The sequence below is a fragment of the uncultured Psychrobacillus sp. genome, assembly GCF_938022135.1.
In the GTDB taxonomy this organism is placed as follows: Bacteria; Bacillota; Bacilli; order Bacillales_A; family Planococcaceae; genus Psychrobacillus.
In genome coordinates this window covers 1-57671 of record NZ_CALIED010000035.1, presented here as the reverse complement: position 1 = coordinate 57671, position 57671 = coordinate 1, and the positions used below count along the sequence as shown (strand labels likewise).

Genomic DNA, 57671 nt, shown 5'->3' with positions numbered 1-57671 from the left:
CTTGGACGATACCTTATTCGATTTTGGAATGACCGAAAGAAATGCATTCCATCAGTTATTTTTAGAATATGGACTGCCAAACGGTTTGCAAGATTACTTAGGCAGCTACAAGACAATTAGTAAGGTTTTATGGGAAGAATTAGAACAGGGCGTTACAACGCTAGAGCTACTTAAAATAGAGAGATTCAAACGTTTATTTTTAGAACATAATCTAAAGTTAGATCTGGAAGCAGTAAGTCATAAGTACATAGAAAATCTAGGTAGGGAAATCCACTTAATATCTGGGGTTGAGGAAATGCTGGCTAGTCTGGCTGGCTGTCGTTTAGCTATATTAACAAATGGATTTCAAATTGCTCAGCATGCTAGGATCAAGGGTTCACCATTGAAGGATGTGTTTGAAGCTATCATCACCTCAGAAGAAGCTGGTTATCAAAAGCCACAGCCTGCTATATTTGAATATACATTTAAGAAATTAGGAATAACAGAAAAGTCTAAAGTATTGATGGTTGGTGATTCTCTTACTTCTGATATACAAGGCGGAAACCAATTTGGAATAGATACATGCTGGTTTAATCCAAACCAAAAGGAAAACACAACAACTATAATACCAACATATGAAATAGAGAATTGGAGTCAGCTCAATGGAATTGTGAATGGTCAATTAATAGAGAAATAAATTAGAAAAACTCCCATTTAGTTAAAATAATTTTTTAAAATCTTCCAAATAATGTATACAATATTTCCAGTATATGCGATAATAATCTTATAACAATATTATTGTTAAAGACATAACCTGGAGTTGACCATGTTTGTGATAGCACGTAACACAAATGGTGTTACAGAAGTGTTGAAAAACTCAAATAGCCAAATGGTAAAAGTATTTTATGATTATGAAGAGGCAGAACGGTTTGTAACTCGATTAAACAAAAGTGTATTACCTAATAAACACTGGTCTGTTATAGAGGATTCGTCTATATTAAAGTTAAATGAGTAAGGAATGATTCCTTACTTTTTTTGTGTCTAAAATTAGTTGGAAATTTTTATACATAAGCTACCTAATACTATTGGACGCCGTTATTTGATATAATAATATCCATTACACAAGAACGGAGATTTAACGTGAACACACCAGTAAATAAGAATGATCAGTTAACAGTTTATATAGAGGATTTGACACATGATGGGTCAGGAGTGGCAAAAGTCGATGGCTACCCGCTGTTTATCCACGGGGGTCTTCCTGATGAAAAAGCAGAGGTACGTGTTGTAAAAACATTAAAAAACTATGGCTTTGCTAAATTACTTCATATTGTAGAGCCTTCTCCTTTCCGTGTAGAAGCACCATGTCCAGTATTTTATGAGTGTGGTGGCTGTCAGCTTCAGCACATTAATTATGAGGGTCAGTTGAAATGGAAAGAAAATATGGTTCGAAATGTCATGCAAAGACTAGGTAAGATTGATGCACCGGTACTACCGGTAAAAGGAATGAAAAATCCTTGGGAATACCGCAACAAATCTCAAATTCCCTTTGGCTTAGTCGATGGAAAGGTGATTGCAGGGTTCTATCAGGCAAAATCTCACCGGATTGCTGACACTCCTACATGTCTTATTCAATCGGATGAAGCAGACCGATTGATGAGAGCATTTAAGGAAAATGCCTTAAAACTAGATTTAGTCCCTTACAATGAAGATACAAAAAAAGGTCAGTTACGCCACTTAGTAGTACGAAAAGGCCGAGCTACTGGTGAGGTAATGGTCGTCCTAGTGACGAGACATCCTAAGCTTTCCAAAATGGAAGCTATTATTGAGCTTATTAGAGAGGTAGAGCCAAAAGTGACCTCCATTATGCAAAACATAAACTCCAAAAATACAAATGTGATCTTTGGTGATCAAACTAACCTATTATGGGGGAAACCAACGATTGAGGATTTAATCGGAGATGTACGCTTCGAAATTTCCGCTAGGTCCTTCTATCAGGTGAATCCAGAGCAGACAGAAGTGTTATACCAACAGGCACTTGACTATGCCCAGCTTGAAGGTGACGAGACAGTTATCGATGCCTATTGTGGAATCGGTACGATTTCTTTATTCCTTGCTCAAAAAGCGAAGCAAGTACTTGGTGTTGAGATTGTTCCCCAAGCAATTGAGGATGCAAAAAGAAACGCGGAGTTGAACGGTTTTACGAACACGTTCTTTGAAGCAGGCCCAGCAGAGGAAGTCATTCCGCGATGGTACAAGGAAGGAAAAACAGCAGATGTATTAGTTGTTGACCCTCCAAGAAAAGGCTGCGACGAAGCATTGTTAACCACAATCATCGAGCAACGCCCGAAACGTGTTGTTTACGTTTCCTGTAACCCAGCAACTCTAGCGCGCGATCTTCGCATCTTAGAAGACGGTGGATATAAGACGCAGGAAATTCAGCCAGTTGATATGTTCCCGCAGACGACGCACTGTGAAGTTGTTACTTGGTTGGAGTTAGTGTAATAGTGAATTAAATAGCAGACGGGTTAGAGGTGTTGGTATCGCACCTTTAAACCGTCTGCTTTTACCATTATTTTATGAAAGAATTAGAAGTGCATATCGTTAGATACTAATACTTTTATTCATAGCCTTAAAAGTCAAATAAACTCTGTCATATTAAGGTTTTGAAGTAGTTACTAATAATAGTCACTATTTAGTAATGGTTATTTTAATTTCAGTAATTAAAAAATCCTACTGCTCTAAAAATATTAATATAGTATGTATTAATATTTATAAAAAATAGCAATAGAGCTAATCATTCTTTTGGATTAAAGGAAATATTTAGTCAGATGAAACTAGCCCTCTATTACGATCTACTAAAATCGAATGAAGTTAAACTTGAACCTATATCAGAATAATATTTTAGTGTTTATATTAAAAAAAGTTTTTAGTTACGCTACATATATAGAAAAGTGTTTAGTAATATTTTCGGAAATAGAAAATGTCTTAAACTAATTTGATTCTTATGTTGAAATATAAGTACATTCATCAAGAACTAATAGAGCTAAATTCACAGAGCGTACTTTTTTGCCAATATCCGAGTATACAACACGATAAATATATTTATGCAAACGTTTTAAACTGGAAGTCGCGAGTTTGATTAAATAGGGTCTTATTCGAACAGAATCGACGCTATTTTCATAGCTTGCGAAAGATTACTTCTTTGATTTTTATTTAACAATCATAAATTTTAAAATGGTTTACAGCTATGAAATAAATACAGCACGGTAAACGTGTGATGTTAAAAGATAAAGACATAAGCAAAATTATTTGATAGGTTTAAAATTATTAATTTGTATAGTGTTAAAGGTTAATGAAGAATTTTGCAAAACTATAGATAAAAATATTGTAAAAAAAATAGTTCCTGCAAATCTTATCTGGGAAAGATAGTTACAGTGACAATTTTACAAAATTATTATAATTAAGTATCAATATATTTCAACTGATGGTAATATTTGTTTATAAGGCAAGGAGTTGATTTATATGAATTTTAATTTTAATGAGAAATTATTAGCTTATGGATATTTTTTTAAAGAGATTCCACCCGAATTTCATAGTGAAAGTTTGGCAAAGGCTGTAACTAAAATTAATTTTGATAGTTTTACTAAATCGGAAAAGAATATTTGGACAAAACCTGTACACTACTCGGTCCCTAAAAAAGATAATTTCAGAAGAATAAAAACTATACCTGCACCAATTCATCAAATACAATTATGTAAGTTATTAAGTGATAATTGGATACATTTAGAAAACCATTTTAATGATTCAAAAATATCAATGAGTATACCAAAAATAAGTAGTAATAATAATAAAGCGACTGAACATAAAATTGCAATTTCAGAAAAAATGCATATTAGAATGAACCATCTGCATAACAAAAATTATATTTTACAAACAGACATTTCAAGATACTTTAATACAATTTATACACATGTTATTCCTTGGGCTTTACATACTAAAGAGTTTGCTAAAGCAAAGATTGGAAAACCCATTTTAGGAAATAGAATTGATAAAATAATTCAAAATATGCAGGATGGACAAACATTTGGGATTCCCATGGGACCCGAAACATCACAAATAGTATCTGAAATTATAGGTGTAGCAATTGATAGAGATTTTAGGAATCAAATAGGTCTAGATGTTCCAGGTTTTAGGTTTACTGATGACATTGAGTATTATTTCGATAATGAGGATACAGCGAAGAAGGCTCTAGTTAAATTACATAAAATAGTTAATGATTATCAGTTAGATTTAAATCCATCAAAAACTAGGATATTAAAGGCGCCAATAGACTTTGAAAGTGAGTGGCATCAATACTTCACTAGATTCAAGTTTAGAAATACTATTCTAGGACAAAGAAGTGATATTAATACCTTTTTTAGCAAAGCTTTTAAATATAAATCTATAACTGACGATAAGGGAATCTTATCCTATGCTTTAAAAGTAATTAGAACAGAAGTCATACATAAAGAGAACTGGAGCATATTCGAATCTCTATTACTTCATTCGGGCTTCTCAGACGCTAATTGTTTACCTTTAGTACTAGAAATTATAGAAGGTTATTATATCAAAGGATATGAATTAAACCTTGGTAAGCTAAAAGAATTTATTGAAGAATTAATTGAAAATAACATAGTACACAATAATCATTATGAAGTAGTATGGGCTTTAGTTTTTTCTAAAAGACTAAATATCAAATTAAGTCAGAGTTTAAATTTTCAGTTGTCAGAATCCGACAATTCTATAATTTGCATCTTAACAATGATTTTGAAAACTAAAGGCCTATTAGAAGGCTTTTTCGATACTCAGAAATATAAGGGTTATTTAAATTCAGAGGGTTTATACGGCCCTCAATGGCTTTTTGCATATGAATCTTATAAGCAAGGGTGGTTAAAACCTTATACCGATCCTGAATATGTAACTAATGACAAGTTTTTTAAAATCTTATACGATAACGATGTCTCTTTTTTAAGAACAGAATTAGATTTATTAAAATTAAAAGAGGAAATAATGGATAGAAATGTAATTTTAGTAAACTCTGGAACAACAGAGGGACAAAATGAAACAACTGTTGAGGAAACTGAAGATGAATCAATAAGGGAAGAAGGAGAGACTGAATCACCAGAAAGTGAATCAGGAGTAGAAGAAGGAGAGACTGAATCACCAGGAAGTGAATCAGGAGTAGAAGAGGGAGAGACTGAACCACCAGAAAGTGAATCAGGAGTGGAAGAAGGAGAGACTGAACCACCAGAAAGTGAATCAGGAGTGGAAGAAGAGACTGAACCACCAGAAAGTGAATCAGGAGTGGAAGAAGGAGAGCCTGTACCACCAGAAAGTGAATCAGAAGTAGAAGAAGTAGAGCCTGAACCACCAGGAAGTGAATCAGGGGTGGAAGAAGGAGAGCCTGATTCTATAAATAAAATTCTGGAAGATTCAATATATCGAAATAACGAATGGTTAATTACTTTATTAAATACAGATTTAGAAAACAGCGATAAAATAAAATATAATAAAATTGAGAGAGAATATTAATAAAGGTTATTATATACAATAGTTCAAACCTATAGAGTTAGTAAGGTAATTCTACTACATCTACTCTATCTTATATTATTCTTCATTTTATTATAAAAACTAGTACAAACACCGCACATAAAGAAGCTGTTGCGTGGTTAAAATTGGTTTAATAGAGAAATAAAAAGCAGACGGGTTAGAGGTGTTGGTATCGCACTTCTAAGTTCCGTCTGCTTTTTATTTATGAATGAAGCAAGGCACTTATTATAAAGTGATCACCACTTTACCTTGAGCGTGACCTTCCTGGAAATATTTGAATGCCTCCGTTATTTCACTTAACTTAAACCGTTTATCAATTATAGGTTTTACTTTTCCACTTTGAAGTAACTCTTTTACATCATTTAAGTCATTTTGATTTGCTCTCTGTAATAGGCTACTCATTTTCCTGCTTCCAGTCATTGAAATAAAATTCCCAAGAATTAACGTTTGATAAAGCTGAGACTCAGAACCTCCTACGTGAACAAATTTCCCATTTGGTTTTAGAACCTTTTTATAAGCTGAAAGGGAATTAGACCCATTGACGCCGAGAACTAAATCATAGGATTCCTTATGTTGTGAGAAATCCTCTTTTGTATAATCGATGATATGATCTGCTCCTATAGAACGCAATATTTCAACGTTTCGTGAACTGCATACGCCAGTTACTTCAGCACCGAATGATTTAGCGATTTGTACCGCAAAAGTACCAACGCCTCCAGATGCGCCATAGATTAATACTTTATGCCCCGATTGAATCCCACCTTTATCTCGTAGGCCTTGTAAGGCAGTCACTCCTGCCATAGGACTCGCAGCAGCTTCCTCAAAGGAGATATTGGTTGGCTTTAAGGCTAAAGCATACTCGGGGGCCGTTACATATTCAGCAAAACCACCCCAGCCACAACCAGAGAGGTCACCAAATACTTCATCACCTACTTTAAATAACGAAACGTTTTCTCCAACCGCTTCAACTGTACCAGCTACGTCACCTCCTGGAATGGAGTATTTTGGTTTCGTTAGTCCGAACGCAAATCGGGCTAAGAAGGGTTTGCCCTTCAAAAGAACTAAGTTGCCAAAATTTAAAGATGCTGAATGAACCTTTACCAATACTTGGTTCTCAGTAGGGAAAGGTTTTTTAATCTCTTTTAATACAAGCACATCGGGCGAACCATATTGATCACAAACTATCGCCTTCATAAAAATCTCCTCCAAATGTTAATATCTTTGATTAATTTTAATAATAACAAGAGGATAAAAACCGTTCATTGACTTAAGTTAATTTCTAGATACTTTATAAATTTTTTATTTGTAAACACAAAAGGTAAGGGTGATATATAGTTCAATGATATTTGGTAAGTCAGTCTTCGGTGCTTAGTTGCTACTTTGAAGGAGGATAATTGGTGGGATGGAATTTTTTTTATAATGTATTTTTTTTAATACGTTTTTTTATTCTACTTAACGATTCAGGAGTAATTCCAAGATAACTAGCTAATTGATGTTGTGGTACACGTTCAATTAACTCGGGGCGTTTCCTTAAAATGGATTCGTATCGTTCCTCTGGAGAAGAACCAATAAATTCACCGAATTGATCTTGTATTTCACCAACGTTTATTTCCATCATTTTACGGATCATTATTTCAAGTTGTGGGTATTTGTTTAACATCGTATTTTCAGAATCAATATCACCAACAACTAATCTGCAATCTTCAACACAGACTAATGAATACTTTGATAAGTCACCTTGAGTCTTTTCGTTGATAATTGGAATAGCTTGTTCTTCAGTAAAAAAATTTGATGTTACTTCTTTACCTGATTCATCTATAAAAAACTGCCTAACACACCCTATTAATACGAAATAACATTTAATAGCAGAAAGTTCTCCTTGTCTAAGAAGATATTGTCCTTTTTTATATTCATCAATTCGTAAACTTTCTGAGATTGCCCGCTGTTCATCTTCGCTGATTAAAGTAAAGTCAGACATATATTTTAATAGTATATCCATCATGTATTCTCTCCTTTCTAATTAAGGCAATTTAAATGTATCTTATCATTTCAATACCTTTAACCGTTTTACCTTTTTAGATAGAAACACAATCGAAATAGTATCTCTTTTACTATTCAATTAACGGATGCTTTAGTAAAGAAAGGATTTATAATAAAGCATATAAAAATTAGTCTTATAACATTCCAAAATAAAAATTTAGGCATATTAAAAGGGCTAGGTTCTATGATTGTAGGACCTAGCCAATTACTTAAACCTACCAGCATCAATGTGTTGCCACATACATTCCACACATTATGAAGCGGTTGCTTGGTTGGAGTTAGTTTAATAGTAAATAAAGCCAAAAAGCAGACTGTTTAGAAGGGTATTGTCCGTGTGCTTGTCATCTCCGGGGATGGGGTATTCTGGTTTCGTTAGTCCGAACGCAAATCGGGCTAAGAAGGGTTTGCCTTCAAAAGAACTAAGTTGCCATAGTTTAAAGAAGCTGAATGAACCTTTACTAACACCAATTCCCTTAACTAGTTAGGAGGTTATTAGAATAAAGTAATCAACTTTTGAATATTAAATAGGAAGATATTCCATTCGAACGGGAGTGTTGTACTTGAGAATCCTTGTAACTGGTTCAACCGGAAAATTAGGGTCGGCTTTGTTAAAGCAGTTAAAAGATTTAGATTATCAGGTAAAAATAACTTCGAGAAGAAAACCAGAAGGAGAAGACTTCACATGGGTTTACAGTGATTTATTATCAGGTAAAGGTTTAGAAGAAGCAGTAAAAGATGTTGATGTCATTATTCACGCAGCAACTAGTCCGATAAAAAATTCTAAAAGCATTGAGGTTGCTGGGCTAGAAAAATTATTAAGCAAGCTGAATCATATACAACTTTTTATTTATCCATCCATTGTAGGAATTGAGGAAATCCTCTTCCAATATTATAGACTTAAATACAAAGCAGAAGAATTATTAAAAAATAGTTCTGTACCCTATACAATTGCTCGTGCAACTCAGTTTCATAGCTTTGTTGAGGATTTACTCTTATCAAAACCTTTCTTTAAAAGATATATAATCCCTGGAAGGGTGAAATTTCAAAGTGTCGATGTTAATGAATTCGCTAGATATTTAATCGATTTAGTTAATGAAGGTCCACAAGGTAAATTAGATGATTTTTGTGGACCAGAGATAATGACATTAAGAGAAATGGCGGAGTTAAAAATTAAGGTGAACAATGTAACCAATGATGTTTTAAGAATTCCTTTCTCAGGAAAACTATATAATTCTTTAATTGAAGGGAAAAATACAAATCCTCTGCAGAGAAAAGGAATAATTACTTTTGAGGAATATCTAAGGAATAAACTGAATTAAATTACTGAGTGGATTTATCAAGAAGGTGTCAAGTAAACAGTATATAATGTGGTTTCAATTTTTTTGAAAGGAATGGAATTGAAAATTGTAAATTTTTTCTCTTGTGCATTACTCAGCATAGCTCTTGCTTCCTCTTAATATCTCTAATTTCTTTGTATTAAAGCCTTTTATGATTAACCATGTTGCCAAACTTAACTCATAGATAGCGATTGGCAAGGCGATAATTCCCTTTATAGTAGAGAATGAGCCAATGATACCAAACATATCGAGTAATCCGGCAAGGAATACCATAACAGCCGTCAACATTCCGAATATCGCTAGTCGTTTTGGTATGATTTCCGTTTTATTTAATAAATAACTGTACAAGAGTGTATTCAAGCCGAGCATCAAGTTTGGTCCCAATATAGCAGTCCAAGCATGAAATGATTGAAGAACGCTTCCTATTTGATGATATGCTCCTTCATTAACAAATTGTCCAACTCCGTAATCAGAACTAAGACCTAGCAAACCTAATATACTCACTACGCCCATCGCTATAAATACAGCCTCCATAAATCGAAAACAAAGATAAGCCAATGCGGAATGTTCATTCCATAATCGTACATACGGAAATAACATAACAGCGGTTCCAACTGCCGTCACAATGAGCAAGATGTCATTCATTACACCAACCAAAATGGCTGTTTTCGAACCATTCACCACAGCCATATACCAATCTCCTGATAGTAACGGCTGATACAATAGTACAGCAATAACAGCACTGGCTGCAGCCACGATATAAAATATACCGATTAATATTCCATTCACTCTATCCTTTTTCATTACGTTTACCTCCTTGAAATGATTTCTCCTTATTTGCAACGTTATATTCTGAATAACCTAGGAAGGGAAGGAACCCTTATGGATCATTATAAAATTATTGAAAACTCGTTAACTTTTATTGAAGATCATATGGAGGAACCTTTGTCAGTGGAGTCTGTATCTAAAAATTTCAACATGTCGAAATTTTATTTTCATAGACTTTTTTCCGCAATTATGGGTTGTTCCTTGAACCAATACATATTGTCGAGACGGTTAAATAGCGCGGTTAAATTAATACAAGAAGATCGATTATCATTGACGGAGATTGCCTATCAGTTAAACTTTGGATCACAATCCTCATTCACTCGTGCTTTTAAACGCCAATTTAAACTACCTCCTAGCTCACTGAAAGAAGAAGATACCGACATATCTCCAGAACCTATACCTTCAGTCGTTAAACGCCCTTTAAAAAACATTAATGGTGATGTAGTAACAGAATTTACCTTAACGGAATTCGACGCTATCAGATTGACGGGCATCGCATTTGAAGTTGATTTGGCATGTGAAGATTACAAAGCACAGATTCACGCTCATTCGAAAATGCTATTAGATACAATAGATGAGACCATATCTGGACCTTGTTTTATGGTCTATTCCAATTGCCATCCAAATTCAACTCGTTTCAATGCTTTGTTTGGCATTCCATGTGACGTACAAATAGATAAACCGTTCTACTTCAACGTAGATGTGCCCCCAATATTTTGTGCTAAGTTCCAATACTCTGGTGACCTTCTTGATGTAGGGGATGTGTTTAAAACCGACTTCGCAAGATTTTTAAAAATTGCAAAGCAAGAAAGAGAACAATCAGATATTGAACTAATTCAAGTTTTTAGAGGCGTTCATCATCCTGATTCGGACTATCATATATTTACTCCTATTAAAAAGCTGCCGATTGATTCAAATTATTAATTTGGATTGATGATAATCACAATTTATATGATTCTGTTTGAATTGGCCAAATCCATTGATCTAAATTTATCACTGCAGTACTTTTTCCACTATCCATATCTTGCTGTAAAAACAATTATTTTACTTCATGAACGACTCCAGATATTGTGAAGAAACGATTAGATAGCTATTGTTAGGGGATAATGTTAGCATCCTTTGTTGAACTTTTCTGAGTAAAAAAACATAGAACTACTCCACACATGTGAGAAATTATATTGATATACTATACTAGCTAGGTAGTTAATAAAATCGTCTTTGACCATCCGATATGGCATTGCTTATGAGTGGCCCAAACCAATAAGAAAACAGACAATGTAAAGTTTGTTCTAGATAAAATATAGAGAAAAATTCAAGCCTGTTAAAATTATCTTTAAACAAGGTTTATTAAAAGGAGAAAACATGCAAACGATTAAAAAATACTTTGGCGAATTTAATATGACATGGCCAAAAGTTATCATTTTAGCTGTTATTACAGCATTATATACTGCATTGATCAATCAGGTTTCATTTTTACAAGACACCTCCTTTCAGGACATAGCCGTTTATCCTGACTGGTGGTTTCTATTTGCTATATTTATCATTGTTAACTGCAAAAAGTGGTGGGAAGCCTCGCTTAAATGTTTCGTGTTCTTCCTTGTCAGCCAGCCCCTCATTTATTTGATTGAGGTTCCGTTTTATGCATACGGTTGGGACATATTCCGTTATTATGATTATTGGTTTAAAATTACCGTCCTGACCTTACCTGGTGCTGCAATAGCATTCCAACTTAAAAAGAAGAACTGGATCAGCGTTTTAGTTTTGTCTGTGGCTACTGGGTATCTTTCTTGGGCAAGCGTGCACTATTTCAGAGCTGCACAGGCCAATTTCCCGAATCATCTGTTAAGCGCCGTATTCTGCCTTGCTCTGGCAGTTTTTTTTGTTTTTATTTTGCTGGATAAGAAGAAGCATCGCATCACTGCCCTTGCTATTATAGCTGCCGTTTTTATTGCAGTTTTTGCCTTCACCAAAATAGATGACACTATGGAAATGTACCTTGACGAGGGAAAATGGACCTTCTCGGCTGAGGATAAATCAGTTGTAACTGTGGAGATTGTAGAAGGGAACCATGTGACGATGTCAGCAATACACGATGGCACTACTTTTATCCGCTTTGAAAACACTGCCGGTGTCGAAAGAAACTATCTTGTTACTGTAAGCGGTGGCAGCATATGGATTGATGCGATTGACGAAGATTGAGCTTTTACTTCATTGAATGGGGAAACTAATCCTAAAATTAGCCTTCGAAGTACTTGGTTTAGAGCGAGTGTATGTTGGATACGAGGTTAAGAATAGTGCTTCTGGAAAAGTATTTAGTCGTTTAGGCATGACATGTGAAGGAATCCTTCGTAAAAGGGAAATGATAAAAGGAGAACTAGTAGATAGTATATATCATTAGATAATATTAAAAGACGAGTATTTAAACATCGAAAAATGAGAATAGGACAGGTAGTACATGGTAAAGAATAATTTTAGTATTACTATTTGTTAATACGAAAAGAACATCCAAAAGATGACCCCGACAGTTGAAGGGTCGTCTTTTTGGTTTAGAGAAAAGGTTGGGCGGAGAATGTAAAATTGACATTTCTTATTAATTACCATATAATGTCAAAAAAAGTTGCTAAAATGGCAGTTTACAGAAAGTTTGTTTATTGTGTAAAGTTACATTATTTTAATGAGACTTTTGTAGATAGTGAATGGTTGTTGCATAGGATAATAGTTAAGGAGATGATTCAAATGAAAAAATTAATACTTTGCACTATCACGCTCTTACTAGTCTTATTAACTCTTTATGCTTGCAGTGACGAACAGGAGGAAAACAAAACAGACATAGAAGAGCCAGGGGAAGGTATTATCGATAGTGAAAACGAAAGCAACGAAAACGAAGTAGATCCAATTTCCATTGGAAAAATTGAAAATTATGAGGGAATGGAAATTACCGACTGGATCGATGAGCATACTGTTGTTCTTGCAAAAGAAAACCAGGAATTTGAAAAAATGAGTTTGTTAGAAAATGCAGAGTTCTATCCTAGAAGTATATATACGTACAATTTGGACACAAAGGAATTTAAAACGATTAAAGCTCAAAAAGATATGTTTCTCGGTGGGGCAACTTTGTCTCCGGATAAAAAACACCTCTTATATTATGAAAACTCTATTGGAGATATCGCCTATTATATGATGAGTTTAGGGGAAGGGGAGAAAACGCTTGTTACCGAGGATATTATTGGTAGTGTCTATACCGCTGAGTGGACTGACGAGAACCAGGTAATCGGTGCTTCCTATGCGGGTGGTGCAGTTATGGCTGATACGGAGGGGAATGTAACTCCGATTGCCGAGCTTCAGGAGGAGCAGTTGTTTAATGTTCATAAAATGCAAGAAAAAATCTACTATATAACAACAGAAAACCCTTCCTTTCAAGTATATAAGATGGATTTGAAGACCAAAGAAGAAAAGAAGCTTCCATTGGAAAATGCAGAAAGAATCACACTTTCTCCGGATGGAAATCAATTACTTGTTACGCAGATAACAGGGAATACGAAAAAGCTAATAATTGCGGATACTGATGGAAATATACAAAGTACAATTGCGGAAGGCTCTGATGTGACAGGTGCGTCCTGGTCTCCGAATCAGCAAATGATTGTATATCAGTCAAACTCTGTCATAAACGGTGAAGAAGTTAGTGGACTATACCTATATGAGGTATCAACGGATGCATCCATACAAATTGTTCAAGACATTGGAAATGTGAAAACCAAATGGAGTCCTTCAGGCAAAAAGATTTCCGTTGTTGAATTGGACGAAAGAATTTATAACAGCAGTATTATAACTATTAAATAGTGAAGGTTACAGGTTTTGCTGGTGGTAAAGGAGCATTTCAGAAGTTACGTATACTTTAAAAGATATAGAAAAAGCAGATCGTCTAGAAGTGCTAAAATGCATATCTAGACGATCTGCTTTTATCTTTATGGTCAAATGGGTACAAGATAGTATCATAGATGAATTTTAGACAAAATAGATCGAAATATCGTCTAAAATTTTCTGATTATTTAACTGTATAATTTACCCTTTTAGTGTATATTTAGGTTAAGTGAAAAATAATAAGTACGCTGTAAGGACTACTTTAGTTGAAAGGAATGTATTATGAGAAAAATTATCTTATCGACAGAGAGTGGAGCGGATCTACCGGAGGACCTGGTAGAAAAATATCAAATTCAAGTGGTACCAATGCATGTCGTCATGGATGGGAAAGATTATTTGGATGGGGAGCTGCCTGTAGAGGATGTCTTCGATTATCATAGTCGCACAAAAAAAATTCCATCTACAACAGCAACGAATGTACATGAGTATCAAGAGTTGTTTACAAAAATTAGAACAAACTTTCCTGAGAGTATCATTATTCATATTGGATATACGTCAAAAGCATCTGCGTCCTTTCAAAGTGCACTAATTGCAGCAGAGGATTTTGAAAACCTTTACCTGGTCGATACGCTAAATGTCACAGGAGGTCTAGGCGCAGTGGTGTTGTATGCGGCCGCCTTACTAGAGGAGGAGCCTAACATAGATCATGTTAGCCTCATAGAAAAAATAGAAACTGTGGTTCCAAAAACAAAGCTGGCTTTTATCCCTGGTAGCTTAGACTTTCTAAGATCAGGTGGACGGGTAAGTAACATGGCTTACATTGGAGGGTCTTTGCTAAAAATAAAGCCATGCATTGAATTAAAAGAAGGAAAGCTTGTTTCAACTAGAAAATACCGTGGGAATATGAGCAAAGTGGCGGAAAAGCTCATAGAAGATTATTTGAACCAATATGATATTGATCGAAAGCAGCTATACCTGATTTACTCTATCGGACTCGATGAAAGTATTAAGAGTCGAATAGATGAAATGGCCAAGGAAGCAGGCTTTAGAAATATAACATGGATGCAGGCCGGCGCCATGATTTCTACCCATGCTGGACCTGGAGGATTTGGAATTGCAGGGATAGAAAAGTAGAAAGTATAAAAACATGCAGCCTCATTAGGCATGATTATTCCAGAGACATATTCAACGGTAATTGGGATAATTATTGTAGCGGCGATTTTTATTATTAATCATCTTAGAAGCAAGAAAGCTCCTAACGTAATTACAGTAGGATAAGCGAATAAAAGGATGCTCTCAAGGTCACTATGACTGATGAGAGCATCCTTTTTAGTCATAATAAATATATTCCACAAGAGCATCTAATCTATCCTAAGTGACGTAACCTGTATCGAGTGTTATTTACGAATTAAGATAATCAATCATTATTAGAGCAAGAAAGGCTGTTTAATGGTATCCTTAATAAGTAAATTTTAACGTGAATAGGAGAACTACATGATTGAAGTAAAAAAGTCTGAAGTAAGTGATGGCGAATTTAACAGAGGATTATTTGCAACTAGAGATATTAAAAAAGGTGAGCTTTTACATGAAGCCCCGGTCATTTCTTATCCTAACGAGCAACATAAGTATATAGAAAAAACTACACTAGGTGATTATGCCTTTGAATACGGTATCGGAAGATCAGCTATCCTTCTCGGTTATGGGATGCTGTTTAATCATTCGTACGAGCCAAATGCTACCTACGAGATTAATTTTAAAAACGAGACATTCGACTTTTATGCGTATACCGACATAAAAGCTGGAGAAGAGATTTTCATTAATTATAATGGTGACGAGGATGACCAAGAAGAGCTTTGGTTTAATAAAGAATAATTACAAGAATATTTTATTTAAACGGCTCACTTAGCTTTTGCTAGGTGGGTTTTTTCATTTTTAGGATAAATGCAGTTTAATGGTAAAATAAGGATTAATAGGATAATAGGAGGGATAGGCAGTGGGAGAACAATTTTTTTCAAGAGTAGAAAGCTATATACCGAATTTGGAGAAATACTTAAACAAAGGGGCAACCGAAGAAGAGATTCATCGGTTGGAGCTAGAAACAGGTTACATATTTCCAGAAGCTTTTAAGTCGATCTATTCCGTTCATAACGGAGAAAAAAAGCTTGGATTCATGTTTGGCTTAACCTGGCATTCCATCGGAGAGATGTTATCGGAATGGAAAGGGTACAAAACCTATTACGAGGAGTCCGTTATAGATGTCATTTCCTTTGAAAAAGGTGCAATCCAAGAAGCAGCCTTTCATCCTGGATGGATACCTATTGCCTACGATTACGGGGGAAATTATCTGGCTATGGACTTTGCACCAGGGGTGAATGGAACAGTCGGGCAGATTATCAATTTTGGTCGAGATGAGAGGAAAATGTATGTGATTAGTGACAGCTTTGAGGAATTACTAGAGCTCCTCATTCAACAATTTGAGGTTGGGAACTGTTCTTTAATAGAGGAAGAAGACGGTCCCTATGTCATATGGGGAGATTATGGTCACTTTTTTGATGATTTAAAGAAGCGGCCATATAAAGGATCTATGGAAGGGAAAGCGGATACTCTTGTACTAGACGAAAGCTGGACAACTTTTCTTACCGCGGAGCTTGGCCATCTACCTATGAAAGAGAAGGATTTATTTAATATCACTACACTAAGGTTATTTCCTTCGAATATCACTGATCTCAGACCGCTTGCATATTTTCCAAACGTTAGAGAGTTGATTGCCAGTACTCTAGAGATTATAGACTTTACACCGATTGCTCAATTACAAAATTTAAAAAGTCTCTATCTAGCGAAAACTCCTCTAAGTGATTTAGGGTTCCTGAGAAAGTTTCAGGAGCTAAAGCAACTATCTATTGGTAATACAAAGGTTACGGATATTTCTGTTTTAGCAGAGTTACCTTTACTACAAGAGCTTTCTTTAGAAAATTTGACGATAGACGATTTGTCTCCATTGACCTTTTGTAAAAAGCTAAGTCACCTCAATCTGTCTGGGATAAAAACGAAAAGCATAGAGGAGATAAATGGGGTTAGGAATTTACGCTCTCTTGATATAACTAAAGTAGAATTGAACAATTTAGACTTTCTTAAGGGGATGACAAAGATTGAGGATTTAAGGATTGAAGTAATGGACGGTTACTCTGCCTTAAAGGGACTTCCGAATCTGCAATCCCTAACCTGTTCGTATGATGCTTTCCTAGCAACAAAGGATTTATTCGAGAAAAGAATTAATTATACAATCATGGGAGAGATGAACGAGGAACAAGAGGATATTTACTCTCATTATGCTCTTGGAAGGTAAGCTTATGATTAGTCAGAAGGTCGCTACTCTAGGAGGTAGCTGCCTTCTTATTTTTATCCATTTAAAATTAGGCATTTGGGGTTAACCTTAAGAATAAATTGTAAGTAACTAGATGAAAACTGAGAATGAAATATAGGTTATAATTACTAGGAAATCATAAAAAAAGTAAATGAAGGTGACAGATGAATATTCAATTAAACTCAATAATAAATGCCGATGAATGCTATAGGCAAGCCAATCAGAAAGCCGCCCAATATTTTGATGAGCTTCATATACAGGTTAAGGAAAAAAACTATATCCCCCTTTTAACGGAAGATATAAGGATTTGGAAATCTAATCATGTTAATAATCCCATCCTATCCCTTTTTACAAAAACAAAAGGAAACGCTGATACGAAGGATTTTAACCATTACATACAGTATTTAAATTACAGAGGTAAGCTAGACAGTTACTTAAATCGAAGCATTTCATACATTTTTCTCCGTGATTTAGGAAAATCCCTTGATTCTCATGAAACTCAAGACAGGATTTCGGATGTAGTAAGTAGCTTAAAGGATAAGCTGACGAATTCAAGCGGGGAAGACAAGGAAGCACAAGCGTTTAATGTCGTCGAATTATACCGTATGGCTAAAAAGGAAAATGTAGAGTTAACGTATATTTGGTTATTAAACAAGCTAAAGCAAGTATCCAAACATATCCCAAAAGGAATGGATGCAGCACACGCACAGCGAAAACTTGTTAAAATTATAGCAGGGGTTATCATGCAAGAGATTGAAGAGATGGACAGCGATGTATCTCCTGAAGAGCGTTCTAAGAGGCTCGATAAGGCAATCAGACTGGGTTATTCCTATGGATTGACCTATCCATTTATTGATGATTTGCTAGATGCCAAAATACTTTCGAACGAAGAGGAAAAACAATATGCCAATTTAATAAGAACAACACTCACTACGGGTATTGTGCCTGTACTTGGAGAATGGCTTGGCGAAAATGCAGAGTTGATAACTTATATACACCAAGAGCTTGGAGAGGCTTTTCAGTATATTGAGCAAAATCAGCGACCTGAGACAAGGAAAAAATTCTTTGAGCAAGCGTATGTGTTTTTTCATTCACAGGAAGTGGATCGTGATAAGAGTTTAATGGATTCGAGCTATACTAATCAGGAGCTTTATATACCGGTTATATTAAAAGCCTCCTCATCAAGGCTAATTGTTCGTTCAGTCCTTAGTACTTCTGACAATCAAGAGATGGATAACCGTACATTTTTTTATGGTATTTATAATCAGCTCTCAGATGATTTCGCTGATATGTTCGAAGATATGGAGGACGGAGCAGTGACTCCTTATACGTATTATTTAAAATATCATAAAGAGCGTTCAGACCTGATCAACCCTTTTGAATTGTATTGGGCTGTTATTAGTAATTTAATTCATAATGTCTATCATTCCGACCAACAAACACGAGAAGTAATATTAGACCGAGCTATTAATGGACTTAAACGCTTAAAGAAGCGGGTAGGCAAAAGTAAATACAAAGAAATTATGGATCTCTTTCGTTTCGGGACACCAGGTTTTAATAAGCTCCTACAAAAGATGGTTCGAAAAGCAGATGATGTGGACTTCTTTGATAAATTACTAAGAGATCATATGATTACAGTATTAAAGAGTGAAAGTAAAGAAAGAGAGGATTTCTCTAATACGATAAAAGTAGTTCGTAATGAAATTAACGAGACATTGTCTATTACTTCTTCTAACAATACCGATTTCGAAGACTCTATAACTGAAGCGACCAATTACAGCTTAGAAGGAGATGGTAAAAGGCTAAGACCGATCGTAGCATGGTTTATGGGAGTGAAGATTTACAAGTTAGATGAAACATCTATTGCTCCACTACTAAAATCATTGGAATATCTTCATACTGCCTCTCTTATATTTGACGATTTACCAGCTCAGGATAATGCTCCAATAAGACGCGGACGCTCTACTCTTCATGAAGTTTATAACGTAGCTGTTGCGGAGTTGACAGGTCTTTTCCTCACTCAAAAAGCTATTGAAGAGCAAACTAACTTAAAACAATTTGATGCAAATACTGTGCTACAGATGATTCAATATTCTTCCCACACAATAGCTGAAATGTGTAAAGGTCAGGCGATGGACTTGGACTCTAAAAATAGAACACTTACGAGGGAGCAGTTAAATACCTTATGTTTTTATAAGACAGGAATAGGATTTGAAGCCGCCTTGGTAATGCCTGCAATTTTGGCCAAAGCAAATGAAGAAGAGATTGCTGCTCTAAAGAAATTTGCTCGTTATGCTGGCATCGCCTTTCAGATTAAGGATGACCTGCTCGATGTGGAAGGAGATGCAGAGCTACTAGGAAAAGGGTTAGGTAGAGATGCAGAAAACAATAGCACGACATTCGTTTCTATTATGGGTCAGGAGGGTGCCACTATAGAAATGTGGGAGAACTACTGTCTAGCTATGGATTCTCTTCAAAACGTTTCTATAGATACAACCTTCTTAAAACACTTTTTAAACTATCTTATCAATCGCGAACATTAGAATTGTTGTACAATGTCTAAATACTTATAAAGCAAAATGAAAGGCATCCCTAGAAAATCAAAGGATGCCTTTTAATTTTATCCATGAAAAACAATTGCTTTATTAAATGCTAATTTCCTCAATCACTATGGAAGATTTTCTTAAATATTCATCGAAATAAATGCTCATCTCATGTAGGATTTCTTCCCTAGAAATTCCTTTTGCTGCTTGTGTATTGATGTTAATATGACCAGCACCTAGTTTTATATTAGCCTTGATCGAGGTCCTCTTCATGGCGGGTAGAGATTTTATAAACTCATCACCATCGAATAAAAAGACAGTTATAAATACTTGTCCTTGTATCGTGTATGTACCTAATTCCTGGACACGCTCCCATCCGATAAAATCCTTACTAGCAATTGCCGAGGAATAATCATAAAACCCCTTTTCATTCACAACAAGTATTTTCTTTCCAACAATGAAATCTTTAATTATATACAAAAGACAGAAACCGAAAAATAGTATTCCTAATATACCAATAGCGATAAAAATGATGTTCCTTGAATCTTGGCTCCCAATTCCCGTCAGGAAGACTAGTAAACTAGCTGCAACCATGACTAATGCAAGAAAAACAAACTTTAATTGTTTTCCTTTACTTTGATAAACTACAAGCTCCTTCATCGTGATATCCCCTTTGTGAAAAATATTTATCCCTTAATTTTACATAAATTGTATCACTTTGTCTCTTTGTAACATTAACTATGAGATTAGAAGTATAAATTGATAATCTATCGAATAAAGTCTATATAAGAAGTTTAAAAATAAGGGGCAGTGCATATGAAAATTTTCGTAATTTATCTACTTAGCGCTATTTACTTTTTCCTGTCTTTTTCAATGGATCATATGCGATCGATAGGTTTATATTTAATTATTTCAGTTGCCTTGTTTTTCTGGGGGACTTGGGAATGGAAGAGGAGAAATGAAGAGATTAATGAAGTGAATAGAAGAATCACAGAAGAGATTCTAGACGAAATTCCACATACTCAGAAACTAGTGTCACCAAATAATCTCAATGCTTTACTCATAAATGAGGTCACGGAAATTCTCTATATAGCTAGTAGAGACGAGCTAGGAAGTGATTTTGAAATAAAAGATATATCTTTTAATAAAGTTTTAGAGGCAGCCTTAATAGAAGACGGAAAAACGATATCCGTATTCCCTAAAGAGGGAATACTTAGTAGTCCTATTAAGTTAGAGGATAAGGAGGAAAATGAAGAACTAGAAGAAGAGTATGAGGAAGAAGACGAGGAAGAGGAGCTAGAATTCAGTCTTAGCTTTAAAATCGTCACGGATGATTTATCGGAGCCTATTCACTATTTTACCTACTTGGAAGATTATAAAGAGGAGTACAAGGAATATGAGGAATACGAAGAGGCTAAGGGAGTTTGTAATGAATGGCATCAAAAGCTAAGCATTATTATTAGACGTTATCAGTATGACCGTGTAATGGTGAATAAATGGAGTTAGGAGGAATTGGATCAGGTCGGTAGCTGTTATGTATATATGTTTTAGTTAGTCTGTAAAGGGAAGAAAAGAAATAGACTACTATTTTGTTAGGAGGAATACAATTGAGTAAAACAATTTTTATTACTGGAGCCGGAAGTGGCCTTGGAAGAGGGACTGCTATAGGACTAGCTAAAAAAGGGCATCGCTTAATTGCAACCACCGAAACAACTTCCCAAAAAACGGATTTACTTAGAGAAGCTAGAGATCTAGGCTTAGATATGGAAATTTTTAAATTAGATATAACGAACGCTAGAGATCGGGCTCAAATGGAAGACTACGACTTTGATATATTTGTAGCAAATGCCGCTATTAATGAAGGTGGACCACTTGCAGAGGTGCCAATGGATCGTTTTCGTGCATTGTTCGAGGTAAATGTGTTTGCTACCTTAGAAACGGCACAAATTGCAGCACGTAAGCTAGTGAAAAAAGGGAGCGGTAAAATTGTTTTCCTTAGCTCCGTAGCAGGTCTATCGGCTACTCCATATGTAGGACCGTATACGGCAACTAAGCATACAGTGGAAGCAATTGCGAAAACAATGCAGCAGGAGCTTAAAGAATTCGGTGTACAGGTAGCTACAATCAATCCTGGCCCATACGATACAGGCTTTAACGATCGAAGTGCAGAGGAAAAATATAAATGGTTTAACGAAGAACAACATTTCACGAAGAAGGAAGACATGAAAGAGCAGGAAGAATCCTTGAAGGATCAATATGACCCTCAAGACATGATTGATAAAATGATTGAGATCATCCCGGCAGATAACCACAAATACCGTACTACATGGCCAAAAGAAATCGAAGAGAAAATGAAAAAAGATGAACAAGAACGCTGGGAACTAGAAGTCTAGTTCAAGAGGAGAGCATCGCTATTAAGCGATGCTCTTTTTTGATAGCTTTATTAAAATTAATTTCATAAGGGAGTACCGTATTTGAAATGTTACACTTAAATTGATGATTGCTGTAAAAAGAAGTCTATAAGATAAAGGGGTATAAAATGTATAGTCCGAAATGGAGTAAAGTAAAAAAACATTTGAAAAGTTTTACTTGTGACTCATTAAAAGATCGAATTGATTTTCACATTATTAATTATCGCAAAGCACATGACCAGTTGGGAAGAGCTGTTATTACAGTCGATAAAAAGGAAATATTAAGTATGTGTACAATTACTGCTGAAAGAACAATGCATATTAAAGAATGGGATATTAGAGAGAAACAAAATATCCAATATGATATTGATAATCGAAAGTTAAATTGGGAAGTTGGATTGCAGGCTCATAATATAATTAAAAAAGAAGGCATCTTAGCACAATATGATTTTTTTGATGCATTGGAAGAGTACTTTAATACACCAATTGAAGTGTCTTTAAAGTCAGCTGATATGATTATAAAAATTCTTGCTGTAATTGATAGACGAGTAGGAAAAAGGACATTGCAGAAACTTAAGGAACCTATTAAAAATGAGCATGAAAGTATTCAATTCTTTTTCAGATTGAGGTGTGATGTCGAAGGTATAAGTTTCGATTAAAAAGTCCCGGTTAATCGAACCTAGAAAATAAATTTTTAGAAATAGAATCAAAGGAAAATGATGAGTATAGAGATGTGCTTTTTAACTGCTTTTTTTCTAGTCAATCAACCTCTGGCTTTAATGAAATATGAAATTTTAAGGAGAAAAAATGAATAAAAGAAAAAGACCATTTGTCATGTCAATTGCAGCAGTCTCAGGCGGAGGGAAAACTACAGTAGTTAAACAACTAACAAAAGAATTACATAATTCTAAGGCACTCTTTTTTGATGACTATGATTTAGGTGGTCCACATAATTTTGAAGAATGGATAATAAGAGGGGCTAATTATGATGAGTGGGATATTGCCCCTTTCAAAAAGGACTTAATAAATTTAATCGAAGAACCATTAGATTATATTGTGTTAGATTATCCTTTCGCCAAAATGCATACGGCAGGGAGCGTCTATATTGATATGACTGTATTTATAGATACCCCTTTGGATGTTGCAATGGCACGTAGAGTGTTGAGGGATTTTCAAGGGAAATCTGGAGAGGAAATTATAAAAGATATGGAAAATTACATTGCTGGTGGGAGAGCGGGATATCTAGAAATGCTAAAAACGATAATGCTTAATTCTGATTTATTAGTGGACGGCACATTAAGTGTTGCAGAAATCGTAGCTACCATAAAACAGCACATCAAAAATTAGGAATCGCTCGGTTAGGGCAAATAATCGGTCGGTTTTTCCGCAAAATCGGTCGGTTCCGGCAAATAATCGGTCGGTTCACAAGAATAATCGGTCGGTCCCCATAAAATATCAATCCTCACCAAATAGATAAAAGGAAAATCATCTAGCTAACCCGAATAGTATTATAGTAATAAAAACGGGTGGTGAGTTAGTTGGAAGAGCGATTTATAATGTTTTCGGTAGAGCATTGGAGTGCGATAGCTGCATTTATTCTTTTCATACTTATTCTTTTTTTCACAAGGGGTCGATGGCCAAAATCGGAGAAAGGACTTCTTCGTATGGAACGTCTATTTGGCTTGTCGTTGTTAGGGATGGATATTTTATATCATATTTGGCTCATTCAAACAGACAGATGGGAGCTAAGGAATTCACTGCCTCTTGAACTATGCAGTATTAGCCTTCTACTGACAATCGTTCTACTATGGACGGGTAACCGTTTAGTTTATCAATTTGTTTTTTATGCAGGCATAGGTGGTGCAATACAAGCCATGATTACTCCTGTATTGGATATGAATTACCCGCACTTTAGATATTTTCATTTTTTTTATACACATGCGGGGATTATACTGACAGCGCTCTACTTTACTTGGGTGAAAGGATATCGACCGACCTTTAAGGGAATTCTTACAACGATGCTTGCTTTAAATATTTTGCTGCCATTTGTTTTTTGGATTAACTCGCTGGTGGACGGAAACTATATGTTTCTACAAAGGAAGCCGGCTGGAGGAAGTTTGTTGGATTTCCTTGGGCCATATCCGTTCTATATTCTATCATTAGAGTTTGTTGCATTTATAATATTCATATTTTTATGGTTTCTTTTTAAGAAAAAGTAAATTAAACTTATATCTTGGAAGTTGGAATTTTTAAAATAGGTAGAACCTTTTACTTGTTTTTCCGTCTAATCACTTACCAGGAAAGGATGATTGAATATGAAACAACTACTATCAAATAAAATGTCTATGCTTCTCCTTACAACTTTAGGAGCACTTTTACTGTTAGGTGCTTGTAGCGACGAGCCGAAGGAAGAAGAGGCAAAGGAAGAGAAAAAAGAAATGCTAGCCTACGTAAGAGACTTCGATCTACCAAATAAAAGTCTAATCATTGATGAAGTAGAGTGGATTGAGGAATCCGATACGGATCGTATCAAGGAACTAGGACTAGATACGGAAAAGGATTTAGCTACAGGATTTATGATTTACGATGAATCACAAAAGGCAGAAAGCTTAAAGCTAGCTGAAAATGCTGAGTTCTATTTGGTTAATCAAGACGATACAGCCAAACCAAAGCAAGTAGAGGAAAAGGAATTCGTTTCTTATTTAGCAGTTGTTAAAGGGCCATATGATATAACTTTAGAAGATGGAGTTGTAGTGAAGGTCTCTGAAAAATATACTCCGTAATAAAGAAAACACTTGGTAGCTTGAAATAGCAACCAAGTGTTTTTTGTTTTGTGGGTAAGGGAAGAGGCAGAGCTTGCATACATATCCCCAAGCTCAATTTACTTTGCTGCTATTTTCTCTAAGCGTTAGTGCAATAGAGAGGTTTCTTTAGATGTATTTATTATCTGTTTTTCTTCCCATTCTGCACGCAATATACCCATTTTAATTGCATCAAAATATTCACCGTCAACTATTCTAGCATTTCTTATTCGTGCTTCTTCTTTCATCCCAATTCTTTCTGCTACCTTCATCATCCTTACATTGCCTGACCACGTTGACATTCCTAACCGATGTAAATCAGTAGAACTAAATAAAAAGTCTATCCAGAGTTTATAAGCCTCAGTTCCATAGCCACCATTCCAGTAATTGTTATCATAAATGACTATTCCGGTTTCTAACCAATTCGTGTTTTGATCTACCCAATAAGAGCCTACCGTTCCAATTAGTTTATCTCCTACAAAAATGATTAGTGAATTGGGAGTGTTGGGTGCAATTTCATAGTCTTTATCCCAATTTATTTTAAACTCTTCTTTTGTTATTTTAGTCTCAGGTATGTAAGGGCCATTCCATTTCTTAGCTTCTTGTTTTTTATCTTCATACTTCCAATAATATAAGTCATCAATATCTTGTTGGTTAGCCTCTTTCAATTCAACTTTTTGTCCAATAATTTTTATCATATTTGTGAATTTCCTCCTTAACTTCTTTCAAATTAATATTAACATAATATTCAACTAGTTTTAGGGAGAGGGATTCTTGTATAAAGTCCTGTAAGTTGAAAAATGTGTATTTAAATTTCAAGCCATTCATTCACATTAGTCATGCCACAATATGTTTTATTCCAAGCAATGTGTTCTTTTAAGAATTCAACTCCTGCATTAGTAAGTTGTGGCAGTTTAAGTTCAACCGAGTGAATTGTTTCATCAAACCACTCATCATCACCATAGTAATAAATAGAAATCCCCTTTAGATATCCTACATCATCAATCGCTTCCATAATTTCAGCCCACATAAATAATTCTAAATTGTAATCTATATGATTAGGTATGCTCCCATTATTTATTTCAACCAATATACTGTACATCAATTTTTTCTTATTCAAGTTACTCCTCCTAAAAAACTCTTACCTTTTACATTACCGGCGTTATCTAAAAGCTAATCCATCCTCTTTATAAATCCCCTCACCTCATCACTCATGGTTTCTGATTGAGTCCAATGTAAATAATGATGACCCTCTAAAGGAACAAGCTTACTTAAAGTGCTGTTTTTTAATTGGGTTTCATAAAAGGTAATATTCGATTTACCGTCCTCATTTGTCTTTTCGGCGTCACTCGTAAATATCATGACAGGCAAATCTGGAGGAAAGGTAAGTTTCTTGGTTAACTCCATATTTTCTTGGATAAGGTTGGTTTCATTAATGACATTTCGGTTATATCCACTCCAGGATGAAATAAGCTTAGTCATTTTTAAGTTCTCTTTAGAATATGTATTTTCCGCTGCTATAGGTAAAAAACTATCAGGGGTAATGTACATAGCCAATCGCGCCAACCCACTAGGAGCAATAATGCTTAAAGCCTTTGGCATGGTGGGAGCGTCTTCTTCAAAGTACTCAAGAGCCTGGGGCAAGGTTGGATCAATGCCTATAATTGCTTTTATCTCTTCAGGGTACTTGTTCGCATAATACATGCTATAAACACCGGAAATAGAATGTGGCATGAGAATATATGGTTCTTGAATATCTAACTGTAATATAGCAGTCCTTATTTCCTCTGTGATGTTTTCCACGCTACGTTTTTTATCAGTTTTCTCACTCCAACCGTATCCAAATGGCTCTACAACAATAACTCTATTGTCTACTGATAGTTCTTTCACTAGTGGCTCGAAGTCAAGGGCAGGGGCAGCAGTTCCGAGTCCTGTTAATAAAACAATGGTGTTATCTCCTGCTCCTTTTTCATATACATGCATTTCTTTTCCATCTACCTCAACGTGTTGGCCGATTGCCTCATATTTGTTTTTTTCATATAAAGACATTAGCTGATGACCAACAAACCATAGAACAAATAGAGCAACCGCTCCTAAAACAATACGCTTCGTAATCTTCCATATCTTATAAATCATAGGTTTCATCCTTTAGTTTTATTTTTATATTCAATGAATATTACGAATAAATGGTCTTTAAGTTCCTTGAAGGCTAGAAAACCCACTGTTATACAACAAAAAGGTGCGGTAGGGAAAGTATAGTACAATTTTTTATTGACAGTTTGAAAACTCCTTGTTATATTGTGTGTAACCGGTTACACATTTAAAAGAGAAGGGGAAAACAGATGGCAAACATTAGAGACGTAGCAAAAGAAGCTGGTGTTTCCGTTGCTTCTGTATCCCGTTATTTAAATAGAAAAGGGTATATCAGTGAAGATACAAAGCTCAAGATTAAAAGAGCAATCGATAAATTAGAATATATACCAAACCAAGTAGCAAGATCTCTAACGACAAAACAAACAAACTTTATAGGGTTAATCGTTCCTGATATTATGAATCCATTCTTTCCAGAGCTTGCTCGAGCAGTGGAGGATATCGCATTATCCTATGGATACACAGTAGTTTTGTGTAATTCAGATGAAAAATCTGAAAAAGAAATACATTATATAGATACTTTAAAGCAAAAATATGTAGCAGGGTTTATCGTAACGACGAACCAGCTACGTGCAAGCCACTATGAAGATTTAAAAGTACCACTTGTGGCGTTAGATCGCATGATACATGAATCTATTCCGACCGTTTCTTCTAATAATATTGACGGAGCGTGTATGGGTACCAACTACTTGTTAGAAAAAGGCTGTCAAAATATCGTATTTATGCGAGGTCCTAAAGGTCTCGGTCCTGCTGATGATCGACTCACTGGATTTCTTAAGGCTGTAGAAGGAAAAAAGGTGCAAACTCATATTATCGAAAGTCCCTTTCACTTTGAAGAATCCGAGAAGATTGCAAGGACATTCTTAACAAATATCAAAGGTGTAGATGGCATATTTGCAAGCACGGATGTTTCTGCTGCCGGTGCTTTGAAGGCTGCACATTCATTAGGCATTAGCGTTCCTGATCAGCTACAAATTATGGGGTTTGATGGAATTTCACTTGGAGGAATGTTGACTCCAGGACTGACAACGGTAGCCCAAGACATTTACAAAATGGGTGCTTTGGCAACCCGTATACTTATTAAAATTATTGAAGAAATTGAAATAGAAGAAAGAGTAATTCAAGTACCTGTAGAGCTAGTGGAACGAGGAACGACAAGGAGTGGACAACGATGATTACAGTTATAGGCAGCATGAATATGGACATTGTAGTACAAACAGACAACTTTCCCGTCCAAGGGGAAACGGTTTTAGGACAACTCTTTACGACTATCCCCGGAGGCAAAGGAGCAAACCAGGCTGTTGCTGCAGCACGCTTAGGAAGCAATGTACATATGCTTGCTAGCGTTGGAACAGATAGCTTTGGAAGAGAATTATTAGAGGACCTGAAAGCAAATGGAGTAAATACCGATTCAGTTATGCAAACAGAGGAGGCTGCAACTGGAATCGCTAATATTTTATTATCCGAAGGCGATAACAGAATTATCGTCGTCCCTGGAGCAAACTATTTGTTAACTGAGGCAAACATCAAAAGGATGAAAGAAACAATTCAGCAAAGCAAGTTTGTGATCATGCAGCTAGAAATTCCAATTCCTGTGGTGAAATACACGCTAGAGCTTTGCCGAGAGTTAAACGTTCCTGTATTGCTTAACCCTGCGCCAGCTAGTGGTTTTCAGCTAGAATTTATGGACTATGTTGCCTATTTAACACCAAATGAAACGGAGTGTGAGCTAATATTTGGTCAAAATATGGAAGCAACTTTAGAGAAATATCCAAACAAGCTAATTGTGACGTTAGGTAGTGAAGGTGCTAGATATTTTGATGGAACGAAACATATACTCGTACCCGGATTTAAAACAACTGCAGTAGATACGACGGGTGCAGGTGATACATTTAACGGAGCACTCGCTCATGCACTTGGACAAAGTTTAAGTTTAGAAGAAGCGGTTCGTTACGCAAATGCATCTGCCTCTTTGTCTGTAGAAAAATTTGGTGCTCAAGGCGGTATGCCAAGCCATACGGAAGTAGTAAAAAGATTAGAGGGTGTTAGCAATTGAAAAAACATGGCATATTAAATCGTGATTTAGCTGGAATTTTTGCAAAGCTAGGACATACCGATCAAATTACAATAAGCGATTGTGGGTTACCAATCCCTGATGGCGTTACGTGCATCGATTTATCTTATATCCTTGGGAAACCATCATTCGATGAAATTTTAGCAGTTGTGTTAGACGATTTAGTAGTGGAAAAGGCGTATGTTGCAGCTGAGATGAAGACCGCTAATGCAAAAATGCACTATGTAGTGAATAAATCCATTGAACAAATTTCTGAAGTCTCACATGAGGAATTTAAAGCAATGACTAGACAATCTAAAGTTATTATAAGGACTGGTGAGGCTAGTCCTTATGCAAATATAATCTTACAAGCTGGTGTCATATTTTAAAGGTGGTGGAAGCAATGATTCAGATGACTGGTATTACAAAGGCCTTTAATGGAAATACGGTGTTAAATAATGTGGAATTCGAAATAGCACCAGGAGAAATTCATGCGCTAATGGGAGAGAACGGTGCAGGTAAGTCTACCTTGATGAAGATTCTTACAGGTATCTATACAAAAGATTCTGGTGAAATCACTATTAAAGGAAAACCTGTTGAATTTAAAAACCCAAAGGAAGCAGAGCAGGCTGGGATAGCTGTAATCCACCAAGAGCTTAATATTCTTCCAGATCTATCAGTGGCTGAAAACTTATTTCTTGGGAACGAAAAAACCCTTGGTAGATCGGGTATTTTAAAAACAAAAGAAATGAACAAGGCTGCTAGAGAGGTGCTACTAAGTCTGGGCTTAGATATAGACGTAAAGACGACTGCAAGAAATCTTTCAGTTGGTAAGCAGCAAATAGTTGAAATTGCAAAGGCCATTTCTTCTAATGCAGAGGTCATCATCATGGACGAGCCGACCGCAGCATTAACCGATAGAGAAATAGAGACACTTTTTGAGACTATTAGAGCATTGCAGGCGAAAGGTGTATCCTTCGTCTATATTTCCCATCGAATGGAAGAAATCTTTGCTATATGTGACCGCATCACTATTCTACGTGACGGAAGCTATGTAGGTGTTAGAAATATAAAAGAAACAAACTTTGATGAAATTGTACAAATGATGGTTGGGAGAGAGCTAGGCGGACGTTTTCCAGATAGAGAATCTAAAATTGGGGATGTAAAGCTAGTAGCAAAAAACTTAACTAGAAAAGGTTACTTCGAGGATATTTCGTTTGAGTTACGAAAAGGAGAAATACTTGGTATCGCTGGCCTAATGGGTGCAGGAAGAACAGAGGTAGTTCAATCCCTATTTGGTTATAAAAAGCTCGATAGTGGAGAGCTAATACTTGATGGTAAACAAGTGAAAATAAATACTCCGCAAGATGCGATAAAGCTCGGTTTCGGCTTCGTAACAGAGGATAGAAAATCTGAAGGATTGATTTTAGATTTCTCCGTAAAAGAAAATTTAGGTATTACAAATTTTAGTAAAATATCTAAAAATGGTGTTGTGAATACGCAAAAAGAAAAAAGCCTCTATGATTCCATGGTAAAAAGACTAGGTGTACGTACTTCTGGTCCAGATCAAACCGTTAAATCATTAAGTGGAGGGAATCAACAGAAGATAGTCATTGCCAAATGGCTAGGTATTGAGCCAGACATCTTAATATTGGATGAACCGACACGCGGTGTAGACGTAGGCGCGAAAAAAGAAATTTACTCCATTGTTAACACACTTGCAGAAAATGGAGTATCTATCATTATGGTATCCTCCGAGCTTCCTGAAATCATTGGAATGGTCGATCGAGTGCTCGTGATGCATGAAGGAAAGTTAACCGGTGAAGTTACCAAAGAAGAAATGACACAAGAAAAAATAATGCATTACGCTACCGGAGGGGACAAAGTTGCTAAAATCTAGTTCACAATCAGTACTACAAAAATTAGGACCGTTGCTAGGACTTATCTTACTAGTGGTCATCATCACTATATTAAGCCCAAATTTTTTAACCGTAAATAACTTAATGAATGTACTTAGACAGGTTTCTATTAATGCGCTTATCGCGTTTGGGATGACCTTCGTTATTTTAACTGGAGGGATTGATTTATCAGTTGGATCAATTTTAGCTCTGACAGGAGCAGTTACAGCAGGATTACTTGCTAGTGGAATGGATCCAATTTTAGCTATGCTAATAGGTCTTATTTTGGGAGCTGTTCTAGGAGCAATTAACGGAATTATTATCTCTAAAGGAAATGTTGCTCCATTTATCGCTACTTTAGCAACAATGACTATATACCGAGGATTGACATTAGTTTACACAGAAGGTAGACCAATATCAGGTTTAGGCGATTCTGTATCTTTTCAAATGATTGGGAAAGGATATTTCTTAGGAATACCTGTACCAGTCGTAACAATGGCTGTTGCATTTGGAGTTCTATATTTTATCTTGAAAAAGACGACATTTGGTCGTCGAGTTTATGCGGTAGGAGGTAACGAGGAGGCTTCTCGTCTTTCTGGTATTAAGGTTGGCCGTATTAAAATATATGTTTACGCATTAACAGGTGCACTAGCAGCACTTGCTTCTCTTATTTTAACGTCTCGTTTGAATTCAGCTCAGCCTACTGCAGGTAACATGTTTGAACTAGATGCCATTGCAGCGGTAGTACTTGGTGGTACAAGCTTAACAGGTGGTCGTGGTTGGATTGTTGGTACTTTAATCGGGGCACTTATAATCGGTGTCTTGAATAATGGTCTAAATTTAATTGGGGTATCCTCCTTCTTCCAGCAAGTGGTGAAGGGTGCAGTTATATTATTAGCAGTATTAATCGATCGTAAAAAAACAGCATAAAGGAGAAATAACTTCATGAAAAAACTTTATTTTGCTTTACTGTTAATCGTATCAATGTTTCTAGCAGCATGTTCATTGGATTCACCTGGCTCTGAGAAATCTGATTCTGAAAAAGGATCCACTGGTTCAGAGGGTGATTACAAAATTGGTTTATCTGTTTCAACTTTAAACAATCCATTTTTCGTAACATTAAGTGATGGAGCAGAAGCGAAGGCTAAGGAATTGGGTGCAGCCGTAACGGTAGTAGATGCACAGGATAATGCTTCTAAACAAGCAAGTGATGTAGAGGATTTAATCCAACAAGGAGTAGACTTGATTATTATTAATCCAGTTGACTCTCAAGCGGTAGTTTCATCTGTGGAATCTGCAAATGCAGCTAATATTCCGGTAGTAACAGTTGACCGTAGCTCAGAGGGTGGAGAAATTGTAGCTCATATCGCATCAGATAACGTTGCAGGTGGAGAGCTTGCAGGTGAATACTTACTTGAATTAGTTGGAGAAGGTTCAGCTGTAGTTGAATTAGAAGGTGTTGCAGGATCTTCTGCTGCTCGTGACCGCGGAGAAGGATTTAACAATGTTGCCGATGGTAAATTAGACGTAGTAGCAAAGCAAACTGCTAACTTTAACCGTGCAGAAGGCTTAACGGTAATGGAAAACATTCTTCAAGCTAATCCAGACATCAAAGGTGTATTTGCTCACAATGATGAAATGGCACTAGGAGCTTTAGAAGCAATCGAATCTGCAGGAAAAGACATTATTGTCATCGGTTTTGATGCTACTGATGATGCTGTAAAATCTGTAGAAAATGGTAAGCTTGCTGGTACAATTGCACAAAAGCCAGAACAAATTGGTGAAAAGGCAATGGAAGCAGCTATCAAAGCATTAAAAGGAGAAGAAGTGGAAGCTTCTATCCCGGTTGACTTAGAGTTAATCAAAAAATAATATGTAAAAGACTGCATACCCACTCAAAGAAATTTGAGGCGTGTATGCAGTTTTTTTATGTATATGATAAAGGTAGATGTTGATTTAAAAGCCTCCCTCATTAGTTAAAAATGAAGATGTAAATTATAATCAGCAAGGAAATCGCTATGATAGATTTAATCCATAATATTTTTTTACTTATACCAGCTTTCCCTTCAAGATAATTTAAGTAAATCATTGTTAAAGGAAAACCTACCAATGCAAATGAAGCATTCCCACCGACGGTTTCAACATATTTGAATAATCCTACTAAAATAACGAGAAGTCCTAGTGTACCAATAGCCATATTAAAATATAAAGTGCCTCTATCCTTTTCCTCCATTTATTTTCCCCCAGTTTTATATCTCTATTTACTATTCTAACTTTAAAAATTATTCCTTCTCAACTTAATTACAAGTCTAGTTTATTAAAGTCCTTACTCCTAATTGAAGTAAAGATACCCTGTTAGTTGAAAAGGAAATATTTTATATACTTCCCATTACGGAATAAATAAATAATAATGCCAAAGCAGTTCCCATTACATATTTGGAAACCTGTTTAAGTCTATCACTTTCATATGTCTTGGTTAACAAGTAAAAAAATCCGACTACCCAGATACCATCTAAGAAAAATTTAGAAATTATATTTCTAAACATATTAAAATAGAAAAATGCGTCCATTAATATTCCTCCCATACCTAAAATATTTTATTGCATTTAACTGAACTACTTCTTGAAGGAAAGTACCCGGTAGTTTAATAAGGAATCACTCATAAGTCTTTTCTCTTTTGATATGTTTAATAAAATTATCACCTGAAACAATAATATCCAAAATTCCTTCCGGATAGAATGGTCTTTCGCTTATTTGAGAAATTGTACGCCAAACAAGCTTGATACTTGGTACTTCTTTATGCAAAAGATAATTCATTGTATTATTACTTGAACACCAATGGATTAAGGTGCAATCATGCCTTCTCTTCCCATCATACAGAATAATACTTTCACAAATACAAGCAAGTTGGCCAATATTCAAAGCTAAATCAAATTCTTCAATTAGCTCCCTTTTTATAGCTTCACCTGCTGTTTCACCGAATTCTATACTTCCACCTGGAAGACGGTAAAAACTTTCAACAAAATCACATTGCACAAGAATTTCCGTCTTATCTTCATTAACGATAATCCCTTCAGCCCTTAACAAAGGCAGATTCACATAACCAGCTCCTTAATTGTTGTATATTCACCTTCTACCTCTCTATTCAAAAACCCTTTCAACTAAATTGCATCTTTAGTTGAAGTGTAACATTTCAAAACAAACAATCTTATGGAAAATAAACTACCCTTTAACGTATTCTTTTATATATATAGTGCGTTGTGCTGAATAAAATTACCTAGTATCCAAGCCTATTTCCATTTCAAATCTCACATACATAAATATAGTTAATTAGTAAATAAATAATAAGGGGAAAAACTGTTATTTTATATCCATTTCATATACTATTAATAGAGTGAAAAACTATAAAAAGGTAGGAATTAAACATGGGGGATAAATTAAAGCTCGGCCTACGTTCTAAAATTACTGTCGGCTACATTATTATTATTGTATGTTTATTTGCTTCCGTTATCATATTAAACAGTCAAATTCGTTCACTCCAACAAGAGAGAAATAATTTAATAAAATATAATACTGAAGTTGAAACATTGACAAATAATGTAGAAAAATATGTTATGGATATGCAAGCTGGTCAGCGAGGCTTCATCATCACAGGTAATGAAAGTTATTTGGAGCCATACTATAAGGCTGAAGAGCAATGGCAGTTAGAGTTTGAACAGCTCTATAACTTATTAAAGGACAAGCCAAATCAGCAAGAAAAGCTAGCAGAGGTTAAAGGGACCATTGAAGTATGGATGGCAGAAGCAGGCGAACGCGCCATCGTATTTAAAAGAAATAACGATGACGAATCAATTCAGCAGTTCTATGCAAATGATCGCGGTAGAGAATATATGCAATCTATTCGAAACCAATTCAATGAGTTTAGAGAGATTGAAAGAGACTCGGCACAAAATGATGCTCAGAAATTAGATGATCGAAATAATATGCTGACTATAGCGTTATTCGGTATTTTATTATTTGTATCAGCTATTGCGATAACGATGGCTAGTCAGATTTCTAAATCAATCGTCAAAACGGTTAAAGATGTTACGGACACTATTAAAAAGATAGCATCCGAGAACGGAGACCGTAAAGAGAGAATAGTTGTTACTACAAATGACGAGATTAGAGACTTAGCAGATGCAACAAATGAGTTATTAGATAATCTAGAAGATAGAGAATGGCTACAAACAAGTCTTGCAGAAACAGTAACGAAATATCAAGGAGTAGGATCCATTGATAAGCTTGCTCGTGTATTTATGTCCGAGATATCTAAACTGACCAATTCTTCTTATGGAGCATTTTACGTGAGAGAGTCTAACGAGCAAGAAACACGTTTTGTGAAGAAAGCTGCTTTTGCTGATTCTAATCCAGAAAAAGAGATTGGAAGAGAAAGCTTCCGTTTAGGACAAGGACTAGTTGGACAATGTGCCCTTGAGAGCAAGGCATTTGTTTTCAATGAAATTCCAAACGATTATCGTTTCATTTCTACTGGACTTGGTGAAGTACCACCAAAAAGTATATTTATAGTTCCAATTTTGTTTGAGGGTGAAGTAATAGCAGTGCTAGAACTAGCCACTATGTCTCAGTATGACAAACTTCAGCAACAGCTTGTAACACAGATAGTCGAAACGTTTGGTTTATCTGTTAACAGTGTAATGGGCCGTATGGAAATTGTACGACTTCTAAACGAATCTAGAGCAATGACAGAAGAATTACAAGCACAATCAGAAGAACTACAAACTCAATCTGAGGAGCTTCAAACACAATCGGAAGAGCTTCAAATGCAAACAGAAGAACTAACTCAAATAAATGAACAGTTAGAAGAACGAACAAAGGATGCAGAGGCTAAAACAGAGGAACTAGAAAAGATTCGTCAAGAATTGGAAGATAAAGCAGAACAGTTAACGCTTCATTCCAATTATAAATCAGAGTTTCTAGCAAATATGTCACATGAATTACGAACACCATTGAACAGTATTTTAATACTGTCAGAAATGCTTTCAGAAAACGGAAAAGAGAACTTAACTGAAGACGAGGTAGAGTTTGCGAGAGTTATTCATTCGTCTGGTGAAGATCTTCTATCCTTGATCAATGATATTTTAGATCTTTCCAAAGTAGAAGCAGGGAAGATTGACGTATTATTTGAGGAAGTTAATTTAAGCGAGCTTCCGACTCAAATGGATCATATATTCTCACCGGTTGCACAAAAGAAAAACCTAGAGTTCCATGTTACGAAGGAACAAGATGTACCGGATATTTTCTTCACAGATGAAAAACGATTCCAACAAATTATTAAAAATTTATTATCAAATGCATTTAAGTTTACTGAAAAAGGGTCCGTAGATTTATCAATCAAGCAATTGGAAGCTAAAAAACAAACTAAACAAATGCAAGAAATCAGTAAAGAATGGATTGAGATTTCCATCACTGATACTGGAATAGGTATTCCTAAAGATAAGCATGACCTAATCTTTGAATCATTCCAGCAAGCAGATGGTGCAACAGTTCGCAAATACGGAGGAACTGGTTTAGGATTATCTATTTGTAGAGAGTTTGCTAATCTCCTTGGAGGTTGGATTACTCTTCAAAGCGAGGAAGGGTTAGGTAGTACCTTTACTCTAGTTGTACCAAGTCTTCCTAATGGTCCTATTATGGAGCAGATACACTTAGGTCTAGAAGAAGTAGCTCTTACAGACCATTCTGTGGAAGAAGTCCAAGAAGTAGTGGAGGAACATCCAACACTGGAAGAGCAAGAACAGAAGATAAAAGCCCAAGAAGAAAAGCTGGAGTCTCTACCTGAGGATGCAAATGTATTCTCAAATAAAAACGTATTAATAGTAGACGATGATTATAGAAACATTTATGCACTGAAAACAGCTTTAGAAAGAAGAGGTATTAATATTCTTGTTGCGAAAGACGGCTTAGAATGCTTAGATATAGTTCAAAGTAACTCAGAAATAGATGTGGTACTCATGGATATCATGATGCCTAATATGGATGGATATGAGACAATGTCTAGAATTAGAAATGAACTATCTCTAACGGAATTACCGATTATCGCATTGACTGCCAAAGCGATGAAAAATGATAGAGATAAATGTCTAGAAGCAGGAGCTTCTGATTACATTAGTAAACCATTAAATCTAGATCAATTATTCTCAGTTCTTCGAGTTTGGTTAGCATCTTAAGGGAGTAATGATATGGACAATTATTATGAAAATGGGGAGCTCGAGGGAGTTAATATTCAGTATGAGGAAATGGAAGTAGATTTCCTTCTAGAAGCTATATATCGGTTATCAGGATTTGATTTTAGACAGTACAATAAATCTTCTATTTCACGTCGAATACACAATCGAATGAAAATAAATGGCATTTCTACAATAACGGGCTTGCTAGAAAAAGTTATCCATGAAGAGGGTTACTTAGAGCAGTTGTTGAATGACTTTTCGATTAATGTAACAGAAATGTTCCGTAATCCAAGCTTTTTTAAGGCGTTTAGGGAAGAAGTAGTTCCAATTCTAAGAGAATACCCTGAAATCCGCATATGGCATGCAGGTTGTGCAACTGGGGAAGAGGTATACTCGATGGCTATCTTATTAGAAGAAGAAGGTCTGAAGGATAAAGCAGTTATTTATGCCACTGATATGAACGAGCAAGTGTTAGAAAAGGCTAGCAAGGGGATTTTCCCAATTCAAAAGATGCAAGCATATACGAAAAACTATATGCTTGCCGGTGGGAGCAAAGCCTTTTCTGAATACTATAAGGCAGACTATCAACATGCTTACTTTCATCCATCACTTTTAGAAAATATTATCTTTGCCCAGCATAATCTAGTAACTGATCAGTCATTCAATGAATTTCATGTAATCATTTGCCGGAATGTACTCATTTACTTTAACTCTGAATTACAGGAGCAAGTGCAGGAATTGTTTTATCAAAGCTTAAGTCCCGCAGGAGTTTTAGGCTTAGGTGATAAAGAAACCTTGAAGTTTTCGCGTGTAATGGAAAACTATCAAGAATTAGTTGGTAGCGAAAGAATCTATCAACGATTTAAATAAAAAGAGGAAAACGTGAAATCAAGATGTTTGATTTCACTTTTTTTGAAGTTAAAAGATCTTATCACATAGCTAATTTTTGTCGGTATTAAAAAAAGTAACATTAAAAAAGCTTCGAAGATTTATTGTTTGTAAAATCTTCGAAGCTTCTTATTTTATTTACACTGAATCATTAAGACACACATGTCATCCGGTTGATCCTGTTGTTTTTCCTTCGGTAATAGATTGTCAATTAAAGCATGAGAATGATCCCATTTTTTAGATGTTAATATTTCAATTTGCTTTTCAGACTCTATCTCATCTGGTCCCATTCCTTCTAGAACACCATCTGTGTATAAAACAATTTGAATATCCTTTTCATAGGTAATGACTTCTTTCTTCACTTCAATTTCATCAAAGAATCCAACTGCACAGCAGCTTTTACTTATAGGTACAACCTTTTCATCATCAATTAAAGCAAATCCAGGTGGATGCCCCGCATTGACGTATTCTATCGTTTTTTGATCCGTATCTACAACCATATAAACAGCTGTAAAATAATATGGTATGCCCACCTTTTCATTATGTATCAAAACCATATAGCGATTTAGCTCTTTAATTACAAGCTCTGGCTCTACTAATTGTTTAATGGCCTCTCTTAAAACAGAGGATATGAACATACATACTAGGGAAGCAGATATACCATGCCCCATCATATCTAGTAATATAACAGCATATCGATTGTCACTTATTTTATGCCAATAATACATATCTCCGGCTAAATTAAAGGAAGGGAGGTAGGACACTTCGATTTGAATATCATCTCTTTTTAGAGGAGGGCTTAAAAGGCTTCTTTGCACATGAGTGGCCAAATCCAATTCATACTGGATTTTGTTTTCATGCTGCTTATGCCAATCTAACTCTGCTTTTAAACGAAGGGCTACTCTAATTCTAGCTAATAGCTCTACTTTGTTGATCGGCTTCGTTATATAATCACTGCCACCGACATCCAATGCCTCTGCTAATTTCTTCTTATCCTCTAAGGCTGTTACAAAAATTATTTGGATATCCTTATATCTTTCTTGCTGTTTAATTCGTCTACAAGCTTCAAGTCCATCTATTTCAGGCATCATAATATCTAGTAAAATTAAATCTACCGAATTACAGGTTGGATTCTGCTCATTGATCTGTAAATAGTCAAATAGCTCCTGGGCTGATTTAAGAGATACTGTATCTTTATAACCAGCACTATCTAACATTTTTTCTATTACAAATAGATTGACCGTGTTGTCATCTACTAGTAAAATCGTCATCGCTTTTTCCCCCTGTAGCTAATAAAGCCAATCTAAGTTTATATACGAAATCTTCTTCCCTTTTTATTATACAAAAGATTATACACATGGGGTATTTAAATGACTTTAAATGACAAATATTAACACGGGGTATATTTCTCTAGCTTATCTCTGGCGCCGCATGAAATTTGTAGTTGAAAGGTAAATTTCTATTTATAAAGTTGACTAATTTATGTAATACATTTTTTGTAAGAAAAATATGGTATACTTCGTAAAAAATGTATTTGATTATTATAAATAGATGGTGGTTGATAAAAAGTATGTTAAAAAAATTAATGGGGTTAAAGTTACAGACAAAGTTAATGTTATTTTTCGCGTTGATTACACTTATTCCGTTAATTTCTTTAGGATTTCTTACGTATCAGGTGTCTTCCAACATGATGAAGGAAGAAATAAGCAAGGGAATTATGGAAAACCTCAATCAAGTTAATAAAAATCTAGCATTTTTCTCTAAAGACGTTGAACAGCTTAGTAATTATATATACCGTTCGGAAGTAGTACAGGAAAAACTAGCTAAGAGCACTGACAGAGACAATTTAGAAAAGTATCATGACTTCGAGGAAATCAATGATTTGTTCGATTCGATTCTAGGAACAAAAACTTGGTCTATTAATCTATACATTTTAGGTCTAAACGGAGACCGTTATTTTACAGGGGATTATCTGCCTCTTTCCTACAACCAAATTTCAGAAAACTGGGGTTTAATTCGAAAAGCTAAAGATGCTAATGGTGCTGTAGTTTGGGATACACACTATACAATCAAGCATTTAGAAGAACAAGAGGTAGTATTACGTGTTGGTCGTCAACTTAAAAATGAAAAAAATGAACCAATTGGCTATCTAATTATTGATGTATTAGAGCCATCTATTGCAGCATTATACTATTCTAATAATCATAACCCTATTAATCAAATGTACCTTCTAGACTCTGAAGGCTATATTATTTCTAGTAATACTAGTAAAATAACGATCGGTACTAAATTGTCTCATGACTCTTTAGAGTATATTTTAGAAAGTCAAAGGGGTTTCTTTGAAACAGAGATAAATAGAAAGAATTATATGGCTATCTACGATACACACGCAGATACTCATTATAAAGTAGTTAGTTACGTTCCAGAAAATGAAATAATAAAAAGTAGTCTTACAATAAAATACCTGACCCTATTGTTAATAGTTATTGTATTTATTATTGCTAGTTGGTTTACATATATATTCACTAATACAATTACTTCCCCTATTAATCACCTTAAGTCAATAATGAGAAAAGTAGAAGAAGGTAATTTAGATGTACAATTTGAATCTAAATATACAGATGAAGTAAGTGAACTAGGTCGAAATTTTAATATTATGATAAGTAAGCTAAAGAATTCAATAAATGAAAGCTTAGAGAAGAAAGTTAGATTACAGCAAGCGGAGGTAAAAGCTTTACGAGCTCAGATTAATCCACACTTTTTGTACAATACATTAGAAACCATGAGTGCTATTGCAAAAATAAAAAATGTTAGGATGATAAGTGATTTAGCAATAGCACTGGGAGAAATGATGAGATATTCCTTAAAAAAAGATAGTGAACTAGTAAGCTTAGAAGAGGAACTTTTCCTGTTAGAACGCTACTTATTCATTCAAAGGACTAGATTCCAAACAAAGGTAGAAATAAACGTATTAGTTGAAGAAGATTCAAAAAATCTTATGCTCCCGCCTTTGTTAATTCAACCACTAGTGGAAAATGCTTTTATCCATGGACTAGAGCCCAAGATAGGAAAAGGTGAGTTATTTATACACATATTCAAAGAAAAAGAATACCTCATGATAGAAATAAGAGACGATGGTGTAGGTATGGATGAAGAAAAGTTAAGAGATCTACATCTTCTTCTTGAAACTAAAAAAGTTCCACTGAACATAGGTATTGGTCTGGAGAATGTCTTTAAAAGGATTTATTTATACTATAGTGAAGACTATGGTTTATCTATTAAGAGTAAAAAAAATGAAGGGACTACTATTCTTATAAAGCTACCAGTTACGCATAGGGAGGATAAAGCATGACTAAGATGGTAATTGCTGATGACGAATGGCTAATACGAGAAAGTATAATTCATGGAATAGAGTGGGCTGATTTAGGTGTTGAGATTGTAGGGGTCTGTTCAGATGGTTTGGAAGCATTGGACAATATTATAGAAACAGAGCCTCATATACTTTTAACAGATATTCGAATGCCTGGATTAAACGGATTAGAACTAATAAAGGCAGCTAAAATAAGAATTCCTCATTTAAAGACAGTTATTATTTCTGGATTTAGTGAATTCGAGTATGCTCAGCAAGCCTTAAAGATAGGGGTGGATGATTATTTATTAAAGCCAATCATTGACCAAGACTTAGTTAATATTATAAGTAAACTCTCAAGTCAATCTATAGCTGAATTAAAGGGAAGTCCAGATAAAGTAAATAACGATCTACTAAGGATATTACTAAGGGAGATAGAACCGGGCGACTTTATGGAAAAACAAAATATTAAAGGGAAGTTTGCTGTAATATGTTGGGATGGTAAAACTTCTTTGGGATTAAAAATAAGTGAACCAGGTGTACGAATTTTACCTGGAGGAATTATGTTCATAGAAGAGGCAAATAGTAAGGTGGATTTTTTAAAGAACCTAAACCAGTTGTTTGTGAAAGATAACATACTCGCCGGGGGCAGTAGTTTTTCAAACAATTTCGAGGATCTACCTAAACTTTTAAAACAGGCACAGTGGGCAAGGGAACAAAATAGAGGCAGCCAAAGATATGGTTTATCAATGCAAGAAGAGACAAATTCCCCAATTAATATAGAAGAAGTATTTGAATATATAAATAATCATTATCAAGAACCAATCACGTTGCAATCCCTCGCGAGTAAGTTTTTTATATCAGATAGTTATTTTAGCCGTATTTTTAAGCAACATACTGGTAAAAACTTTATCGAATACCTAACTGTATACCGAATAGAGATTGCTAAAAATATGCTTGCTTACTCAGGTATGAAGCCAAGTGAAGTCTGTAAAGCCGTTGGGTATACTGATCAACGCTATTTTAGTCAAATTTTTAAAAAAATCACAGGTACTACACCTTCTCAGTTTAAAAATAAAAGATGAAAAGATAGAGATACCTGTGGTAAATAAGCATTTTCACACTCCCTAGATATTTAGGGGGTATTTTTATGTGGAATATGAAAAAATTTAAACAGTTATGAAATAACACCTCATTGTAAACGCTTGCAATCAAAAACTATAATAATGGTAGAAATAAACCAATTGTGAGGGAGATGAAATAATTGAAAAAGTTACTATTATTCTTACTTGTGGCTGTACTTACATTATTTGTGGCAGCATGTGGTGAGGAAGAAGAAAAAGGTACAAAGAGTGACGAAGGAAAAAAATCATCTACAAAAGTAACTGTATATTCGCCACATCAAGGAGAAATTATTAATCCAATAATAAAAGAATTTCAAGACAGAACGGATATTGAAGTTGAGTTAGTTACAGGTGGAACTGGAGAGTTATTAAACCGAGTTCAAGCTGAATCCGGTAATGCTCTAGGAGATGTATTTTGGGGAGGAGGTGCGGAGTCGTTAGCTGCATTTACTGAAAATTTTGAGCCATATAAGGTTGCAAATGATGAGGAAATTGCGGACATCTATAAAAGTAAAGATGGTTCTTGGACTGGGTTTTCTGCTTTACCTATGGTAATTATGTATAACAAAGACATGGTAAGTGAAAACGACGTGCCAAAAACGTGGGAAGATTTGCTTGATCCAAAATGGAAAGGAAAAATTGCTTTTGCTGATCCAGCTAAATCAGGTTCATCTTATACTCAATTAGTTACTATGCTATCTGCAAATAAAGATGATGGCGAAGAAGGTTGGGATTTTGTACGGAAGTTTGTAGGAAACTTAGATGGGAAAATTCTTGGAGGTTCAAGCATGGTCTTTAAGGGGGTTGCCGACGGTGAGTTTCCAATAGGTGTAACTTTAGAGGAGGCTGCATACCGTTACATTTCTGGCGGTGCTAATGTAGATGTGTCTTATCCAGAGGAAGGAACTTCCGCAGTGCCAGATGGTATGGCCCTTATAAAAGGAGCAAAAAATAAAGAAAATGCTCAAAAATTCTTAGATTTCTTAGCAAGTAAGGACGTTCAAGAAATTATTGTTAAAGAATTCAATCGTCGTTCTATTTTAGATGGAGTTGCAGCACCAGAAGGTTTAATTCCTTCAGCAGATATTCCTTTAGTAGATTATGACTTTAACTGGGCATCAGAAAATCAAGAGGATGTTATGAAACAGTTCCAAGACCTAGTGATCGGTAAATAATAAATGGTGTAAGGAAAAAAGAATCGTTTTTAACAACGATTCTTTTTTTAAAGGAGGAATTTATAGTGACAGATGTAAAAATAAATAAAGTTTCTAAATATTTTGGGACGATGAAGGCTGTAAACAATGCTGATATTCATATTCAAGAAGGTGAATTTTTTACCTTACTTGGCCCAAGTGGATGTGGAAAAACAACTTTATTACGAACTTTAGCTGGTTTTTATAACCAAGAGGAAGGAGACATTTATTTTGGAGATGTCTGTATAAACGAAGTCCCTGCGCACAATCGAAATATTGGAATGGTATTTCAAAGCTATGCAATATTTCCTCATATGTCAGTTTTCGAAAATGTGGCATACGGTTTAAAAGCAAGAAAGGTAAAAAAGGATGAAATACAGCGGCGAGTAATGGAAGCTCTTGATATGGTTGAACTTACTGAATATAAGGATCGACAACCATCCCAAATGAGTGGTGGTCAACAACAACGTATTGCACTTGCTAGAGCAATAGTCATTCATCCGGGTCTATTGTTAATGGATGAGCCATTATCCAACTTAGATGCTAAGTTACGTCTAAAAATGCGTTCAGATATTAGGGAACTTCAGAAAAGGCTTAATATAACAACTGTGTATGTCACACATGATCAAGACGAGGCACTGGCAGTATCAGATCGAATTGCGGTTTTAAGCAATGGGGTTATACAACAAATAGGCAAGCCACATGAAATCTATTTACGACCAGAAAACAAGTTTGTTGCTAATTTTATAGGTTCAACTAACTTCATAGATGCGTATACGACTCACGAATCGACCGTTGTAGTAGAAGGGATAGCTTTTCCTATGATACTTGATACCCCTTTTCAAGGGAAAGTTACTTATAGTATTAGACCCGAACAAATACAAATTAAGAGGGAGAACTCTCAGATCGTAGGAGAATTTTTAACAGCTACTATAAAAGAAGCGGTTTTTCTTGGGGAGAAAGTCGAGTATAAAGTTGCGCTACCATCAGGCTTATCAGTTAATATTCATGAACATGCTATTAGTTATCAGGATTTAATGAAGGTAGGAGATATAATTGAATTTTATCTAAACCCAGAGGAAGCTATTATCTTCTCTGAGAGTGGAGAGGAGGCATTAAATCTCCATGGGAACAAGCGTGAGCAAAAGTAAATTTAGAAAGTTGTTTCGGTGGGATTTTTGGAACCTAGTAACTATTCTCGCATTTTTAATGGTAATTCTTTTTCTCGTTTACCCATTAACTAATATATTCATTAATAGCTTTGTACAGGATGGTAAATTTACTTTAGAAACGTACAAAGATTTTTTTACACTAAAATATTATTATGGTGCATTATTTAATAGCTTGATTGTTTGTACTTTAGCTACTTTTTTTGCTATATGTATTGGTTTACCACTCGCATATATTATGGCTAGATTCGATATTCCCTTTAAGAAAACTATTCATATTTTAATTATTTTAACTCTATTATCTCCTCCTTTTATTGGAGCATATTCATGGATTTTGATGTTAGGAAACAATGGTTTTTTAACTAATTTCTTTCATGAGATCGGGTTAAATACGAAATCTATTTATGGTCTTCATGGAATGGTATGGGTATTTACAATTCAGTTTTATCCTCATATTTATTTGTATGTTTCGGGGGCATTAAAAACAATTGATTCATCTTTAGAGGAAGCAGCTGAAAGCTTAGGGAGTGGACGCTGGGGGAAGTTGAAGACAGTGACATTACCTTTAGTATTTCCTACATTATCAACTGGTGCTCTAATGGTATTCATGGCTTCATTTGCTGATTTTGGTACCCCTATGCTGATGGGGCAAGGAATAAAAGTCCTACCAATCCTAGCCTATGAACAATTTATCAGCGAACTAGGTTCAAATCCTGCAATGGCTAGTACTCTTAGTATGATTTTGCTTACTGTCAGTACCAGTATTCTATTTTTACAGCGTTATTTAGTTTCAAGAAAGACATTTACAATGAGTTCGATGAGACCACCAAAAATAATCAAACTTAAACCTTTTCAAAAATTCTTAGCATTACTATATGTTGGAATAGTTGTAGGGATATCAATAATTCCACAGGCAACTGTTATTACTACTTCATTCTTGAAGACAAATGGTCCTGTGTTTACAAATCAGTTTAGCCTAGATAGTTATCGAGAAGTATTATACCGTGTACCTAAAGCAATTATTAATACGTTTACATATTCCAGTGTTGCTATTGCTTTTATGGTAATTGCGGGGTTATTGATATCTTATGTTATTGTTAGAAGAAATTCCAAATTAACATCATTATTAGATGCGCTAATTATGATTCCATACGTTATGCCTGGTACAGTGTTAGGAATTAGTTTAATCATAGCATTTAATAAACCTCCATTTGCTTTAACTGGAACGTGGATTATTTTAGTTATAGCTTATTGCATAAGAAAATTACCTTATACTATGCGCTCTAGTACGGCTATACTCCATCAGATAGACAAAAGTGTAGAAGAGGCATCTATTAGTCTTGGTGTACCTCCTATGAAAACGTTCTTTAAAACTACGGCTATATTAATGCTACCTGGTGTACTTTCTGGAGCTATCTTAAGTTGGGTGACGACTATTAATGAGCTGAGTTCAACAATAGTTCTATACGCAGGTTCAACAGCCACTATAACTGTAGCAATTTATAGTGAAGTGTTTACAGCAAATTTTGGGACAGCTGCAGCCCTTGCAACTATTCTATCGCTTAGTACGATAATTTCTTTATTCATCGTAACACTTATATCAGGGAAAAAAGGAATACCTATTTAAAAGTAAAATTAGGGAGGGAATTCTGATGAGAAAATGGTTAATCATCGCAAGTTTTATAATCGTTACCTCATGTTTGGGTTTCCTATATTCCTTTAAGCCTGATAATTCACTAGCACAACAAGATGTGATTAAAGAACATGTTGTTTTTTGGTATTATTCAGAGGAAATGACAAAAGAAGTTTATCGATTTGAAAAAGATTATCCGCATATAAAAGTTATTACGAGGCTAGTTAAAAATCCTGAAATCTTATTAGAAGAATTATATGCCGCTGTATCAGCAGGAAATCCTCCAGATATAGCTGAAATCCCTTCATGGTATGGAATATACCCACTCATAGAAAAAGGAGCGATCTATCCGGTTAATGACCTTTTGGATAATGAGTATAAAGCAGAACTTCCTGATGCCTTTACAAAGAGATTTCAAATGATTAACGAACTATGGGCTATTCCAATTAGCTATGAAGTCCCTACATTATTTATACATGAGGCTTATCTAGGACAAATAGTTCAGAATCTGGACACCTCATCTGCATTGCCAAAAATTATGTCTGAAAACAAATTTCCAAATATAAAATGGAATATAAACGCTGATAACAACTATCCTTGGTATTTAATACATTTAAAAAATCAAAATAACAGTATAGTAAATAATACTGAAGTCGAATTAATAGAAGCAACTAAATACTTCCTTTTCCATAAAAACCATTTAGCTCTTACTGAATTTGTGAATGGAGAGGGTGGAATCTTAATGAGCTCCTCAAGTAAGCTTCAACTAGTTGAAAAACAAGTAGGAAATAAGTTTAAGTGGAAGGTAGCTCCTTTCCCGATAGAAGAAACTAAAATAATACCAAATGGGAATGGATTAGTTGTATTTAAAAAAGAAGAAATTTTAAGGAATAACACGAAGCAGTTTTTATTGTATATGCAAAAAGAAGAAAGACTAAATTCTTTTGCTTTGGCAAGCTCTACCATCCCAGCCAACAAACAATTAGTAGAGAGTAAACCGTTTCAAGATAATTATCGTTATTTTCCTGATTATCAAAGGCTACTTATAACCAGTCTTGCAGCAGAAGGAAGGTTTATGACAGCGGAGGATGAATTAGAGTGGAACAAATTAATCGAATCCAATGAAAATAGAAGATAGGTGAACTACTGATGGGAATTTTATTAAAAGAAATTTTTAATGAAGGAAAAACATCTAGTAAAAAAATCTGTGAAGATCTCTATGTGGTCACGGAAGATTTCGTGGCAATAATCGATGGGGCTACTAATGTTTCAGGACGCCTCATAAGAGGGAAGGCTCCTGGAAGATTTGCTGCTGAAATTATTCAACAAACACTATTAAAGGCCAGAAAAGATATTTCATTAATAGATTTACTATCCGTAATCAATAAAAATTTACTAGATAGGTATGAAACATTCGGTATGATAGAGGAAATAAAAAAAAATGCTTGGATGGTACCGACTGCTTGTTTGATTTGTTATAGCAAATTTTATAATCAGATATGGCAGATTGGGGATTCCCAATGTATGATAGAGGGCAAGCTTTATACTAATAACAAGGTTATTGATGAAATTACTGCAAATGCACGGGCAATGTACTTAGAAGCAGAGCTAAAGAATGGTAAAACTATTGAAGATTTGATAGAAAATGATTTAGGTTGGAATTACATCCAACCGTTGATCAAGCAACAATACTATTTACAAAACGATAAAGAAAATCAATTTGGTTTTGAAGTAATTAATGGTTTTGAAGTAGATATGTCACGCGTTAAGGTTATTCAAGTTCCACTGCACACAAAAACTATTATCATGGCTTCTGATGGATATCCAGTATTAAAAGAAACATTAGAGGAAACAGAAGAGGCTTTGAAGATTGTATTAGAAACAGACCCACTTTGTTTTAGGCAATATAAGTCTGCTAAAGGATTACAAAAAGGGAATAACTCTTTTGATGATAGAACTTATATTAAATTTGAGTTATTAAGCTAATATAGAAGCGGGCATAAATAGAATATAAGAACGTGAAATCTGCAACTTGATTTCACGTTTTTGTTTCTTTTTAAAACCAGCGCGAATAGCGCGAGCTGAAGACCCTGCACTGAGCGTAGCGAGGGAAGCGGCTGAAGCCGTGCCCGCGGAAAGCGTCAGCTCGCAGTGGAAATCAACATACTCAAGCTATTTACTAGATGATATAAAAAAGCTAGAATTAATAAATATTTGTAAAGTATGGGGGAAATGAAAAGTGGAGGTGCAAAATGGATTTATCATTTAAAACAGACGAGGGTAGGTTTAATTATCGTGTTGCAGGATTAATTATAAACGATGGGAAAATATTAATTATGAAGGATGAAAGGTCTCCTTATTATTACGTTCCTGGAGGAAGGGTTAGCCTACATGAAAAGAGTGAGGATGCCATTCACAGAGAAATTAAAGAAGAACTCTCGACTGAAATTTCCGTTGATCGACTGTTATGGGTGAATGAAAATTTTTTTGAAGAGGAAGTTTCCAAAGAAAGATTTCATGAAATATGTTTTTTCTACCTTCTCTCTTTAAAAAATAAAGATTTATTAAGCAAGGGCAATCCTTTTATGGAAAATGAAAATGGAAAAATTCATACATACTATTGGAAAACTTTTGATGAATTACAAAAGCTCAATGTCTATCCTTTATTTCTAAAAGAAAAGTGTTACGACTTGCCACAGCAGATTACTCATTTAGTAGAGACTAAATAGCGTGTAAATCGTTTTATATAGTATGACTTTTCTCAAAAAAGTTCATGCTAGTAACGAGGAGGTGTGATACTAATGGCTAAAGATGTACTTTGTGAAGTGAACAACTGTAAATTTTGGAGACAAGGGAACAAATGTAATGCAAAAGCTATTTATGTAGTTAGTCGTAAAGGGAACCAAGCTTCCAACAGTGATGAAACAGATTGTAAAACGTTTGAACCGAAGTAACTTATCTAATGTCTATTAATACTCACCTAATCACACGTTCATAAACGTGAAAAAAAAGTACAGCTAGTGTAAGCATCACTAGCTGTACTTTCACAATGAGTATTAATAAGTTGTAATTTTAGTATAGGTTTGGAAAGCATAAATCCAACGCTGCCACCAAGTGAAATTGCTTTGATATTCATCTACCTCTACAGTATACATAGCATCCTCATTGTTCCATAATCTATGAAAATATTGCTCCATCTCTAAGGCTAATTCACTCTCATTGGGGGCAATGATTCTTACGTTACTTTCTAGGTTATAATTTTCTAAAGCACGTTCTGTATAATTTGCTGCACCGCTTGAAATCACTGTATGCTCTGGTGTTTGAATCCATATAGTCTTTGTGTGATACTGACCGATTACGGTATTATACCATCGTATATTAATCTTCTCATTCGTATCCTCCACTAGTTCTTGTACGACTGGGCGATTTGGTAGTCCAGACTTTTCTCGACCAAAGGAGTTTTCGTTCGGATCTAATATAAGATTTACTTCTACCCCTCGATTTGCAGCCTCCACTAATGTATTGACTATACTCCGTTCGGCTACAAAGAACATGCCTAGCCAAATGGTATCTCCTTTTTTAGTATCATTTATATCGTTTAGCAATGCATCCAATATTTTTTTCTCTGTTAAGTATTGGGCTTGATACTCACCTTCTGCGTTCTCCGTCTTTATTCTAGGAAGCTTAGGACCTCCAGAAAAAAGAGAAACTGCCTCTTCTGCTTCTAAAATATCATTAATGATTGGTCCATCTAACTTCAAAGCAATATTTCCGTGAAAGCCACTGGCATCGTGGGGATTAGAGGTTGTTATTATAGCGGCCTTCTCTGTTACTAAAGCCTTCCGATGGTTTGCCTTTACATTCAATAGAGTCATATAGGAAGCTATAGTCATTTTAGGCGCGTCACTTGCCATAGCATTAGCAATCCAACCTTTGCCACCAATATCGAACCATTGAAAGAAAATACGATAAATACCAGAATAAACAGGTGTAGAATCCCTTAGCTCATCTAAATCTGTATATACAATTTCAACACCCGCATCACGCATTTTTTTAAACCATTCACTTTCGTAAGATCCATACCCTCGATTAAGTGGATCGGTAATAAAAACGATTGGCATGTCAGGGTTAGCCTTCTTCTTTTTTGCGACAGTGGAGGAAAGTGTCTCTGCTATATTAGGGAAGTCCTCATCTTCATCATAATAGCCATCCATCAAAAAGAAATCTAACACCACAAATTCCTCAGCTTCTTCAATCGTTCGATATACCTCATCAAAAATATGATTTTCATGAATGGTATTTGTACCTTTTTGATCTTGTGCAAAGGTCAAATCCGTTAAAAGTTGAATGTTATTCGTCTTATGTAACTCACCTGCAAAGGAAACTCCTTGGGGAAGCGGTTTAAATGTATGCCAAGCAATAACGATTATGTAAATAAGAGCAAACACGCCTATTAAGGAGACTATAATGCGCTTTTTTTTGCTCCATGGCTTTTTAGTTTTTTTAGCCATGAGAAAACTCCTCCTATAAAACTTCTATTTTAAATATAATATTCCCATATTAGTAGTCAGCAAAACTACTAATCCATCAAATATGTACAATTATTTAATTATTATATGTTTTTAAAATCACTATTGTAATAAAGTAAAGTTTACGTTATCATGATAATGATAATCGTTATCAATTAAAAATGTAGGAGATGAAACTATTGAGTATGAAAAAGTATTGGATGTTAGGCGCGACAGCAGTGCTAGCTCTAAGTTTAGCTGCTTGTGGAGATAAGGAAAAAGGCTCTACAGAAAAAGCTGAAGTTGAAGCGGAATCAACAGAAGCTTCAGCTGATGGGTTAGATACAGAACAAACAATTACATATTTAGGGGAAGACTATGTAGTACCCTCCAAAGTAAATAATATTGTAGCAGCGAGCTTGGAGTCCATGGAAGATGCGGCTATTTTAGGTATTAAGCCAGTAGGAGTGCTTGCAATTGCAGATGCCATCCCTACCTATTTAGCGGATGAGCTAGAAGGAGCAGCACTGGTTGGAGATAAGTTTGCCCCCAATAATGAGGCAATCCTAAATTTAAATCCCGATGTTATTTTAGGTTCTTCCAAGCATGGAAAAGAAGTTGTTACAGCATTAAATAAAATTCAAACGATGATTCCTTATTCGCATGTATCTACGAACTGGAAAGAAAATCTTACTCTCTTAGGACAATTAGGCGATAAAGAAGCAGAGGCAGAAAAAATTATCACAGACTATGAGGAAAAAGCTGGACAAGCTAAAGCTGAATTAGGTGAAGCATTGAAGGATAAGGAAGCACTTGTATTACGTATACGCAAAGGAAGTATTAATGCTTATCCTGAATCTATTTACTTTAACCCAGTTCTTTATAATGATTTAGGACTGAAGGTTCCAGATGTAGTTGCAAAAGCAGAGGCGCAATCAGAATTATCTCTTGAGGCTTTAGCTGAATCGAACCCAGATTACATTTTTCTTCAATTCGAAACTAGTGAAAATACAGATAATGCAGCAGCTTTAGATGAGCTTTTAGCCAATCCGATTTTCGGTAGCATAGAAGCAGCGAAAAATGAACAGGTGTTTGTAAACGTAGTAGACCCTTTAGCGCAAGGTGGTACTGCTTGGTCTAAAGTGAAATTCTTAGATGCAGCGATAGAGAATTTATCGAAGTAAAGTTAGGTGCGATGAATTATGAAAAACAAAAATACGTTAGCTGTCATCATTTTAATAGTTTCTCCACTGTTCATCGTACTAGCAATAGCTTTATCTATTTTATATGGTGCTAAAGATATTAGTCTATTAACAGTTTGGCAGGCGATTACGCAATTCGATGGAAATAATGTGGACCATAACATTATTATGACATCACGATTACCACGCGTAATCGCTGCTTTATTGGTTGGAGCTTTTCTAGCTGTTGCTGGGGCAATTATGCAAGGGATTACACAAAATTATTTGGCATCTCCTTCTATAATGGGAGTAAACGATGGATCGGCATTTGTTATTACAATAGCAACGGTCTTTTTCCCGGGGCTTCCTAACTATCAAATGATTATTCTTTCGATGATTGGCTCTGCTATTGGTGCAGGTCTTGTCTTTGGTTTTGGCTCCTTGATAAAGGGTGGTTTATCACCTGTTCGATTGGCCATTATTGGAACAGTCATTGGAACATTTTTAAGCAGTATATCTTCTGCTATTGCGATGTACTTTCAAGTGTCTCAAAGCGTTAGTGTTTGGTATAACGCAAAATTACATATAGTAAATCCTGATATGCTATGGCTGTCCATTCCTTTTGGTCTAATCGGGTTAATGCTAGCATTAGGGATTTCGAAGTCAATTACCATTGCCTCGTTAGGTGATGACATTGCAGTAGGTTTAGGGCAACGAACAAAAATGGTCAAAATCATTAGTATTCTTGCGGTAGTTTGCCTGACTGGTACGGCAGTTGCCTTAGTAGGAAAGATAGGGTTTGTTGGATTAATAATTCCTCATATTACTCGATTTCTTGTAGGGGTTGACTACAGAGTTCTAATTCCATGCTCTGCAGCAATCGGAGCGTTGTTTTTAGCTTTTTGTGATGTAATTAGTCGCTTTATCAACTTTCCATTTGAGACTCCCGTTGGTGTAGTAACGGCTATTATTGGTGTTCCTTTCTTCCTTTATCTAATTCGGACGAGAGGGGGAGGACAGCGTGCATAAAGGTCCGTTTATACGTTTCATCACGATGCTGTCTATCTTTGTTGGGTTGACTCTTATCGCTTTCTATTTTCACATTACTAATGGCGTCTTTGATATGACGATCCTGGAGGTTCTCAAAACTTTTTTGCGAATTGATCCAAATGACAAACACGATTTGGTTATATTTGAATTTAGATTACCAAGGATTGTCATTGCAGCCTTAGTAGGAATCGGTCTTGGGATTGCAGGAACTGTTATACAAGGAGTGACAAGGAACGGCTTAGCGGATCCAGGCATATTAGGTATAAATGCTGGAGCAGGGGCTTCTATTGTGATTTTTATGTTCTTCTTTCAAATGTCTGCTTCCAATTTTGTGGAAGATGGCTGGTATACGATTTTTCTAATGCCACTCTTTGGCTTTGTGGGAGGTGCGCTTGCAGCTTCAATTATTTTCATCTTTTCTTGGAAAAATGGAATTTTGGATATGCAAAGATTGATCCTCACGGGTATTGCAATAGGTAGTGGCTTCGGAGCCTTATCCTTATATGTATCACTTAAGATGAATGCAAGTGACTATGAGATGGCCGCAGTTTGGATTTCCGGGAGTATTTATAATGCTAACTGGGCTTTCGTTTTATCCATCCTCCCTTGGGTGCTTATCCTTAGTTCTGTGATTTATAGGAAGAGTCACTTGTTAGATTATCTCCAGTTAGAGGATGCTAATGTGAAGAGTCTTGGAATTTCAGTAGAAAAAGAGAAATCCATCCTATTACTATGTAGTATAGGACTTGTCAGTGCCTGTGTATCGGTGTCCGGTGGGATTGGATTCATAGGGTTGATGGCACCACATATTGCTAAAAGGTTAGTTGGCATCAAGCATAGATTCGTCGTGCCCATGAGTGCTGCAATCGGAATGTTCCTATTGGTACTCTCAGATTACATTGCTAAGACTGTTTTTGAGCCTTCCGAGCTGCCGGTAGGAATCGTTGTTTCTATAATTGGAATTCCCTACTTTTTATATTTATTAATCAAAACGAAGGCATAGGAGGATACCTATGATAGAGAGTATATTACGCGTTGAAGCGCTTAGCTCTGGCTATGACAAAGAAACAGTGTTTACAAATTTAAATACGTCCATTCAAAAGGGGAAAATAACGACCATTATTGGTCCCAATGGATGTGGAAAATCAACTCTATTAAAAACAATCGGACGTATTCTTCAGCAAAAGAACGGAAAAGTTTATTTACATGGGGAAGATATGATGTCGATGCCTACAAAGGCTATTGCGAAAAGGCTTGCTCTGCTTTCTCAAAGCCCTTTAGCTCCTGCTCAATTAAAGGTAGATGAGTTAATCTCTTATGGAAGGTTTCCACATCGAAAAAACATTGGAACACTATCAAAAAAAGATATGGAAGTAATTGAATGGGCAATGACTGTCACCAAAACAATCGAATATCGCAATAGGGAAATTAACCAGCTATCAGGTGGTCAGCGTCAAAAGGTATGGCTTGCGATGGCACTCGCACAGGAAACAGAAATTCTCCTGCTCGATGAACCAACCACATACCTAGATATGGCCCATCAGCTAGAGATGTTGAAAATTGTGGAGCAGCTAAATAAGAAGCATCAATGTACAGTAGTGATGGTATTGCATGATATTAACCATGCTGCTCGCTTTTCGGATAAGCTTATCGCAATGCGAGGCGGAGAGATTATTACAACGGGTACTCCTAAGGAAATATTAACAAAGGAAGTTATGAAAAAGGTGTTCCAAATAGATGCTAAGATTATGTTCGATGAAGAAACAGAGGCACCTGTTTGCTATGGATATGAAACTTTAGAGGAGGTTTAATAGATGGATAAGGTACTGTTAGAAAATACAGAGCATTTTCAAATCGATTCCGAGCACACAAACTATTTGTATGATATAAAAGTTTCAATCCCAAATGTGGAGCCTCCTAAGGAGGGTTTTCCTGTCTACTATGTGCTAGATGGAAACTGGTATTTCCAGCTTGCAAGAGATGTAGTGAAGCTGCAATCGAAAAATCCCCTTAAAACACGTATTTCTCCTTCCATTGTGGTTGGAATTGGACATGCTGGTAAGGAAGAGGATGCTCGCAAAAAAAGATTTTTTGATTTTACTCCCAAGGCAGAAGCATATATCTATCCAAAGCGTTTAAAGGGGAAGGACTTAGGAGAGCATGGCGGATCAGAGAAGTTCCTAGCATTTTTAAAGGATGAGCTAATGCCGAATGTACACAAGCATTATCCAGTTAACCAACAGAATCAGGCACTTTTTGGTCACTCCTTAAGTGGCCTTTTTGTTCTGTGGACATTATTTAAACAACCAGCCTTATTTTCCTGCTACCTACCGATAAGTCCTTCTGTATGGTGGAATGAATACGAGCTATATAAGGAAGCAGAAAATTTTGTACGTTTGCAAACCAATCTTCAACATAAAAAACTGTTTATATCAGTTGGTAGCAAAGAAGGCTTTATGTGTGAGGATGCAAAACATCTATATAGGGTGTTACATGAAAGTATAGACACGGAAATATTTATAGCACAGGAGGAAAATCATGCATCAGTGGTGCCTACGGTTTTGAGTAGGGCATTTCGCTATTAACACTAAAGACTAAAAGAGAAGTGGTGTACCATAGCTACTTCCCTCATTAGTGAAGAAAATTCTTTTTTATAGTGACTGTAAACATTAAAAAAGTAACATTCAAATGACTATTAAGAACATAAATAGATGATGAATTGGGATTGGGTACAGTTTTTCGGCTTTGTTTACGCGAGTAAATTTATAAGCACTTATCGTTGCATTAAAGCTGTTCCCATTTATTGATTGGAGTGCCAGACGGCGACTCCTACGGGATGACATAGCTATCAAGTTAAGAAGTTTATAAAAACCCTCGAGGTTGGTATAGAAAACTAACCAACAGGAGGTGCTTCACATGAAAAAAACAGATTTAGACGAATGGAAACTCTTAATGGAACAATTGTATAAACTATTTTCCCCAGATAAGTTGGATTGTTGGGCCAAAGAATCAGGATGGATCAAACGAAAACGAAAGCTTGATGCGTATTCATTTCTCCACATCCTTCTTTATCATTGCGGAAACCTGGCCGGCAGTTCGCTACGGGAGCTCAGCCTGTCATTAGAAGAAACCTGTCATATTTCTATGACTCCAGAGGCAATAAACCAACGTTTAAATAAAGAATTAATTGTATTTCTAAAAAAGTGTTTGGAACATTTTATACAAGTGGAGTTAAATTATCAGTTGCCGATCAGTGACGAACTACGAAAATTTTGTGAGAGGATCCGTATAATAGACGCGACCATCCATTCCCTTCCTTCGGATTTGAAGGAGACTTTTCCTGGCGTCTATCGAGCCGAATTAAAATGCCAACTGGAGTATGAATTCCTGACAGGACAGTTCATATTGGCTGACTGGATGAACGGAAAGGAAAACGATTCTCTATATGGGAAGAATCGATTAGAGACGGTCTCACCTGGCGATTTATTTCTACAAGACTTGGGTTATTTCCATCTACCCACCTTCCAAAAAATTGATGAGTCCGGGGGCTATTTCGTCTCTAGAGTTCGACCAGATTGTTCTATCTATACAGGGAATCCCAACCCTCGTTACCATGCCGATGGCAGGGTCGTCAAATCCTCTTTTTATCAGAAGGAATCTTTGGCAGAGCACCTGGAACAAATGGAGCGTGGCTCCGTAAGGGAATGGGAGGAAGTTTATGTGGGGTATGACTATAAATTCCCTACCCGTTTAATTTTGTATCGCCATACAGAGGAACAAGATAAAAGTGATCAGTATAAACGTAAACATTCACGTTACCAGACAAAGGAGCACGTAAGAGCGCTAGATGGGGCGACGATTATTATGACAAACCTCCCGGATACTATCCCAGCTGAGAAAGTGATGGACCTTTACCGATTGCGCTGGCAGATCGAGTTATTGTTTAAAGGATGGAAATCTAATTTCCCGACCACTTTTTATAAACAGATAAAGGAAGAACGTGTCCTATGTCATTTTTTCGCTCATTTATTATTGTTTCTAATCACAACTACAACAACTTATCAGGCACGTTTATTCTTGCTAGAGAAATCTAGAATAGAGATAAGCATTCAAAAGGGCATCTCAGTTGCACTACGCTTTATTCGCTTGATGTTTGAAAGCATAAAAAAATACACCAAGCTTACCAATGGGGTACTGAAAAGGTTTCATGGTGCTCTTTGTAAACATGCATTGAAAACAAAAGGGCCACCTGAAAAGGATCCATTGATTATACTCGGTGCAAATTACAGTTAGTATTCTATGCCCTGTATAGAAAGAAATTAAACTTACATTTTTTGGTTAAACCAAAAAGTGTTAATTTCATATGGTCTAATTTTCAAAAATACCAGTTCATATGAGAGTGAATGACGTAAATTTTTCTTAACTTGATAGCTATGCTACGGGATGAGTGAGACAGATAAGACATCACAACCACGCGCGTAAGCGATGGGT

General features: G+C 35.6%; 53 protein-coding genes and 1 pseudogene (1 of these 54 running past the window's edge). 41 read left to right on the top strand and 13 right to left on the bottom strand.

Annotated features, from left to right (window positions below):
• The 4 genes from Q0371_RS07785 to Q0371_RS07770 all read left to right on the top strand — a co-directional run.
• Positions 1-676, top strand: partial view of a YjjG family noncanonical pyrimidine nucleotidase gene (locus tag Q0371_RS07785; RefSeq protein WP_169360573.1) — the 3' portion only. Its footprint begins 26 nt before the window's first position; only the last 676 of its 702 coding nucleotides appear in the window; its start codon lies off the left edge, out of view; it ends in the stop codon at positions 674-676.
• A 135-nt stretch (positions 677-811) separates the two neighbouring features.
• Positions 812-994 (top strand): hypothetical protein, encoded by a 183-nt coding sequence (locus tag Q0371_RS07780; protein WP_169360574.1) that lies wholly within the window; start codon positions 812-814, stop codon positions 992-994.
• A gap of 125 nt (positions 995-1119) precedes the next feature.
• Positions 1120-2481, top strand: coding sequence for a 23S rRNA (uracil(1939)-C(5))-methyltransferase RlmD (gene rlmD / locus Q0371_RS07775; protein ID WP_298470061.1), 1362 nt, complete (start codon positions 1120-1122; stop codon positions 2479-2481).
• 1020 nt (positions 2482-3501) lie between these two features.
• Positions 3502-5550 (top strand): RNA-directed DNA polymerase, encoded by a 2049-nt coding sequence (locus tag Q0371_RS07770; protein ID WP_298470059.1) that lies wholly within the window; start codon positions 3502-3504, stop codon positions 5548-5550.
• 243 nt (positions 5551-5793) lie between these two features.
• Here Q0371_RS07770 and Q0371_RS07765 read toward each other — a convergent pair whose 3' ends face one another.
• The 3 genes and pseudogenes from Q0371_RS07765 to Q0371_RS07755 form a co-directional block, all read right to left on the bottom strand.
• On the bottom strand, positions 5794-6762 hold the full coding sequence (locus Q0371_RS07765) for an NAD(P)-dependent alcohol dehydrogenase (protein ID WP_298470057.1): 969 nt from the start codon (positions 6760-6762) through the stop codon (positions 5794-5796).
• Between the two features lie 220 nt (positions 6763-6982).
• Positions 6983-7570: a Crp/Fnr family transcriptional regulator gene (locus tag Q0371_RS07760; RefSeq protein ID WP_251556536.1), complete on the bottom strand. Its 588-nt coding sequence runs from the start codon at positions 7568-7570 to the stop codon at positions 6983-6985.
• 378 nt (positions 7571-7948) lie between these two features.
• A pseudogene (locus Q0371_RS07755) lies at positions 7949-8073 on the bottom strand (NAD(P)-dependent alcohol dehydrogenase); the annotation flags it as partial.
• Positions 8074-8168: 95 nt separating this feature from the next.
• Here Q0371_RS07755 and Q0371_RS07750 point away from each other — a divergent pair.
• Positions 8169-8927: an NAD(P)H-binding protein gene (locus Q0371_RS07750; RefSeq protein ID WP_298470054.1), complete on the top strand. Its 759-nt coding sequence runs from the start codon at positions 8169-8171 to the stop codon at positions 8925-8927.
• 108 nt (positions 8928-9035) lie between these two features.
• Here the strand turns inward: Q0371_RS07750 and Q0371_RS07745 are convergent, their stop codons facing one another.
• Complete coding sequence (locus Q0371_RS07745; protein ID WP_298470052.1) at positions 9036-9749, bottom strand: DUF4386 domain-containing protein; 714 nt, start codon at positions 9747-9749, stop codon at positions 9036-9038.
• A 78-nt stretch (positions 9750-9827) separates the two neighbouring features.
• Between Q0371_RS07745 and Q0371_RS07740 the strand changes: the two genes are divergently transcribed.
• The 7 genes from Q0371_RS07740 (at position 9828) to Q0371_RS07710 (ending at position 19541) form a co-directional block, all read left to right on the top strand.
• Entirely contained in the window at positions 9828-10697 is an 870-nt protein-coding gene (locus tag Q0371_RS07740; protein ID WP_298470050.1) for an AraC family transcriptional regulator, read from the top strand.
• 438 nt (positions 10698-11135) lie between these two features.
• The gene (locus tag Q0371_RS07735; RefSeq protein ID WP_298470048.1) at positions 11136-11972 is read left to right on the top strand and encodes a hypothetical protein; all 837 of its coding nucleotides are present in this window, start codon (positions 11136-11138) and stop codon (positions 11970-11972) included.
• A gap of 537 nt (positions 11973-12509) precedes the next feature.
• A complete protein-coding gene (locus Q0371_RS07730; protein WP_298470046.1) occupies positions 12510-13613 on the top strand; it encodes a hypothetical protein in 1104 nt (367 codons plus the stop codon).
• Positions 13614-13916: 303 nt separating this feature from the next.
• Entirely contained in the window at positions 13917-14768 is an 852-nt protein-coding gene (locus Q0371_RS07725) for a DegV family protein (protein ID WP_298470044.1), read from the top strand.
• A gap of 360 nt (positions 14769-15128) precedes the next feature.
• Positions 15129-15506: an SET domain-containing protein gene (locus tag Q0371_RS07720; protein ID WP_251556469.1), complete on the top strand. Its 378-nt coding sequence runs from the start codon at positions 15129-15131 to the stop codon at positions 15504-15506.
• A gap of 121 nt (positions 15507-15627) precedes the next feature.
• Positions 15628-16980: an SMI1/KNR4 family protein gene (locus tag Q0371_RS07715; RefSeq protein ID WP_298470042.1), complete on the top strand. Its 1353-nt coding sequence runs from the start codon at positions 15628-15630 to the stop codon at positions 16978-16980.
• Between the two features lie 182 nt (positions 16981-17162).
• The gene (locus Q0371_RS07710) at positions 17163-19541 is read left to right on the top strand and encodes a polyprenyl synthetase family protein (protein ID WP_298470040.1); all 2379 of its coding nucleotides are present in this window, start codon (positions 17163-17165) and stop codon (positions 19539-19541) included.
• 102 nt (positions 19542-19643) lie between these two features.
• Here the strand turns inward: Q0371_RS07710 and Q0371_RS07705 are convergent, their stop codons facing one another.
• Positions 19644-20201 carry an STM3941 family protein gene (locus Q0371_RS07705; RefSeq protein ID WP_298470038.1) on the bottom strand — a complete coding sequence of 186 codons (558 nt, stop codon included), beginning with the start codon at positions 20199-20201 and terminating at the stop codon, positions 19644-19646.
• Positions 20202-20357: 156 nt separating this feature from the next.
• Between Q0371_RS07705 and Q0371_RS07700 the strand changes: the two genes are divergently transcribed.
• From Q0371_RS07700 to Q0371_RS07675, 6 genes are all read left to right on the top strand, one after another.
• On the top strand, positions 20358-21047 hold the full coding sequence (locus Q0371_RS07700) for a hypothetical protein (protein ID WP_298470036.1): 690 nt from the start codon (positions 20358-20360) through the stop codon (positions 21045-21047).
• Between the two features lie 101 nt (positions 21048-21148).
• Positions 21149-21934 (top strand): SDR family oxidoreductase, encoded by a 786-nt coding sequence (locus Q0371_RS07695; RefSeq protein WP_298470034.1) that lies wholly within the window; start codon positions 21149-21151, stop codon positions 21932-21934.
• A gap of 146 nt (positions 21935-22080) precedes the next feature.
• Positions 22081-22611: a hypothetical protein gene (locus Q0371_RS07690; RefSeq protein WP_298470032.1), complete on the top strand. Its 531-nt coding sequence runs from the start codon at positions 22081-22083 to the stop codon at positions 22609-22611.
• Positions 22612-22759: 148 nt separating this feature from the next.
• Positions 22760-23299 carry a hypothetical protein gene (locus Q0371_RS07685; protein ID WP_298470030.1) on the top strand — a complete coding sequence of 180 codons (540 nt, stop codon included), beginning with the start codon at positions 22760-22762 and terminating at the stop codon, positions 23297-23299.
• Between the two features lie 191 nt (positions 23300-23490).
• Positions 23491-24171 (top strand): TIGR02206 family membrane protein, encoded by a 681-nt coding sequence (locus Q0371_RS07680; protein ID WP_298470028.1) that lies wholly within the window; start codon positions 23491-23493, stop codon positions 24169-24171.
• Between the two features lie 96 nt (positions 24172-24267).
• Positions 24268-24735, top strand: coding sequence for a hypothetical protein (locus Q0371_RS07675; protein ID WP_298470026.1), 468 nt, complete (start codon positions 24268-24270; stop codon positions 24733-24735).
• Between the two features lie 125 nt (positions 24736-24860).
• On the opposite strand, the gene Q0371_RS07670 is transcribed toward Q0371_RS07675, so the two are convergent.
• From Q0371_RS07670 to Q0371_RS07660, 3 genes are all read right to left on the bottom strand, one after another.
• On the bottom strand, positions 24861-25451 hold the full coding sequence (locus tag Q0371_RS07670; protein WP_298470024.1) for a GNAT family protein: 591 nt from the start codon (positions 25449-25451) through the stop codon (positions 24861-24863).
• 110 nt (positions 25452-25561) lie between these two features.
• A complete protein-coding gene (locus Q0371_RS07665) occupies positions 25562-25873 on the bottom strand; it encodes a YjcQ family protein (RefSeq protein ID WP_298470022.1) in 312 nt (103 codons plus the stop codon).
• Between the two features lie 53 nt (positions 25874-25926).
• Complete coding sequence (locus Q0371_RS07660) at positions 25927-26889, bottom strand: alpha/beta hydrolase (protein WP_298470020.1); 963 nt, start codon at positions 26887-26889, stop codon at positions 25927-25929.
• A gap of 206 nt (positions 26890-27095) precedes the next feature.
• Here Q0371_RS07660 and Q0371_RS07655 point away from each other — a divergent pair, with 206 nt between their 5' ends.
• From Q0371_RS07655 to rbsB, 6 genes are read left to right on the top strand one after another with little or no spacing between them, the layout of a single operon-like run.
• Positions 27096-28079: a LacI family DNA-binding transcriptional regulator gene (locus Q0371_RS07655; protein WP_169360412.1), complete on the top strand. Its 984-nt coding sequence runs from the start codon at positions 27096-27098 to the stop codon at positions 28077-28079.
• Positions 28076-28960: a ribokinase gene (rbsK, locus tag Q0371_RS07650; protein ID WP_169360413.1), complete on the top strand. Its 885-nt coding sequence runs from the start codon at positions 28076-28078 to the stop codon at positions 28958-28960. The genes Q0371_RS07655 and rbsK overlap by 4 nt, the downstream gene beginning before the upstream one ends.
• Complete coding sequence (gene rbsD / locus Q0371_RS07645) at positions 28957-29346, top strand: D-ribose pyranase (protein ID WP_169360414.1); 390 nt, start codon at positions 28957-28959, stop codon at positions 29344-29346. Before rbsK ends, rbsD begins: the two co-directional genes overlap by 4 nt.
• A gap of 14 nt (positions 29347-29360) precedes the next feature.
• Positions 29361-30857, top strand: coding sequence for a sugar ABC transporter ATP-binding protein (locus Q0371_RS07640; RefSeq protein WP_169360415.1), 1497 nt, complete (start codon positions 29361-29363; stop codon positions 30855-30857).
• A complete protein-coding gene (rbsC, locus tag Q0371_RS07635; RefSeq protein WP_169360416.1) occupies positions 30844-31785 on the top strand; it encodes a ribose ABC transporter permease in 942 nt (313 codons plus the stop codon). Before Q0371_RS07640 ends, rbsC begins: the two co-directional genes overlap by 14 nt.
• A 15-nt stretch (positions 31786-31800) precedes the next feature.
• Positions 31801-32727, top strand: a complete 927-nt coding sequence (rbsB, locus tag Q0371_RS07630; protein ID WP_169360417.1) for a ribose ABC transporter substrate-binding protein RbsB — start codon at positions 31801-31803, stop codon at positions 32725-32727.
• A 100-nt stretch (positions 32728-32827) separates the two neighbouring features.
• On the opposite strand, the gene Q0371_RS07625 is transcribed toward rbsB, so the two are convergent.
• The 3 genes from Q0371_RS07625 to Q0371_RS07615 form a co-directional block, all read right to left on the bottom strand.
• On the bottom strand, positions 32828-33088 hold the full coding sequence (locus Q0371_RS07625) for a hypothetical protein (protein ID WP_298470013.1): 261 nt from the start codon (positions 33086-33088) through the stop codon (positions 32828-32830).
• A 142-nt stretch (positions 33089-33230) separates the two neighbouring features.
• Positions 33231-33425, bottom strand: a complete 195-nt coding sequence (locus Q0371_RS07620; RefSeq protein WP_169360419.1) for a hypothetical protein — start codon at positions 33423-33425, stop codon at positions 33231-33233.
• 85 nt (positions 33426-33510) lie between these two features.
• The gene (locus Q0371_RS07615) at positions 33511-33954 is read right to left on the bottom strand and encodes an NUDIX domain-containing protein (RefSeq protein WP_298470011.1); all 444 of its coding nucleotides are present in this window, start codon (positions 33952-33954) and stop codon (positions 33511-33513) included.
• A 326-nt stretch (positions 33955-34280) separates the two neighbouring features.
• On the opposite strand from Q0371_RS07615, the gene Q0371_RS07610 reads away from it, so the two are divergent.
• Positions 34281-37085, top strand: a complete 2805-nt coding sequence (locus tag Q0371_RS07610) for a CHASE3 domain-containing protein (protein WP_298470009.1) — start codon at positions 34281-34283, stop codon at positions 37083-37085.
• A 12-nt stretch (positions 37086-37097) separates the two neighbouring features.
• The gene (locus tag Q0371_RS07605; protein ID WP_298470007.1) at positions 37098-37955 is read left to right on the top strand and encodes a protein-glutamate O-methyltransferase CheR; all 858 of its coding nucleotides are present in this window, start codon (positions 37098-37100) and stop codon (positions 37953-37955) included.
• A 152-nt stretch (positions 37956-38107) separates the two neighbouring features.
• Here Q0371_RS07605 and Q0371_RS07600 read toward each other — a convergent pair whose 3' ends face one another.
• On the bottom strand, positions 38108-39244 hold the full coding sequence (locus Q0371_RS07600) for a fused response regulator/phosphatase (protein ID WP_169360423.1): 1137 nt from the start codon (positions 39242-39244) through the stop codon (positions 38108-38110).
• Positions 39245-39543: 299 nt separating this feature from the next.
• On the opposite strand from Q0371_RS07600, the gene Q0371_RS07595 reads away from it, so the two are divergent.
• The 9 genes from Q0371_RS07595 to Q0371_RS07555 all read left to right on the top strand — a co-directional run bounded on the left by Q0371_RS07595 (position 39544) and on the right by Q0371_RS07555 (position 49395).
• Positions 39544-41325 carry a sensor histidine kinase gene (locus tag Q0371_RS07595; protein WP_298470005.1) on the top strand — a complete coding sequence of 594 codons (1782 nt, stop codon included), beginning with the start codon at positions 39544-39546 and terminating at the stop codon, positions 41323-41325.
• The gene (locus Q0371_RS07590) at positions 41322-42407 is read left to right on the top strand and encodes a helix-turn-helix domain-containing protein (RefSeq protein ID WP_298470003.1); all 1086 of its coding nucleotides are present in this window, start codon (positions 41322-41324) and stop codon (positions 42405-42407) included. Before Q0371_RS07595 ends, Q0371_RS07590 begins: the two co-directional genes overlap by 4 nt.
• A gap of 179 nt (positions 42408-42586) precedes the next feature.
• Positions 42587-43621, top strand: coding sequence for an ABC transporter substrate-binding protein (locus Q0371_RS07585; protein WP_298470001.1), 1035 nt, complete (start codon positions 42587-42589; stop codon positions 43619-43621).
• Positions 43622-43686: 65 nt separating this feature from the next.
• Positions 43687-44790, top strand: coding sequence for an ABC transporter ATP-binding protein (locus Q0371_RS07580; RefSeq protein WP_298469999.1), 1104 nt, complete (start codon positions 43687-43689; stop codon positions 44788-44790).
• On the top strand, positions 44765-46435 hold the full coding sequence (locus Q0371_RS07575; protein ID WP_298469997.1) for an iron ABC transporter permease: 1671 nt from the start codon (positions 44765-44767) through the stop codon (positions 46433-46435). Before Q0371_RS07580 ends, Q0371_RS07575 begins: the two co-directional genes overlap by 26 nt.
• Positions 46436-46460: 25 nt before the next feature.
• Complete coding sequence (locus tag Q0371_RS07570) at positions 46461-47579, top strand: extracellular solute-binding protein (protein ID WP_298469995.1); 1119 nt, start codon at positions 46461-46463, stop codon at positions 47577-47579.
• Between the two features lie 11 nt (positions 47580-47590).
• Positions 47591-48427 carry a hypothetical protein gene (locus Q0371_RS07565; RefSeq protein WP_298469993.1) on the top strand — a complete coding sequence of 279 codons (837 nt, stop codon included), beginning with the start codon at positions 47591-47593 and terminating at the stop codon, positions 48425-48427.
• A 266-nt stretch (positions 48428-48693) separates the two neighbouring features.
• Complete coding sequence (locus Q0371_RS07560) at positions 48694-49170, top strand: NUDIX domain-containing protein (RefSeq protein ID WP_298469991.1); 477 nt, start codon at positions 48694-48696, stop codon at positions 49168-49170.
• 72 nt (positions 49171-49242) lie between these two features.
• Entirely contained in the window at positions 49243-49395 is a 153-nt protein-coding gene (locus Q0371_RS07555) for a DUF1540 domain-containing protein (RefSeq protein ID WP_144541288.1), read from the top strand.
• A gap of 102 nt (positions 49396-49497) precedes the next feature.
• Here the strand turns inward: Q0371_RS07555 and Q0371_RS07550 are convergent, their stop codons facing one another.
• Entirely contained in the window at positions 49498-50952 is a 1455-nt protein-coding gene (locus Q0371_RS07550) for a phospholipase D family protein (protein WP_251556492.1), read from the bottom strand.
• 203 nt (positions 50953-51155) lie between these two features.
• Here Q0371_RS07550 and Q0371_RS07545 point away from each other — a divergent pair, with 203 nt between their 5' ends.
• The 6 genes from Q0371_RS07545 (at position 51156) to Q0371_RS07520 (ending at position 57473) form a co-directional block, all read left to right on the top strand.
• Entirely contained in the window at positions 51156-52133 is a 978-nt protein-coding gene (locus tag Q0371_RS07545; RefSeq protein WP_298470086.1) for an ABC transporter substrate-binding protein, read from the top strand.
• Between the two features lie 18 nt (positions 52134-52151).
• Positions 52152-53159 carry an iron ABC transporter permease gene (locus Q0371_RS07540; protein ID WP_298469986.1) on the top strand — a complete coding sequence of 336 codons (1008 nt, stop codon included), beginning with the start codon at positions 52152-52154 and terminating at the stop codon, positions 53157-53159.
• Positions 53160-53184: 25 nt separating this feature from the next.
• Positions 53185-54183 carry an iron ABC transporter permease gene (locus Q0371_RS07535; RefSeq protein ID WP_298470084.1) on the top strand — a complete coding sequence of 333 codons (999 nt, stop codon included), beginning with the start codon at positions 53185-53187 and terminating at the stop codon, positions 54181-54183.
• Between the two features lie 10 nt (positions 54184-54193).
• Complete coding sequence (locus Q0371_RS07530) at positions 54194-54991, top strand: ABC transporter ATP-binding protein (protein ID WP_298469984.1); 798 nt, start codon at positions 54194-54196, stop codon at positions 54989-54991.
• A gap of 3 nt (positions 54992-54994) precedes the next feature.
• Positions 54995-55765, top strand: coding sequence for an alpha/beta hydrolase-fold protein (locus tag Q0371_RS07525; RefSeq protein ID WP_298469983.1), 771 nt, complete (start codon positions 54995-54997; stop codon positions 55763-55765).
• Between the two features lie 331 nt (positions 55766-56096).
• The gene (locus Q0371_RS07520; RefSeq protein ID WP_169360310.1) at positions 56097-57473 is read left to right on the top strand and encodes an IS4 family transposase; all 1377 of its coding nucleotides are present in this window, start codon (positions 56097-56099) and stop codon (positions 57471-57473) included.
• Positions 57474-57671 lie beyond the last annotated feature (198 nt).

What these genes read in the sequence shown, in the direction of transcription:
- Q0371_RS07770 (WP_298470059.1), top strand. Translation starts at nt 3,502, where the DNA reads ATGAATTTTAATTTTAATGAGAAATTATTAGCTTATGGATATTTTTTT.
- Q0371_RS07765 (WP_298470057.1), bottom strand. Translation starts at nt 6,762, where the DNA reads ATGAAGGCGATAGTTTGTGATCAATATGGTTCGCCCGATGTGCTTGTA.
- Q0371_RS07760 (WP_251556536.1), bottom strand. Translation starts at nt 7,570, where the DNA reads ATGATGGATATACTATTAAAATATATGTCTGACTTTACTTTAATCAGC.
- Q0371_RS07745 (WP_298470052.1), bottom strand. Translation starts at nt 9,749, where the DNA reads ATGAAAAAGGATAGAGTGAATGGAATATTAATCGGTATATTTTATATC.
- Q0371_RS07740 (WP_298470050.1), top strand. Translation starts at nt 9,828, where the DNA reads ATGGATCATTATAAAATTATTGAAAACTCGTTAACTTTTATTGAAGAT.
- Q0371_RS07735 (WP_298470048.1), top strand. Translation starts at nt 11,136, where the DNA reads ATGCAAACGATTAAAAAATACTTTGGCGAATTTAATATGACATGGCCA.
- Q0371_RS07730 (WP_298470046.1), top strand. Translation starts at nt 12,510, where the DNA reads ATGAAAAAATTAATACTTTGCACTATCACGCTCTTACTAGTCTTATTA.
- Q0371_RS07725 (WP_298470044.1), top strand. Translation starts at nt 13,917, where the DNA reads ATGAGAAAAATTATCTTATCGACAGAGAGTGGAGCGGATCTACCGGAG.
- Q0371_RS07720 (WP_251556469.1), top strand. Translation starts at nt 15,129, where the DNA reads ATGATTGAAGTAAAAAAGTCTGAAGTAAGTGATGGCGAATTTAACAGA.
- Q0371_RS07710 (WP_298470040.1), top strand. Translation starts at nt 17,163, where the DNA reads ATGAATATTCAATTAAACTCAATAATAAATGCCGATGAATGCTATAGG.
- Q0371_RS07705 (WP_298470038.1), bottom strand. Translation starts at nt 20,201, where the DNA reads ATGAAGGAGCTTGTAGTTTATCAAAGTAAAGGAAAACAATTAAAGTTT.
- Q0371_RS07700 (WP_298470036.1), top strand. Translation starts at nt 20,358, where the DNA reads ATGAAAATTTTCGTAATTTATCTACTTAGCGCTATTTACTTTTTCCTG.
- Q0371_RS07690 (WP_298470032.1), top strand. Translation starts at nt 22,081, where the DNA reads ATGTATAGTCCGAAATGGAGTAAAGTAAAAAAACATTTGAAAAGTTTT.
- Q0371_RS07685 (WP_298470030.1), top strand. Translation starts at nt 22,760, where the DNA reads ATGAATAAAAGAAAAAGACCATTTGTCATGTCAATTGCAGCAGTCTCA.
- Q0371_RS07675 (WP_298470026.1), top strand. Translation starts at nt 24,268, where the DNA reads ATGAAACAACTACTATCAAATAAAATGTCTATGCTTCTCCTTACAACT.
- Q0371_RS07670 (WP_298470024.1), bottom strand. Translation starts at nt 25,451, where the DNA reads ATGATAAAAATTATTGGACAAAAAGTTGAATTGAAAGAGGCTAACCAA.
- Q0371_RS07660 (WP_298470020.1), bottom strand. Translation starts at nt 26,889, where the DNA reads ATGATTTATAAGATATGGAAGATTACGAAGCGTATTGTTTTAGGAGCG.
- Q0371_RS07655 (WP_169360412.1), top strand. Translation starts at nt 27,096, where the DNA reads ATGGCAAACATTAGAGACGTAGCAAAAGAAGCTGGTGTTTCCGTTGCT.
- rbsK (WP_169360413.1), top strand. Translation starts at nt 28,076, where the DNA reads ATGATTACAGTTATAGGCAGCATGAATATGGACATTGTAGTACAAACA.
- Q0371_RS07640 (WP_169360415.1), top strand. Translation starts at nt 29,361, where the DNA reads ATGATTCAGATGACTGGTATTACAAAGGCCTTTAATGGAAATACGGTG.
- rbsB (WP_169360417.1), top strand. Translation starts at nt 31,801, where the DNA reads ATGAAAAAACTTTATTTTGCTTTACTGTTAATCGTATCAATGTTTCTA.
- Q0371_RS07625 (WP_298470013.1), bottom strand. Translation starts at nt 33,088, where the DNA reads ATGGAGGAAAAGGATAGAGGCACTTTATATTTTAATATGGCTATTGGT.
- Q0371_RS07620 (WP_169360419.1), bottom strand. Translation starts at nt 33,425, where the DNA reads ATGGACGCATTTTTCTATTTTAATATGTTTAGAAATATAATTTCTAAA.
- Q0371_RS07610 (WP_298470009.1), top strand. Translation starts at nt 34,281, where the DNA reads ATGGGGGATAAATTAAAGCTCGGCCTACGTTCTAAAATTACTGTCGGC.
- Q0371_RS07605 (WP_298470007.1), top strand. Translation starts at nt 37,098, where the DNA reads ATGGACAATTATTATGAAAATGGGGAGCTCGAGGGAGTTAATATTCAG.
- Q0371_RS07600 (WP_169360423.1), bottom strand. Translation starts at nt 39,244, where the DNA reads ATGACGATTTTACTAGTAGATGACAACACGGTCAATCTATTTGTAATA.
- Q0371_RS07595 (WP_298470005.1), top strand. Translation starts at nt 39,544, where the DNA reads ATGTTAAAAAAATTAATGGGGTTAAAGTTACAGACAAAGTTAATGTTA.
- Q0371_RS07590 (WP_298470003.1), top strand. Translation starts at nt 41,322, where the DNA reads ATGACTAAGATGGTAATTGCTGATGACGAATGGCTAATACGAGAAAGT.
- Q0371_RS07575 (WP_298469997.1), top strand. Translation starts at nt 44,765, where the DNA reads ATGGGAACAAGCGTGAGCAAAAGTAAATTTAGAAAGTTGTTTCGGTGG.
- Q0371_RS07570 (WP_298469995.1), top strand. Translation starts at nt 46,461, where the DNA reads ATGAGAAAATGGTTAATCATCGCAAGTTTTATAATCGTTACCTCATGT.
- Q0371_RS07565 (WP_298469993.1), top strand. Translation starts at nt 47,591, where the DNA reads ATGGGAATTTTATTAAAAGAAATTTTTAATGAAGGAAAAACATCTAGT.
- Q0371_RS07560 (WP_298469991.1), top strand. Translation starts at nt 48,694, where the DNA reads ATGGATTTATCATTTAAAACAGACGAGGGTAGGTTTAATTATCGTGTT.
- Q0371_RS07555 (WP_144541288.1), top strand. Translation starts at nt 49,243, where the DNA reads ATGGCTAAAGATGTACTTTGTGAAGTGAACAACTGTAAATTTTGGAGA.
- Q0371_RS07550 (WP_251556492.1), bottom strand. Translation starts at nt 50,952, where the DNA reads ATGGCTAAAAAAACTAAAAAGCCATGGAGCAAAAAAAAGCGCATTATA.
- Q0371_RS07545 (WP_298470086.1), top strand. Translation starts at nt 51,156, where the DNA reads ATGAAAAAGTATTGGATGTTAGGCGCGACAGCAGTGCTAGCTCTAAGT.
- Q0371_RS07540 (WP_298469986.1), top strand. Translation starts at nt 52,152, where the DNA reads ATGAAAAACAAAAATACGTTAGCTGTCATCATTTTAATAGTTTCTCCA.
- Q0371_RS07535 (WP_298470084.1), top strand. Translation starts at nt 53,185, where the DNA reads ATGCTGTCTATCTTTGTTGGGTTGACTCTTATCGCTTTCTATTTTCAC.
- Q0371_RS07530 (WP_298469984.1), top strand. Translation starts at nt 54,194, where the DNA reads ATGATAGAGAGTATATTACGCGTTGAAGCGCTTAGCTCTGGCTATGAC.
- Q0371_RS07525 (WP_298469983.1), top strand. Translation starts at nt 54,995, where the DNA reads ATGGATAAGGTACTGTTAGAAAATACAGAGCATTTTCAAATCGATTCC.
- Q0371_RS07520 (WP_169360310.1), top strand. Translation starts at nt 56,097, where the DNA reads ATGAAAAAAACAGATTTAGACGAATGGAAACTCTTAATGGAACAATTG.